Annotated in this window: 62 protein-coding genes and 1 tRNA gene (2 of these 63 running past the window's edge); 37 read left to right on the plus strand and 26 right to left on the minus strand. The window is 63.1% G+C overall.

Annotated features, from left to right (window positions below; genetic code table 11):
- A protein-coding gene (locus KUW62_RS15510) for a DM13 domain-containing protein (RefSeq protein WP_224816366.1) crosses the window boundary here: on the plus strand, positions 1 to 348 show its 3' portion. 81 nt of this gene lie to the left of the window's left edge; 348 of the gene's 429 nt are visible here — the last part of the coding sequence; its start codon lies off the left edge, out of view; the stop codon is at positions 346 to 348.
- A gap of 34 nt (positions 349 to 382) precedes the next feature.
- Here the strand turns inward: KUW62_RS15510 and KUW62_RS15515 are convergent, their stop codons facing one another.
- From KUW62_RS15515 to tsaD, 4 genes are read right to left on the minus strand one after another with little or no spacing between them, the layout of a single operon-like run.
- A complete protein-coding gene (locus KUW62_RS15515; RefSeq protein WP_224816367.1) occupies positions 383 to 796 on the minus strand; it encodes an EVE domain-containing protein in 414 nt (137 codons plus the stop codon).
- The gene (locus KUW62_RS15520; RefSeq protein WP_224816368.1) at positions 796 to 1,068 is read right to left on the minus strand and encodes a YciI family protein; all 273 of its coding nucleotides are present in this window, start codon (positions 1,066 to 1,068) and stop codon (positions 796 to 798) included. Before KUW62_RS15520 ends, KUW62_RS15515 begins: the two co-directional genes overlap by 1 nt.
- A 4-nt stretch (positions 1,069 to 1,072) precedes the next feature.
- Complete coding sequence (locus KUW62_RS15525) at positions 1,073 to 1,999, minus strand: NAD(P)H-dependent glycerol-3-phosphate dehydrogenase (RefSeq protein WP_224816369.1); 927 nt, start codon at positions 1,997 to 1,999, stop codon at positions 1,073 to 1,075.
- Positions 1,996 to 3,060: a tRNA (adenosine(37)-N6)-threonylcarbamoyltransferase complex transferase subunit TsaD gene (gene tsaD, locus KUW62_RS15530; protein WP_224817132.1), complete on the minus strand. Its 1,065-nt coding sequence runs from the start codon at positions 3,058 to 3,060 to the stop codon at positions 1,996 to 1,998. Before tsaD ends, KUW62_RS15525 begins: the two co-directional genes overlap by 4 nt.
- Before the next feature lie 52 nt (positions 3,061 to 3,112).
- Between tsaD and KUW62_RS15535 the strand changes: the two genes are divergently transcribed.
- The 19 genes from KUW62_RS15535 (at position 3,113) to KUW62_RS15625 (ending at position 18,266) form a co-directional block, all read left to right on the plus strand.
- A complete protein-coding gene (locus KUW62_RS15535) occupies positions 3,113 to 3,808 on the plus strand; it encodes a uroporphyrinogen-III synthase (protein WP_224816370.1) in 696 nt (231 codons plus the stop codon).
- A gap of 100 nt (positions 3,809 to 3,908) precedes the next feature.
- Positions 3,909 to 5,348 (plus strand): COG4223 family protein, encoded by a 1,440-nt coding sequence (locus KUW62_RS15540; RefSeq protein WP_224816371.1) that lies wholly within the window; start codon positions 3,909 to 3,911, stop codon positions 5,346 to 5,348.
- Between the two features lie 12 nt (positions 5,349 to 5,360).
- A complete protein-coding gene (locus KUW62_RS15545; RefSeq protein ID WP_224816372.1) occupies positions 5,361 to 6,893 on the plus strand; it encodes a heme biosynthesis protein HemY in 1,533 nt (510 codons plus the stop codon).
- A gap of 44 nt (positions 6,894 to 6,937) precedes the next feature.
- Positions 6,938 to 7,013, plus strand: a tRNA-Thr gene (locus KUW62_RS15550).
- A gap of 358 nt (positions 7,014 to 7,371) precedes the next feature.
- Entirely contained in the window at positions 7,372 to 7,983 is a 612-nt protein-coding gene (locus KUW62_RS15555) for a hypothetical protein (protein ID WP_224816373.1), read from the plus strand.
- Positions 7,980 to 8,654 (plus strand): ABC transporter ATP-binding protein, encoded by a 675-nt coding sequence (locus tag KUW62_RS15560; RefSeq protein ID WP_224816374.1) that lies wholly within the window; start codon positions 7,980 to 7,982, stop codon positions 8,652 to 8,654. The genes KUW62_RS15555 and KUW62_RS15560 overlap by 4 nt, the downstream gene beginning before the upstream one ends.
- A complete protein-coding gene (locus tag KUW62_RS15565) occupies positions 8,651 to 9,808 on the plus strand; it encodes an ABC transporter permease (protein WP_224816375.1) in 1,158 nt (385 codons plus the stop codon). Before KUW62_RS15560 ends, KUW62_RS15565 begins: the two co-directional genes overlap by 4 nt.
- Before the next feature lie 38 nt (positions 9,809 to 9,846).
- Positions 9,847 to 10,617: a DUF4198 domain-containing protein gene (locus KUW62_RS15570; protein ID WP_224816376.1), complete on the plus strand. Its 771-nt coding sequence runs from the start codon at positions 9,847 to 9,849 to the stop codon at positions 10,615 to 10,617.
- Positions 10,614 to 10,952, plus strand: coding sequence for a hypothetical protein (locus tag KUW62_RS15575; RefSeq protein ID WP_224816377.1), 339 nt, complete (start codon positions 10,614 to 10,616; stop codon positions 10,950 to 10,952). The genes KUW62_RS15570 and KUW62_RS15575 overlap by 4 nt, the downstream gene beginning before the upstream one ends.
- 4 nt (positions 10,953 to 10,956) lie before the next feature.
- On the plus strand, positions 10,957 to 11,880 hold the full coding sequence (locus KUW62_RS15580; RefSeq protein WP_224816378.1) for a metal ABC transporter substrate-binding protein: 924 nt from the start codon (positions 10,957 to 10,959) through the stop codon (positions 11,878 to 11,880).
- Between the two features lie 237 nt (positions 11,881 to 12,117).
- Entirely contained in the window at positions 12,118 to 12,771 is a 654-nt protein-coding gene (locus tag KUW62_RS15585; protein WP_224816379.1) for a paraquat-inducible protein A, read from the plus strand.
- Positions 12,759 to 13,382: a paraquat-inducible protein A gene (locus KUW62_RS15590; protein ID WP_224816380.1), complete on the plus strand. Its 624-nt coding sequence runs from the start codon at positions 12,759 to 12,761 to the stop codon at positions 13,380 to 13,382. The genes KUW62_RS15585 and KUW62_RS15590 overlap by 13 nt, the downstream gene beginning before the upstream one ends.
- Complete coding sequence (locus KUW62_RS15595; RefSeq protein ID WP_224816381.1) at positions 13,375 to 15,453, plus strand: intermembrane transport protein PqiB; 2,079 nt, start codon at positions 13,375 to 13,377, stop codon at positions 15,451 to 15,453. The genes KUW62_RS15590 and KUW62_RS15595 overlap by 8 nt, the downstream gene beginning before the upstream one ends.
- A gap of 1 nt (position 15,454) precedes the next feature.
- Complete coding sequence (locus KUW62_RS15600) at positions 15,455 to 16,009, plus strand: membrane integrity-associated transporter subunit PqiC (RefSeq protein ID WP_224816382.1); 555 nt, start codon at positions 15,455 to 15,457, stop codon at positions 16,007 to 16,009.
- A complete protein-coding gene (locus KUW62_RS15605; RefSeq protein WP_224816383.1) occupies positions 15,970 to 16,935 on the plus strand; it encodes a serine hydrolase domain-containing protein in 966 nt (321 codons plus the stop codon). The genes KUW62_RS15600 and KUW62_RS15605 overlap by 40 nt, the downstream gene beginning before the upstream one ends.
- An 87-nt stretch (positions 16,936 to 17,022) precedes the next feature.
- On the plus strand, positions 17,023 to 17,358 hold the full coding sequence (locus KUW62_RS15610) for a winged helix-turn-helix domain-containing protein (RefSeq protein ID WP_224816384.1): 336 nt from the start codon (positions 17,023 to 17,025) through the stop codon (positions 17,356 to 17,358).
- Positions 17,351 to 17,572: a hypothetical protein gene (locus tag KUW62_RS15615; RefSeq protein ID WP_224816385.1), complete on the plus strand. Its 222-nt coding sequence runs from the start codon at positions 17,351 to 17,353 to the stop codon at positions 17,570 to 17,572. The genes KUW62_RS15610 and KUW62_RS15615 overlap by 8 nt, the downstream gene beginning before the upstream one ends.
- Complete coding sequence (locus tag KUW62_RS15620; protein ID WP_224816386.1) at positions 17,569 to 17,868, plus strand: DUF3817 domain-containing protein; 300 nt, start codon at positions 17,569 to 17,571, stop codon at positions 17,866 to 17,868. Before KUW62_RS15615 ends, KUW62_RS15620 begins: the two co-directional genes overlap by 4 nt.
- Positions 17,868 to 18,266: a CopD family protein gene (locus tag KUW62_RS15625; RefSeq protein ID WP_224816387.1), complete on the plus strand. Its 399-nt coding sequence runs from the start codon at positions 17,868 to 17,870 to the stop codon at positions 18,264 to 18,266. Before KUW62_RS15620 ends, KUW62_RS15625 begins: the two co-directional genes overlap by 1 nt.
- A gap of 12 nt (positions 18,267 to 18,278) precedes the next feature.
- Here the strand turns inward: KUW62_RS15625 and KUW62_RS15630 are convergent, their stop codons facing one another.
- Positions 18,279 to 20,573: a TRAP transporter fused permease subunit gene (locus KUW62_RS15630; protein WP_224816388.1), complete on the minus strand. Its 2,295-nt coding sequence runs from the start codon at positions 20,571 to 20,573 to the stop codon at positions 18,279 to 18,281.
- 54 nt (positions 20,574 to 20,627) lie between these two features.
- Positions 20,628 to 21,683, minus strand: a complete 1,056-nt coding sequence (locus KUW62_RS15635; RefSeq protein WP_224816389.1) for a TAXI family TRAP transporter solute-binding subunit — start codon at positions 21,681 to 21,683, stop codon at positions 20,628 to 20,630.
- Between the two features lie 135 nt (positions 21,684 to 21,818).
- On the opposite strand from KUW62_RS15635, the gene KUW62_RS15640 reads away from it, so the two are divergent.
- A complete protein-coding gene (locus KUW62_RS15640) occupies positions 21,819 to 22,328 on the plus strand; it encodes a MarR family winged helix-turn-helix transcriptional regulator (RefSeq protein WP_224816390.1) in 510 nt (169 codons plus the stop codon).
- Complete coding sequence (locus KUW62_RS15645; protein WP_224816391.1) at positions 22,325 to 23,974, plus strand: sulfatase-like hydrolase/transferase; 1,650 nt, start codon at positions 22,325 to 22,327, stop codon at positions 23,972 to 23,974. Before KUW62_RS15640 ends, KUW62_RS15645 begins: the two co-directional genes overlap by 4 nt.
- Positions 23,975 to 24,105: 131 nt before the next feature.
- Here the strand turns inward: KUW62_RS15645 and KUW62_RS15650 are convergent, their stop codons facing one another.
- From KUW62_RS15650 to KUW62_RS15660, 3 genes are all read right to left on the minus strand, one after another.
- Positions 24,106 to 24,303, minus strand: coding sequence for a CsbD family protein (locus KUW62_RS15650; protein ID WP_224816392.1), 198 nt, complete (start codon positions 24,301 to 24,303; stop codon positions 24,106 to 24,108).
- A 201-nt stretch (positions 24,304 to 24,504) separates the two neighbouring features.
- Positions 24,505 to 24,675 (minus strand): DUF1328 domain-containing protein, encoded by a 171-nt coding sequence (locus KUW62_RS15655; RefSeq protein ID WP_224816393.1) that lies wholly within the window; start codon positions 24,673 to 24,675, stop codon positions 24,505 to 24,507.
- Between the two features lie 64 nt (positions 24,676 to 24,739).
- Entirely contained in the window at positions 24,740 to 25,096 is a 357-nt protein-coding gene (locus KUW62_RS15660; RefSeq protein WP_224816394.1) for a hypothetical protein, read from the minus strand.
- Positions 25,097 to 25,195: 99 nt separating this feature from the next.
- Here KUW62_RS15660 and KUW62_RS15665 point away from each other — a divergent pair, with 99 nt between their 5' ends.
- Entirely contained in the window at positions 25,196 to 25,936 is a 741-nt protein-coding gene (locus KUW62_RS15665) for a Crp/Fnr family transcriptional regulator (protein ID WP_224816395.1), read from the plus strand.
- Between the two features lie 86 nt (positions 25,937 to 26,022).
- Here the strand turns inward: KUW62_RS15665 and KUW62_RS15670 are convergent, their stop codons facing one another.
- Positions 26,023 to 26,202: a hypothetical protein gene (locus KUW62_RS15670; protein WP_224816396.1), complete on the minus strand. Its 180-nt coding sequence runs from the start codon at positions 26,200 to 26,202 to the stop codon at positions 26,023 to 26,025.
- 57 nt (positions 26,203 to 26,259) lie between these two features.
- Positions 26,260 to 27,075: a formate/nitrite transporter family protein gene (locus KUW62_RS15675; RefSeq protein ID WP_224816397.1), complete on the minus strand. Its 816-nt coding sequence runs from the start codon at positions 27,073 to 27,075 to the stop codon at positions 26,260 to 26,262.
- 119 nt (positions 27,076 to 27,194) lie between these two features.
- On the opposite strand from KUW62_RS15675, the gene KUW62_RS15680 reads away from it, so the two are divergent.
- Entirely contained in the window at positions 27,195 to 27,692 is a 498-nt protein-coding gene (locus KUW62_RS15680) for a Dps family protein (RefSeq protein ID WP_224816398.1), read from the plus strand.
- 70 nt (positions 27,693 to 27,762) lie between these two features.
- On the opposite strand, the gene KUW62_RS15685 is transcribed toward KUW62_RS15680, so the two are convergent.
- Positions 27,763 to 28,590: a response regulator gene (locus KUW62_RS15685; protein ID WP_224816399.1), complete on the minus strand. Its 828-nt coding sequence runs from the start codon at positions 28,588 to 28,590 to the stop codon at positions 27,763 to 27,765.
- Positions 28,591 to 28,684: 94 nt separating this feature from the next.
- On the opposite strand from KUW62_RS15685, the gene KUW62_RS15690 reads away from it, so the two are divergent.
- The 9 genes from KUW62_RS15690 (at position 28,685) to KUW62_RS15730 (ending at position 36,314) form a co-directional block, all read left to right on the plus strand.
- Positions 28,685 to 28,858: a NepR family anti-sigma factor gene (locus KUW62_RS15690; protein WP_224816400.1), complete on the plus strand. Its 174-nt coding sequence runs from the start codon at positions 28,685 to 28,687 to the stop codon at positions 28,856 to 28,858.
- The gene (locus tag KUW62_RS15695; RefSeq protein ID WP_224816401.1) at positions 28,848 to 29,396 is read left to right on the plus strand and encodes an RNA polymerase sigma factor; all 549 of its coding nucleotides are present in this window, start codon (positions 28,848 to 28,850) and stop codon (positions 29,394 to 29,396) included. Before KUW62_RS15690 ends, KUW62_RS15695 begins: the two co-directional genes overlap by 11 nt.
- On the plus strand, positions 29,393 to 31,180 hold the full coding sequence (locus KUW62_RS15700; RefSeq protein WP_224816402.1) for a sensor histidine kinase: 1,788 nt from the start codon (positions 29,393 to 29,395) through the stop codon (positions 31,178 to 31,180). Before KUW62_RS15695 ends, KUW62_RS15700 begins: the two co-directional genes overlap by 4 nt.
- 17 nt (positions 31,181 to 31,197) lie before the next feature.
- A complete protein-coding gene (locus KUW62_RS15705; protein WP_224816403.1) occupies positions 31,198 to 32,685 on the plus strand; it encodes a phospholipase D family protein in 1,488 nt (495 codons plus the stop codon).
- 310 nt (positions 32,686 to 32,995) lie between these two features.
- Entirely contained in the window at positions 32,996 to 33,439 is a 444-nt protein-coding gene (locus KUW62_RS15710; protein WP_224816404.1) for a DUF2383 domain-containing protein, read from the plus strand.
- Positions 33,440 to 33,485: 46 nt separating this feature from the next.
- Positions 33,486 to 33,956: a hypothetical protein gene (locus tag KUW62_RS15715; protein ID WP_224816405.1), complete on the plus strand. Its 471-nt coding sequence runs from the start codon at positions 33,486 to 33,488 to the stop codon at positions 33,954 to 33,956.
- The gene (locus tag KUW62_RS15720) at positions 33,956 to 34,351 is read left to right on the plus strand and encodes a phage holin family protein (protein ID WP_224816406.1); all 396 of its coding nucleotides are present in this window, start codon (positions 33,956 to 33,958) and stop codon (positions 34,349 to 34,351) included. The genes KUW62_RS15715 and KUW62_RS15720 overlap by 1 nt, the downstream gene beginning before the upstream one ends.
- Entirely contained in the window at positions 34,344 to 35,246 is a 903-nt protein-coding gene (locus KUW62_RS15725; RefSeq protein ID WP_224816407.1) for a hypothetical protein, read from the plus strand. Before KUW62_RS15720 ends, KUW62_RS15725 begins: the two co-directional genes overlap by 8 nt.
- 96 nt (positions 35,247 to 35,342) lie before the next feature.
- Positions 35,343 to 36,314: a YihY/virulence factor BrkB family protein gene (locus KUW62_RS15730; protein ID WP_224816408.1), complete on the plus strand. Its 972-nt coding sequence runs from the start codon at positions 35,343 to 35,345 to the stop codon at positions 36,312 to 36,314.
- Here KUW62_RS15730 and KUW62_RS15735 read toward each other — a convergent pair.
- From KUW62_RS15735 to KUW62_RS15770, 8 genes are all read right to left on the minus strand, one after another.
- Positions 36,311 to 37,312, minus strand: a complete 1,002-nt coding sequence (locus tag KUW62_RS15735) for an AI-2E family transporter (protein ID WP_224816409.1) — start codon at positions 37,310 to 37,312, stop codon at positions 36,311 to 36,313. The genes KUW62_RS15730 and KUW62_RS15735 overlap by 4 nt on opposite strands.
- A 114-nt stretch (positions 37,313 to 37,426) precedes the next feature.
- Entirely contained in the window at positions 37,427 to 38,455 is a 1,029-nt protein-coding gene (locus KUW62_RS15740) for an SIS domain-containing protein (protein WP_224816410.1), read from the minus strand.
- Between the two features lie 112 nt (positions 38,456 to 38,567).
- On the minus strand, positions 38,568 to 39,368 hold the full coding sequence (gene hpaH / locus KUW62_RS15745; RefSeq protein ID WP_224816411.1) for a 2-oxo-hept-4-ene-1,7-dioate hydratase: 801 nt from the start codon (positions 39,366 to 39,368) through the stop codon (positions 38,568 to 38,570).
- Complete coding sequence (locus tag KUW62_RS15750) at positions 39,365 to 40,219, minus strand: fumarylacetoacetate hydrolase family protein (protein WP_224816412.1); 855 nt, start codon at positions 40,217 to 40,219, stop codon at positions 39,365 to 39,367. Before KUW62_RS15750 ends, hpaH begins: the two co-directional genes overlap by 4 nt.
- Positions 40,216 to 41,610, minus strand: a complete 1,395-nt coding sequence (locus KUW62_RS15755) for a pyridoxal-dependent decarboxylase (protein WP_224816413.1) — start codon at positions 41,608 to 41,610, stop codon at positions 40,216 to 40,218. The genes KUW62_RS15750 and KUW62_RS15755 overlap by 4 nt, the downstream gene beginning before the upstream one ends.
- Before the next feature lie 10 nt (positions 41,611 to 41,620).
- On the minus strand, positions 41,621 to 42,604 hold the full coding sequence (gene hpaD, locus KUW62_RS15760) for a 3,4-dihydroxyphenylacetate 2,3-dioxygenase (RefSeq protein WP_224816414.1): 984 nt from the start codon (positions 42,602 to 42,604) through the stop codon (positions 41,621 to 41,623).
- 49 nt (positions 42,605 to 42,653) lie between these two features.
- The gene (gene hpaE, locus KUW62_RS15765; protein ID WP_224816415.1) at positions 42,654 to 44,168 is read right to left on the minus strand and encodes a 5-carboxymethyl-2-hydroxymuconate semialdehyde dehydrogenase; all 1,515 of its coding nucleotides are present in this window, start codon (positions 44,166 to 44,168) and stop codon (positions 42,654 to 42,656) included.
- Positions 44,165 to 44,554, minus strand: a complete 390-nt coding sequence (locus tag KUW62_RS15770) for a 5-carboxymethyl-2-hydroxymuconate Delta-isomerase (protein WP_224816416.1) — start codon at positions 44,552 to 44,554, stop codon at positions 44,165 to 44,167. The genes hpaE and KUW62_RS15770 overlap by 4 nt, the downstream gene beginning before the upstream one ends.
- An 80-nt stretch (positions 44,555 to 44,634) precedes the next feature.
- Between KUW62_RS15770 and hpaR the strand changes: the two genes are divergently transcribed.
- A complete protein-coding gene (gene hpaR / locus KUW62_RS15775; protein WP_224816417.1) occupies positions 44,635 to 45,072 on the plus strand; it encodes a homoprotocatechuate degradation operon regulator HpaR in 438 nt (145 codons plus the stop codon).
- Here hpaR and KUW62_RS15780 read toward each other — a convergent pair.
- Genes KUW62_RS15780 through KUW62_RS15800 form a run of 5 tightly spaced genes read right to left on the minus strand, consistent with a single transcriptional unit; the run spans position 45,069 to position 50,851 of the window.
- On the minus strand, positions 45,069 to 46,301 hold the full coding sequence (locus tag KUW62_RS15780; protein WP_224816418.1) for a Tm-1-like ATP-binding domain-containing protein: 1,233 nt from the start codon (positions 46,299 to 46,301) through the stop codon (positions 45,069 to 45,071). The two genes, hpaR and KUW62_RS15780, sit on opposite strands and share 4 nt — an antisense overlap.
- Positions 46,298 to 47,782 carry an aldehyde dehydrogenase gene (locus tag KUW62_RS15785; RefSeq protein WP_224816419.1) on the minus strand — a complete coding sequence of 495 codons (1,485 nt, stop codon included), beginning with the start codon at positions 47,780 to 47,782 and terminating at the stop codon, positions 46,298 to 46,300. Before KUW62_RS15785 ends, KUW62_RS15780 begins: the two co-directional genes overlap by 4 nt.
- 6 nt (positions 47,783 to 47,788) lie before the next feature.
- The gene (locus tag KUW62_RS15790) at positions 47,789 to 49,306 is read right to left on the minus strand and encodes a tripartite tricarboxylate transporter permease (protein ID WP_224816420.1); all 1,518 of its coding nucleotides are present in this window, start codon (positions 49,304 to 49,306) and stop codon (positions 47,789 to 47,791) included.
- Positions 49,307 to 49,318: 12 nt separating this feature from the next.
- Positions 49,319 to 49,858: a tripartite tricarboxylate transporter TctB family protein gene (locus KUW62_RS15795; RefSeq protein ID WP_224816421.1), complete on the minus strand. Its 540-nt coding sequence runs from the start codon at positions 49,856 to 49,858 to the stop codon at positions 49,319 to 49,321.
- A 60-nt stretch (positions 49,859 to 49,918) separates the two neighbouring features.
- Entirely contained in the window at positions 49,919 to 50,851 is a 933-nt protein-coding gene (locus KUW62_RS15800) for a tripartite tricarboxylate transporter substrate-binding protein (protein WP_224816422.1), read from the minus strand.
- Between the two features lie 122 nt (positions 50,852 to 50,973).
- Between KUW62_RS15800 and KUW62_RS15805 the strand changes: the two genes are divergently transcribed.
- The 3 genes from KUW62_RS15805 to KUW62_RS15815 are packed head-to-tail and all read left to right on the plus strand — an operon-like array spanning position 50,974 to position 53,980.
- Positions 50,974 to 51,783, plus strand: a complete 810-nt coding sequence (locus KUW62_RS15805; protein WP_224816423.1) for an IclR family transcriptional regulator — start codon at positions 50,974 to 50,976, stop codon at positions 51,781 to 51,783.
- Entirely contained in the window at positions 51,780 to 53,126 is a 1,347-nt protein-coding gene (locus KUW62_RS15810; protein ID WP_224816424.1) for an aspartate aminotransferase family protein, read from the plus strand. Before KUW62_RS15805 ends, KUW62_RS15810 begins: the two co-directional genes overlap by 4 nt.
- On the plus strand, positions 53,123 to 53,980 hold the full coding sequence (locus tag KUW62_RS15815) for an MBL fold metallo-hydrolase (protein WP_224816425.1): 858 nt from the start codon (positions 53,123 to 53,125) through the stop codon (positions 53,978 to 53,980). Before KUW62_RS15810 ends, KUW62_RS15815 begins: the two co-directional genes overlap by 4 nt.
- A gap of 163 nt (positions 53,981 to 54,143) precedes the next feature.
- On the opposite strand, the gene KUW62_RS15820 is transcribed toward KUW62_RS15815, so the two are convergent.
- Positions 54,144 to 54,470 carry the 3' portion of a hypothetical protein gene (locus KUW62_RS15820; RefSeq protein WP_224816426.1) on the minus strand. Its footprint extends 159 nt past the window's final position, so only the last 327 of its 486 coding nucleotides appear in the window; the start codon falls outside the window, past its right edge; it ends in the stop codon at positions 54,144 to 54,146.

Genomic DNA, 54,470 nt, shown 5'->3' on the forward strand with positions numbered 1-54,470 from the left:
ACCGCGACCGCCATCGCCTCGGGCGCATTCCAGGATGCCGACCGCCGCCACCAGGGCGCAGGCCGCGCGACGCTGGCACAGACGGGCGATGGGCGCACGGTGCTGCAATTCAGCGATTTCGAAGTGACGCCGGGGCCCGATCTGGAAGTCTGGCTGGTTGCAGACGACGCGCCGGGGACCAGTGCCGCGGTTCTGGCAAGCGACTGGGTTTCCCTGGGGCCGCTGCAATCGCCCAATGGCACGCAGATGTATGAGATCCCGGCAGATGTCGACGTTTCGGATTACGGCAGCGTTGTGATCTGGTGCGAGGATTTCAGCGTGTTGTTCGCGGTCGCCTCGTTCGACTGACGGGGCCGCGCGGCGTGGCGGGGCCAATCCCGCCCTACGCGCCGCCCATTTCGCAGATGATCTTCCACTCCGCCTGCGTCACCGGCTGCACGGAGAGGCGGGAGTTCTTCACAAGCACCATCTCGGCCAGATCCTCCCGCGCCTTGATCTGGTCCAGCGTGACGGGATCGGGCAGGGGTTTGACCGCCTTGATGTCCACACATTCCCACCGCTCATCATCGGTGGTGCTGTCGGGATGGGCCGCGGCGCAGACCTCCACGATCCCGACCACGGCTTTTTCGGTTTGTGAATGGTAGAAGAAACCGCGATCACCCACCGCCATCTCGCGCATGAAATTGCGGGCCTGGTAATTGCGCACGCCGTCCCATTCCTCCCCCGCGTCACCTTTGGCGACCTGGTCATCCCAGCTCCAGACGGAGGGTTCGGATTTGAATAACCAATAGGCCATCAGCCGATCACCTTCTTCCATTGCTCGATCCGCACCTTCTCGAACAGGCCCGCCTTGGCGTAGGGGTCGTTGTCGGCGAAATCGTAGGCATCCTGCATCGTGTCGACTTCGAGGATCAGGAGCGAGCCGCACATCTCGCCTCCGTCGTTCAGGAACGGACCGGCCATGACCAACTTGCCGCTGGACTGCCCATAGGCAAGGTGCGCGTCCCGGTTGTCGAGCCGGGTCTGGAGATGTCCGGGTTTGTCGGTGGCAATGATGGCGACGAGCATGGGCTTATTCCTTCCTGAGGGGGCGAGAAAGAAGGTGGTCGAGAGCGCCCTGAATGTCGAGCGTGCCATCGGCCAGCGCCGCGACGGTGTCGGCAATCGGCGTATCGGCGCGGGCGGCGGCCAGTTGGCGCGCGGTGTGCAGGCCTTCGACGGTGGTGCCTTCGGGCAAGCTCTCTCCGGTGGCGAGGGCATGGCCGAAGCGGAAATTGCGCGATTGGGTGGAGCCACAGGTCAGGATCAGGTCGCCGAGGCCCGAGAGGCCCGTGAGTGTCTTGGGATTTGCCCCCCGCGATGTGGCATAGCGCGTCATCTCCGCAAATCCGCGCGCGATGAGGGCGGCACGGGCGGATTCGCCGAGGCCGGCCCCGATCAGGGCCCCGGCGGCGATGGCGATGACGTTCTTAAGCGCGCCGCCAAGCTCCGCGCCGATCACGTCCGTCGTGCGATAGAGCCGCAGGTTCGGGGTGCTGAGCGTGTCTTGCAGCGCCGTCCCCTCCCCCTCATTCGCGCAGGCGATCGTGAGCGCGGTGGGCAGGCCCCGGGCGAGGTCGGCGGCGAAGCTGGGACCGGTGAGTTGCGCGACGATGGGCGTGGCAGACGAAAGCAGCGTCGTGGGGCCATGGCCGCTTGCCCGGTCGATCCCCTTGGAACAGGACACGCCGATCCGGGCGGTGATCGGGTTGGCGGAGAGAAATGCGGACAGCGTTTGCGTGGGCAGCGCGAAGAGGGCGATTTCAGAGGTGCAATCGGCCAGATCGCCCGTCGGACGAACAGAGTCCGGAAGTGGCAGACCCTGCAGGCGTGGGCTTTCGCGGGCCTCGATCAACGGCGCGGCATTACGCGCCCAGAGCGTCACGTCATGGCCCGCGCGGCCATAGGCGATGGCCAGCCCGGTCCCGAAGGCCCCTGCCCCGATGATGTCCAGCTTCATGCCTTGGCCCCTTTCTTGCCGGACCCGATCATCGGCGCGGCATCTGCATCAAGCGGCCAGCGCGGACGGGCGGCAAGGGTCATGTCGTCGGAGCGCCCCCCCTCGAAGGCGAGCATCCCGGCATAGGCGATCATGGCGGCATTGTCGGTGCAAAGCGCGAGCGGCGGCGCGGCGAAGGGCAGATCGGTGACGGATTGAAGGCGCGCGCGCAGGGTCCGGTTCGCGGCCACGCCACCCGCCACGGCGAAGGCGGTGACGTCAGATACGGCAAGGGCGCGGCGCGATTTCTCGGCCAGGACGTCGGCGACCGCCTTTTGAAACCCGGCGCAGAGGTCGGCGCGGTCCTGCTCCGCCAGCCCGCCCTGATCCGCGATCAGCCCGTCGCGCACCCGAAGCACGGCGGTTTTCAGACCGGAAAAGCTGAGGTCACATCCCGGGCGGTCCAGAAGCGGGCGGGGCAGCTGGAATCTTTTGGCATCGCCGTCCCGCGCGGCCTGTTCCACCGAAGGCCCGCCGGGTTGCGGCAGGCCAAGCAGGCGGGCGACCTTGTCAAACGCCTCTCCCGGCGCATCGTCGATGGTGCCGCCAAGGCGGACAAACGCCTCCACCCCGTCGACGCGCAGGAACTGGCAATGCCCGCCGGAGACCAGAAGCAGCAGGTAGGGAAAGGACAGATCGTCGGTCAGGTGCGGGGTCAGGGCATGACCGGCCAGATGGTTCACCCCGATCAGCGGTTTGCCGAGACCCATGGCCAGCCCCTTGGCGGCCATGACACCCGACAGAACGCCGCCGATGAGGCCCGGCCCGGCGGTAACGGCGATGGCGTCGATTTCGGCCAGCGGCACCCCGGCTTCCGCCACGGCCTGTTCGACCACCACATCCAGCATCTCCGCATGGGCGCGGGCGGCAAGCTCGGGCACGACGCCGCCAAAGGCCGCGTGCAGATCGGTTTGGGAGGAGACGGCGTTGGACAGGATCGCCACACGCGCGCCGTCCCGACGCAGGATCGCGGCGGCGGTGTCGTCGCAGGAGCTTTCGATGCCGAGGATCGTCAGGGACATGGGGAGGCTGTCGGTTTGCGTGGGCGTGGCCAGCGGGGTAACACTCCGCCTCATGCCTGTCCATCCGACGCCCACGCTCCTCCTCACCCGTCCGCGCGCCTCGGCGGAGCGGTTCGCCGAAGGGATCGAGGGCGCGCAGATCGTGATCGCACCGCTGATGGAGATCGTGGGAACCGGGGCGGAGGTGCCGCTTGAGGGGGCAGCCGCGCTGATCCTGACCTCGGAAAGCGCGGTGCGCTTCTTGCCGAAATCTGACCTACCCGCCTATTGCGTGGGCCCGCGCACGGCGAAGGCCGCGGAAGATGCGGGGTTTCGGGCCGAAATGCTGGGGCCCGACGCCGATGGGCTGGTCGCTGGCCTGATCGAACGCGCGCCCGGGGGCCTGCTCGTGCATTGCCACGGCACCCATACACGCGGGGATGTCGCCCGGCGGTTGACCCAAGGGGGGCTGACTGCGCAGGGCGTGGCGGTCTACGATCAGGTCGCCCGCCCGCCCGACGCCGCGTTTCGCGCGGCCATCATCGCACCGCAGCTGGTCATCCCCCTCTTCTCCCCCCGATCGGCGGAGCTTTTCGTGGCGGCCGCGGGAACCCTTCGGCCCGACGCGCAGTTGATTACATTGAGCCAAGCCGTGACCGACACGCTTCCGTCCCAATGGCAATCGCAGACACGCACCCTGCCGCACCCCTCGGGCGAGGAAATGCGCAGCGCGGTGCAGGCTGCGCTGTTGCGGCGGAATTCCCCCTAGCGGCCAGCTTTGGGGCATGACAGTTTGAGCAGGGCTGACTCGGCCCCGGCGCGGGCGCGTCGGACAGGATGATTTGGACAGACAAGAGGGGCCTCCACCCATGGCGAGAAATTCGTCCACCCGTTCGGGAAGCCGCAAGACGCGCAACAAATCAACGGCTGACAGCGTGGCGGCGGAACCCGTCACCGACGCGGAAACGATTGCCGCGGACGCGCCCGGTGACCTGGGCGGCGATACGGTTCTGGTCGGGGATGAAAGCCTGGGCGAAGACGCCGTTGCCGCCGATCCCGACCCGGGAGAGCGTGTGACGATCGAACCGGGTGACACAAGTTCTGCGCAGGGCGACAGTGATGATCCCGCTACCACGGAGATTGTGGACGAGACGGTCGCAGCCACCGAGCCGGAGGCCGAAGAGCGCCCCGAACCGGGCCCCGCGCCCGTCCCCGTCGCGCCGGCCCCCGTGGTCGAACGGCGCGGTCCGGGTATCGTGCCGCTGATCTTCGGCGGTGCCGTTGCCGCGATGCTTGGCTATGGCGCGGCCTACCTTGCGACCGGGACGGAGGAGACCACGCCCGACCCCGCACTGGCCGAGGCCCTGACGGCGATCGAGGCTCAGCAGGCCACGATCACGAGCCTTGAGGAGCAGATCGCAGCACTGGCCGCAGAGGAGCCGCCCGCCATCCCCGAAGTCGACCTGTCCGGTGTCGAGGAAAGCGTTGCCGCCGCCGCAGCAGACGCTGCCGCCGCGAACGAGACCGCGACCGCCGCGACCGCTGCCATCGAAGGTCTGACGGGCCGTGTGGCCGCGTTGGAGGATCGCCCGGTCTTCTCGGGCGAGGTGGACGAGGACAACGCGGCGATGGCCGCCGCCGTCGAGGCCCTTGAGGCCCGGTTGGGCGAGGAACGCGCCGCCGCCGCAGAAGTGATGGCCGAAGCCGAAGCCGCCCGCGAAGCGGCCGAGGCCGAAGTGCGCGCCGCCGCCGCCGAAGCGCAGGCCGCCGCCGAAGCGGCCCAGGCCGCCATCGTCGCGGCAGAGGCCCGCGCCGCAGAGACCGCCGCCGCTACCCAGGCCCAGGCGGCCCTGGCCCGGGTACGAATTGCAATGGCCTCGGGCGATCCGTTCGCCGACGCCCTGTCGGATCTGGGCGGCGACGTGCCCGAAGCGCTGTCCGCCGTGGCCGAGACAGGGGTGCCGACGCAGGAGGAATTGCAGGCCAGCTTCCCCGCCGCCGCCCGCGCCGCCCTTCCCATCGCGCTGCGCGAAACGGCGGGAGATTCGGCAGGCGACCGCGTGGGGGCATTCCTGATGGGGCAGCTTGGCGGGCGATCCGTTGAGCCGCGCGAAGGGGATGATCCCGACGCCGTGCTCAGCCGGGCCGAAGCCGCCGCTGCCGCCGGGGACCTGCAGACCGCCCTGGCCGAAATCGAGGCTCTGCCCGAAGGTGCGCAAGCCGCGTTCGCCGATTGGGTGCAGGCCGCCGAAACCCGGGCCGCCGCCGATGCGGCCCTGGCAGAGTATGCCGCCACGCTCGACAATTAAGGAGAGCGCTTGATGCTCTGGACCCTACTGAAAATCATCCTGTTCATCGCGATCGTCGTGGGCGCCGTATTCGGCCTGTCGATCCTGACGGAAATGGACAATCTCGGCGTCCTGATCGTCATGGGACGGGAGTTCGTTATTACGCCGCTGATCGCGGTCGTCGGCACGATTGTGCTGCTTCTTGTCGTGTGGCTTCTGTTCCGGATCGTCGGCCTTCTGGTCGCCACGCTGCGGTTCCTGAACGGCGATGAGACCGCGATGAGCCGCTATTTCGACCGCCGCTCGGAACGGAAGGGCTACGAGGCGCTTGGCGAGGGCATGATGGCGCTGGCCGCCGGTGAAGGGCGTCTTGCGATCCGCAAGGCGGAGCGGGCGGAGAAATACCTCAGCCGTCCCGAATTGACGAATCTGGTTGTGGCCCAGGGGGCCGAAATGGTGGGAGATCGGGCCCTGGCGACCGAGACGTTCAAGCAGTTGGTGACCGATGACCGCACGAAATTCGTGGGCGTGCGCGGCCTGATGAAGCAACGCCTTGATGCGGGCGATACCGAGACGGCGATGAAGCTGGCGGAAAAGGCGCTGGCCCTGCGTCCGAAGAATGCAGAGGTGCAGACGACGCTGATCGGGCTGCAATCCAAGCACGAGGATTGGGCGGGCGCCCGCGGAACGCTGGCCGCCGCATTGAAGGCCGGCAACTTGCCCCGCGACGTGCACAAGCGCCGCGATGCGGTCCTCGCACTGGCCCATGCGCGCGAAGCGATGGCAGAGGGTCAGGTCGCGGCCGCCACCCGCGATGTGGCGGAGGCCAATCGTCTTGCCCCCGGCCTCGTCCCCGCCGCCGTCATGGCCGCCCGTCTGGACGTTGAGGCGGGCCGGAAACGGCAAGCCGCCAAGGCGGTCCGCAAGGCCTGGGATCAGAACCCGCACCCCAACCTCGCCGCCGCGTTCGCCGCAATCGAGCCGGACGAGACGCCCGAACAGCGCCTGAAGCGGTTCCGCCCGCTGCTTGCGAAACATGCGGGCCATCCCGAGGTGCGCATGCTGGAGGCCGAGCTGCATATCGCGGCGGAGGATTTCCCGGCGGCGCGCAAGGCCCTTGGCGATCTGGCCGAGGCGCATCCCACGGCCCGGTCCGTGACCCTGATGGCCGCGATCGAGCGCGGCGAAGGGGCGGAGGACCGCGTTGTACGGGGTTGGCTGGCCCGCGCCGTGACCGCATCGCGCGGCGATCAATGGGTGTGTTCGAATTGCGGCCATGTCCACGAGGATTGGGCCCCGATCTGCGCCAATTGCGAAACCTTCGACACGCTCGACTGGTCCGAAGTGCGCCAATCTCAGGCTGCCCTGGCGGGCCCCGCCCAGATGCTGCCCCTGATCGTCGGAGCGCTGGAGGACCAGAGTGAGCCGGAGCCCGAAGAGGCGGAAATCGTGGAGGTGACGGAAGCCGAGGACACACCCGCCGAGGTCGATCCCGATAGCCCCGCACCCGGTGCGGAGGCCGCCGCCCAACCGGAGCCGGAAGAACCCCGCGCCACGCAAAATTAGGTCTATCCAAACCCCGCACGGCTTGCTATCAGCGCCGCGGTCACGCCGCTGTAGCTCAGATGGTAGAGCACGTCATTCGTAATGATGGGGTCGGGGGTTCGAGTCCCTTCAGCGGCACCACTTCTTGTTTGGCCTACCGCCCTTCGGGCTACTTCAGGCCATGGTCTGGGTTTTAGGTTTCTCCTTCACCCGCACCACTTCCTATTTGACCTTCGTGAGCTGAGCAGCATTTCGGGTGCCTGTCGGAGATCGGTCGAACGCCGAAGCTGCGGCAGGCGGGGCTAAAGGTACTAGGCGGTCGTCCAAGGCCTCCCGAGCGGCCAATGCGATGTCCGGGTTTGAAAGTATGTTCCGCCGGTTTGGCCAGGTGATTACCTCCTTCCCGCCCCTCACCATTGAATTCGCGCGACAAGTTGGCACACAGAAGTGATCGGATACGCCTGTATTTCCCGGACCTCCCGCTATCTAATCCGTGCCTATGGCGTCGCACTCGAACCAAACCGTCACAGTCAAGACAGGCCTGCGCCCGCTGGCGCTCACCGGAATCGTTGTGCTTTGCCTCGCCGCGGTGGCCTGGGCCGTGGTGTCGAACAGGTCGTCGACGCCCGAACCCTACGCGGTGTCCGGATTCGACCCGATGACGGTCGATGACCTGACGGAGAATTTTTTCCTCGTCGCCCCGGAGATGCTGACGATTGTTTACCGCGCCTTCAACGAAACCGATGAGGGCGCGATCTACGACAGCCTGGCCCAGGTTGCGGCGGGTGACGCGCTGGAGGAGCTGTATCTCGAACGCGTGGGCGCGATGGCGGGCGGCGGGCTTGATCCCTCGGAAGAAGCGGATCAGGAAATCCACACGATGGAGATGATCCGCATTGACCAGGATCGTGACGGCGAGACGATCACCTGGACTTCGCGCTGGCGCGTTGTGGGTACGGTCGGTCATGCGACGCATATGCATGTACGCGGCAACACCTATGCCGCCGTGCTGACCATCGAGCCGGTCGAGGGGGCGTGGCGGATGACCGACTTCGACTTGACCGATGTGGACCGCTCCGAGGCAGGCGAAATGGTGGCCGCCGCCCCATGATGGAGCTTCGCGACATCGCCTTTTCCTATCCCGGCAGCGACTTTCGCCTCGCCGTTCCCGCGCTTGATCTGGCGGAGGGCGAACGGGTCGCGGTTGTCGGACCAAGCGGGACCGGCAAGACGACGCTTCTGAACCTGATCGCGGGCATCGCCGTGCCCCAGGCGGGACGCATCACCATTGACGACGCGGTGATGACCGGCCTCTCGGACGGCGCACGACGAACGCTGCGCGCCGACAAGATCGGCTTTGTTTTTCAGGATTTTGCCCTGCTCGATTACCTGAGCGCGCGCGAGAACATCCTTTATCCGTTTCGCATCACAGGCGGCACACCGCTTGATGCGGACGCCCGGTCACGCGCCGAGCGGTTGGCGGAGGCTTGCGGTCTGACGGGCAAGTTGGGGCGGCGACCCGGCGCGCTCAGCCAAGGGGAGCAACAGCGCGTGGCGCTGTGCCGGGCCTTGGTACGCCAGCCCAAACTGATCCTCGCGGATGAGGCGACAGGCAACCTCGACCCGGAAAACAAATCCGCGATCCTTGATCTGCTGTTCTCCCGCACAAGGGAAGCCGGGGCATCGCTTCTGGCGGTTACGCACGACCACGATCTGCTGCCCCGCTTCGATCGGGTCATCGACTTTGCCGATTACCGGGTGGACGCGGGGGGTGCCGCATGAACACGCTGTTCCTTGCCTTCGCCTATCTCCGCTATCATTGGCTGCGCTCGGCCATCTTGGTGCTGGTTGCGGCATTGATCCTGTCGGTTCCGCTCGTCAGTCAGGTTCTGTTGGACGGCGCGCGCACATCGCTGACCGACCGGGCGGAGGCGACACCGCTGGTGCTCGGCAATCGCGGCAGTCAGCTCGACCTGATTATGAACGCGCTCTATTTTTCGGACGACCGGGCGGAGCCGGTGACGATGGCCGCCACGGAAGAGGTCTGGGACAGCGCCATGGCCATTCCGATCCCCCTCAACACCGCGTTCGAGACCAACGGCGCGCGGATCGTCGGCACCAGCCTTGATTATTTCGAGTTTCGCGAATTGACCGTGGCGCAGGGTCGCCAATTGGCGGTTTTGGGAGAGGCCGTTCTGGGTGCTGCCACCGCGGAACGCCTTGGCCTTGGCCCCGGGGATACCGTCGTCTCCGCGCCCCAGAACCTGTTCGATCTTGATGGCGTCTATCCGCTGGAGTTGAACATCGTGGGCGTGCTTGCCCCGACCGGCACACCAGACGATGAGGCGGTCTTTGTCGACATCGCGACGACCTGGGTGATCTCGGGCATCGGGCATGGGCATGAGGGCGTGGTGGCCGCAGATGCCGATACGGACGAAGTGGTCGCCAATGCGTCCATCGTCGAGTTCAACCGCATCACGCCCGAGAACATCGACAGTTTCCATTTCCACGGCGACCCGGACACTTATCCCGTGTCCGGCATCCTGGTCGTGCCCGATGATGACCGCGCGGGCACGATCTTGCGGGGCCGATACCTGGACGCCGCTAATCCGTTGCAGATCGTTGTCCCGGCGGAGGTCGTGGGTGAATTGGTGGAGCGCATTTTCCGCATCAAATCCCTGCTCGACGCGGTCACGCTGATCGTGGGTGCCGCGGCCTTTGCCGCCGTTGGACTCGCGGTCTTTCTGAGCTACCGTTTAAGGGCACGAGAAATGCAGACGGCGTTCAAACTGGGGGCACGCCCCGGGATGATCCTTCGCCTGCTGGCCTCGGAAACCGTGATTTTGCTGACATGCGCGGGGCTGATCGCCTTTCTCATCGTCGTGGCAGTGCAATCATCGGGCGATACAATCGTAGCGTGGCTTCTGGCCACCTGATGCGACCACAACAGAACAGAACACGGGGAAAGACATCCATGAAACTGACGCTTGCGACGATCCTGACGACCACAACGCTCACCGCCGGGGCGGCATTGGCCCATTACGGCATGATCATCCCGTCCGATCCGATGGTCAGCCAGCAAGACGGGCGCTCGGTCAGTCTGAACGTGTCATTCTCGCACCCGTTCGAGCTGGACGGGATGGAGCTGGTCGCGCCGGTTGCCTTTTCCGTCACCCATGGGGGGGAGACCACCGACCTTCTGGACCAGTTGCAGCCTGCAACCCTGATGGAAGCTGCGGGGTACACGCTCGATTACGATCTGGAGCGGCCCGGCACCTACATCTTCGCGATGGAGCCCGAACCCTATTGGGAACCCGCCGAGGACAGCTACATCGTTCACTACACCAAGACATATGTCAGCGCCTATGGCGATGACGAGGGGTGGGACGCCCTTCTGGGTCTGCGCACGGAGATTGAACCACTGACCCGGCCCTTCGGGATCTGGGAAGGCAACGTCTTCCAGGGCCGCGTGCTGCTTGAAGGCGAACCGGTGCCCTTCGCGGAGGTCGAGGTCGAGTATTTCAACGAAGATGGCACCGCCACGTCGCCGTCGGACCTGATGATTACGCAGACCATCGTGGCCGATGCGGACGGCATCTTCAGCTATGTCACCCCGAGCGCCGGATGGTGGGGCTTTGCCGCGCTCAACACCGCGCCCGAGACGCTTGCATTCGAAGGCGAGGAGAAGGCCGTCGAACTGGGCGCCGTGATCTGGGTCCACTTCGAGGCGTGGACCGGCCAATGAGGCACCTGATCGGCATTGCGGCGGCGCTGGTCATAAGCACCAGCGCGGCCCTGGCGCACCAGCTGAACGTTTTCGCCTATGTCGAAGACGGCGTGGTGATCGTCGAAAGCCGGTTTTCCAACGGCAACCTTCCCCGATTGGGGGAGGTCAGCGTGCTTGACGGGCAGGGCGAGGCCCTGATGCTCCTGCCATTGACGGAGGACGGCACGGCGCGCTTCCCGCTCGACCCGGCCCATGCCGAGACTGGCCTGCTGATCGAGGTCCGTACCGGAGAGGGCCATGACAATTACTGGATCCTGACGCCCGAGGATATCGCCAGAGGGTCGGGGAGTTGAGACCATGACACGTTCGGTTTTGACCCGGCGCGCCGTTGGGGGCCTGACCCTCGCCATGGCCGCGACTATTATGGGCGGCCCCCTTGTCGCGCAGGACCGCTTGCAGGTTGCCGCTGTGAACTACCCCCTCGCCTATTTCGCGGAGCGACTGGCCGGGGACATGGCCGATGTTCTGTTCAACGTGCCGGCGGATGTGGACCCGTCCTTCTGGCGACCGGGCATTGCCGACATCACCGCGATCCAGGGTGCCGATCTGATTGTGGTGAACGGGGCGGGCTTCGCCGATTGGACGGCGCGCACCACTCTGCCGCGTTCGCGCACCGTATTGACGTCGGCCGGGTTCGACGACGCGTTCATCGCCACCGAGACGATTACCCATTCCCACGGCGAAGGGGGGCAGCATTCCCATACCGGCGTGGCGAATTACCTCTGGCTCGATTTCGCGCAGGCGCGGTTGCAAGCGGAGGCAATCGCCGCAGCCCTGACGCGCCGTGCGCCCGATGCCAGCGCAGAGATCGCGGCCAATTTGCAAGCATTATCCACCGATCTTGACGGATTGGCGACCCGCGCGGCCGAGATTGGCGCGGCGGCGGATGGCGTGCCAATGATCGCCTCCCACCCCCGGTACCAGTACCTTGCCCGCGCCTACGGGTTCGACATCAGCGCCCTCGATTGGGATCCTCGCGGCCCCGTGTCCGAGGATCAATGGGCCGAGCTTGAGGCTATGCGCGAAACCCTTGAGGCCCGCGTATTCATCTGGGAAGCGGAGCCCGACGCCGCGGCCCTTGAGCGTATAGAGGACCTCGGCATGGTGAACGCGGTGTTCCCACCCCTCTCCAACCGTCCGGAGCAGGGCGATTTCCTGTCGGTGATGGCGGGTTCGCTGGATCGACTGGATCAGGCGGTTCAGGTGGCAAGCGGCTCATAGCGGTACGACACCTTGCCTGATCGGCATGGGCTTGTCGCGCTCGGGCCGCAGGAGCCATGGCCGGTCGGCCCTGCCAACCGGCCCGGACGCTTCGACCGGTTTTGAATTTCGATGCAGCGGGCGCGAGCCGCAGTCCGGTCATCCGATCACCGCGCACCAACGCACTAATCGCTTGAAAGGCCGGTGTCCCCGCCCCATCCTTGTGCTCTTTCCAACGTCCCGGTGGATTGGGGGAGGATGCGTTTGGCCTATGCCGACGGACATATGAATGCGGATATGGGAGAGGCGTCCGACGTGGTCGGCTGCCCGGTCTGTGATGCGGTCTACCGCCTGCGGCCCGAATTGTCGCAACGGGCGACGCGATGCCCGCGATGCGGCTACCGGATCACGTTCGGCAAGACCGCAGCCCTTGCATGGCTGGTCAGCCTTTCGGCCACCAATGTGGCGCTTCTGGCGATGGTCGTATTTCTGCCCTTTCTCGAATTGCGGGCGGGGCAATTCGACAACGCCGCCTCCGTCATCGATGTGGTGCTTGGCTTCAGCTCCGGCATCATGGTGCCGCTGGCGCTGGCGGTTCTGGCGTTTATCCTTCTCCTCCCTCTGAGCCGGTTTCTGCTGTTACTTTACGCTTTGGGGCCCATTGCGTTGGGGCGACGCAACTTTCCCAATGCCGCGCGGGCGCTTCGATACGCGTTCGTGCTGAAACCCTGGGCCATGGCCGAGATTTTCATGGTGGGCGTCGCGGTGGCGCTGGTGAAGTTGGCGGATCTGGCGACGATCGCCATCGGACCCGCCTTCTGGATATTCGCGCTGATCGTCATTCTGAATGCCTACCAGGACACGCTGATGTGTCGACACACGCTTTGGACGGCCCTGACATGCAACGAGTGATCACCGCCCGTGACAGTGGGCGTGTCGTGTGCCGCACATGCAGCCTTGTGGCCCCGGAGAACCAGGTGCGTTGCGCGCGGTGCAAGGAGCGCCTGAAAAGCCGCGATATGCAAAGCCTGCAAAAGGTCTGGGCGTGGCTGATCGTCGGGCTGATCGCCTATATCCCCGCCAACACCTATCCGATGCTCCTGACCACGCAAGGATTCCGCACGGAGGAGAGTACCATCATCGGCGGTGTCATCGACCTGTTCGACCACGGTGCCTATTCCGTCGCGGCCATCGTCTTCGTGGCGAGTATCGTGATCCCGGTGGGGAAATTCGTAGTCATCGGGTATCTGGCGATCCTTACCGCACGCCGCCACCGGACCGACCCGCACCGGCTTTTGTACCTGCATGAGGTGGTGGAATTCATCGGGCGCTGGTCGATGATCGACGTCTTCGTCGTTGCCATTCTGACGGCTTTGGTGCAATTCGACGTGCTTGCGACGATCAACCCCGGCATTGCGGCTGTCTGCTTCGCGCTCTCGGTTGTGTTCACGATGCTTGCGGCCCAAAGCTTCGACTCGAGGCAGATTTGGGATCGTCTGGAGGATGGCGCCAACCATGGCTGACAACGACATTCCGGAACTGGAAGTCAGCGCGAACGAGGGGCGTCGCATCTCCTGGGTTTGGGTGATGCCGCTGCTGGCTTTGGCCATCTCCGTCTTTGTCGTCGTGCAGACCTATCGCGGACAGGGTCCCATCATCATCGTGACCTTGCCGTCCGCGTCGGGGATCGAGGCCGGGGAGACGCCGCTGCGCTTTCGCGATGTTCAGGTCGGGCTGGTCGAGGAGTTGGAGTTTTCAGAAGGTTTCGGCGCGGTGGAGGCGCATATCCGCCTCGACAGTACGGTCGCGCCTTACGTGGATGCCGACGCGGAGTTCTGGCTTGTGCAGCCGGAAGTTTCGGCGCGCGGGATCACGGGTCTGTCGACCGTTTTGTCCGGCGTCTATATCGAGGGTACGTGGGACGGCGAAATCGGCTTCGCCCGGGATCGGTTCGAGGCGCTGGAGGATACGCCCCTGTTCCTGCCGGGCGAGGCGGGGACGCAGATCGTTCTTCGGTCGCGCGATGGCGGGCAGCTCGCCGCCGGTGCGCCGGTTCTCTATAACGGGATCGAGGTCGGTCGGCTCGGCGTGCCGGAATTGTCGGAGAATGGCACCGTCATCACCATGGATGCCTTCATCGAAGCCCCCCATGACGCGCGGCTGTCCACCAATACGCGGTTCTGGGATATCTCGGGCATTTCTGTCGATCTGAACACATCCGGCCTGTCGATCAATTTCGAAAGCCTCGCATCCCTCGTGGAGGGCGGTGTCGCTTTCGAGGACCTCGTGACCGGGGGCGAACCGATCGAGGAGGGCCACCTTTTCGAAGTTTACGGCAGCCGAAGCGCGGCGCAGCGCAGCGTTTTCGAGGCGCCGGTCAACCAGACCCTTGAGCTTGCCGTTCTGCTGCCTGCCGATGGCGTCCGCCTCGCATTGGGGGCGACGGTCCGATATGGCGGCGTCCGGGTCGGGGAGGTGACGAACATCATCGGCTTCACCGATCCCCGCGCCCCGGACGACGGTGTGCAGATCCTTGTCTCCTTCACGATCTCGCCCGCGCGGATCGGGATGCCTGACGACATCGCGACAATCGAGGAATTGCTGGACGTGCTTGGGCGTCGGGTGCGCAACGGGTTGCGGGTGCGGGTCGCGTCGGAAGGTTTGCTTGGCACGTCACTGATCCTTGAGATGTTCGAGGATGAGGATCCCGATGGCGAACAGCTTGTGACCGATCTGGTCGAGGCGCCGCTGATGCCCGGCGCACCGGCGAACGTGACCGAGGCCGCGGCGGATATCGACGCCATCGTGTCCCGCGTGGCGGCGTTGCCGATCGAGGACCTGATGAACGCCGCCATCGACACGTTGAACGGGATCACGGCGCTGTCGACCGGCGAAGACATCCGCGCGCTGCCCGTGAACCTCAACGCGCTGGTCGAAGAAGCCCGGACGCTCGTGGCGGCCGAGGAGATACAAACCACGCTTGCGGATGTCGCCAGCGCAGCCGCCGCGCTTGAGGAATTGGTGGCGGGAATTTCGGACAGCGAGGGCGTGAGCACCGCGTTGACCGCGTTGGAAAGCAGCGACACGATCGTGGCGAACCTGCAGACCTTCACCGAGGGATTGCCCGATGTTCTGACATCCGTGGAGGAGTTGGTGGCACAACTGGACGCCGCGCCGGTGACGTCGGCGGCCAGTTCCGCCGATCGGGTGCTGAGGCGGATCGAGACGATCCTGGCAGCCGAAGGGGCGGAGGGCTTGCCGGATTCGCTCAACGCGTCGCTGACGGAACTGGCCGCGGTGTTGAGTGCGCTGCGCGAAGGCGGGGCGGCGGAAAACCTGTCCGGCACGCTTGCCTCCGCCGATTCCGCATTTTCGGCTTTTGAATCGGCGGCTGAGCAGGTGCCGGCCATCGTCACGCGGTTGAATGCGCTTGTGGGGTCGCTTCAGGGCCTGTCGAACGATTATGATGACAATTCCACCGTCTACCGGGATCTCCGGGCCGCGATCTCGGACATTTCGCAGGCGGCAGACGCGTTCCGATCCCTTGCCCGGGCCATCGAACGCAACCCGAACTCGCTGATTACAGGACGCTGAAATGAAACTTGCCCAGATCATGTTTGCCTTCGTCCTGTGTCTTGCCGGGTGTGGCGGCGAACCGGCCCGCCTGTCGATCGGTCCGACCACATCGGTGATGGAAACGCGTGTATCGGTCCGGTCGGTCGTGGTCGGCGACATCTCCCTGCCCGAATACGCCAATGCGTCCGAAGTGGTACGGGAGACGGAGGGCGGCCTTATCGAAACCGTGCCGGATCTGATCTGGGCCGATATTCCCGAAGACGCGATGGCCAATGCGGTGGTCCGCCACTTGTCGGACATCACGAACGTGCCCGTGGCGCGCGCGCCTTGGCCGCTCAGCTCCTTCCCCGATGCGGAATTGACGATCAGGGCGGAGCGGATGCTGTTGCGGGCCGACGGGCAATTGCACCTGACCGGGCAATTCGCGATCCGTCGCGATGATGGCTCCTGGGCGGAGCGTATCCGGGGCTTCAATCTCACCGTCCCGGTACTCGGCCCGGGCCTGCCCGACCTTGCGCAAGCCCATGCGGAGGCGTGGCGTCAATTGTCCGAACAGATCGCCGGGCAGCTTTAGGCCGACACAGGCCTGACCGGAGGGATGCGGAGCCGATGACGGGCCGAGAGCTACATTCCCATTGGCGCAACGCTTCCGGTATTGAGGGTGGCGATGGGCTGCATGATGCCCTTTTCCCCTATTGGAGCTTCACCAAGACGGCCATCGCTATCTGTGCCCTGAAGCTGGTGGAGCGGGGTATGCTGGCCCTTGATACGCCGCTTGACAGGCAGCCCTATACGTTGCGGCAATTGCTTCGGCACAGCGCGGGCCTTCCCGATTACGGGACGCTGACCGCCTATCACGAGGCGGTCACGCGCGGCGATACGCCCTGGTCACGCGAGGAGGTGCTGGACAAGGCGCTGACGCAAGGGATGCTGTTCTTGCCGGACGGCGGATGGGCCTATTCCAATATCGGCTACCTTTTGGTGCGTGGCATGATCGAGGATGCCACCGGTCAAGCGCTAGGCGCCGTCCTGCATGATCTGATCATCGAGCCGTTGGGATTGGAGAGTGTCGCGTTCTGGGACAATCTTGAGCAATCCAAACAGCTCCATTGGGACGCCGCGCAACGGTATGACCCAAACTGGGTCTACCATGGCTGTCTGATCGGAACGGCATCGGATGCAGTAAGCCTGCTTGACGGATTGATCCACGGCGCGCTTCTGCCGCGGCCCCTATTGGACCAGATGCTGGATAAGCGCATACTTGGCGGGGCAATCGCCGGGCGACCATGGAGCCAGTGCGGATACGCGCTTGGTCTGATGTCGGGTGAGGTCACGGATTTCGGTCGGGCCATCGGGCATTCCGGTGCGGGGCCGTTTTGCGTCAACGCCGTCTATCATTTCCCTGACCGAGCCGATCCGATCACGGTCGCGTGCTTCTCGGACGGCACCGACGAAGGGGTGCCGGAGTTCGAGGCCGCGAGGATCGCGCGGTCTGACTAGTCGACGCAAAAGAAACCGATCGTCCTCGATTATTGCGTAATCTTTTTCTTTCATGTAAATGATTCGTGACGCAATAAACGAGTTCCCATGATCCGCGCCGACCTTCTTCTTTCCCAGCTACAGGCGCTGGCCAATCCGGTCCGGCTCTGGATCGTGGCGGAGCTGCATCGCAACGGCACGCAATATGTCAGCGAGCTGGCGCGAAATGCGGGGATCAGTCGACCGCTTCTGAAAATGCACCTGCGCAAGCTGGAAGAAGCGCAGCTGGTGACAAGCGAGGTCGGCACCGCCGAAAACGGCAAATCCGCCAATTTCTTCCGGATCGTTCCGTTCGATCTGCCCCTTACCCCCGACACAATCACCGGAACCGAGCCCGTGCCAACGTCGCTGGCGACCCGGAAAGATGGAGACAACGATGCTTGAGCGCAGCGCCTTCCCCTTCACGATGACGATCATCATCCTGGTGTTCATCGCCCTGATCTTCGCCATGAAATACGGCGCGCAATACCTGCGTGACCGGGCAGAGGCGGCAAAGGGCACCGACACCGATCTGCGCCTGAAAACCCTCGACGACAAGAACCGCGATCTTGAAGCACGGGTCGCACATCTTGAGGCGATGCTGCGCGAGGTCGAATGACGGGCGCGCAAGAGCTGCGCTATGCGGCATTTGCGGAAGCGGTGACGCTGGCGTCGCTGTTCTGCATCGCGATGCCGCTCAAGCGGTTGGCGGATGTCCCGGTGGCGACCTCCATCCTCGGGCCGATCCACGGCATCGTGTTCCTGTTGTTCATCTGGATCGTGATCCGGTCGTGGGCGGAGGGGTTGGTCAACGTCTGGGGCGCGGGACGACTGGTCCTTGGTGCGTTCATCCCGTTTGCGGGCTTCGTCAACGAACGCTGGTTGGCCCGCGAACTCAAGCCGGAGGATGCGTGATGCTTTATGACCTCGCCAAGGCGGTTCACATCCTGGCGGTCATCGTCTGGATTGCGGGCATGTGCGTGGCAGCGATGACGTTGCGCCATCCATCGCCCAAGATGCTTCCCGCGATCCAGGCCTTCGACCGCAGGGTGACGACGCCCGCGATGCTGCTTGCCTGGATCTTCGGCCTTTATATCGCGATCAACGGTGGCTGGTTCGGTGAGAATTGGCTGTCGGTCAAGATCCTGCTGGTCCTGATCCTTTCGGGTTTGCACGGCATGATCACAGGACGGCTGCGCAAGAAAACGTGGGAGGGCGGCACGCAGGCGGATGGTGCCACAAGGATGGTCCTGCCTCTCGGGTTCGGGTTGGTGGTCGCCATTGTCGTTCTCGTGACCACCAAAGCGTTCTAGCCGACGCGGATATCAGGGCGCGGCCGTCGCGCGCGCGCGTCGCAGATGCCACAAGACATGGCCCGCGATCGCGAGCGCGGCAAGCCCAAGGCCGACGGCCATCACAATGGGTGTTTTCCACAGAACGAGGATCGCCACGAACAGGCGCATCCCCATCTCCAGCCGACCGATGGGGCCGATATCGTATCGCGCGAGGGCGGAGGCGACGAGGTAAAGCGCAAGTATCAATCGTGCGCACAAGGCCATGAGGCCCGGCCAGTGGACCTGCCCGTCATAGCCGTCGATCAGCACGCTGCGGCCTGCATCGTCGGTAATCGTGACCGCCTCCTCGATCAGCAGGAGTTCGGGATACCACGCAAAGACGAAGGGGATGGTGAACATCACGATGCCGACCCGCACGGCGGAAATGCTGGTGCGCATCGGCTCCGTCTGGGTGATCGACGCGGCGGCGAAGGCGGCAATGGCGACGGGCGGCGTAATGGCGGAGGCGACGGCGAAGTAGAACACGAACATGTTCGCGGTGAAGAAGCTGACGCCAAGATTGGCCAGAAGAGGCCCGAGAAGCAGGGCCACATTCACATAGGCCGGAACAGTCGGCATTCCCATGCCAAGCACGATAGCGCAGAGCATGGCGCAGATCAGGGCCAACATCAGGTAGACACCCCCGGTGATCTGAACCTCCCACCCCGCGATGCGCACCATCTGCGCCGTTTCCAGCCATGCTGTGACGGAACGCGTAAGCTCTCCCGTCAGGCCGCTTTCGTTGAGGAAGGCGGAGATGATGGAGACCGCGAAGAGCAACAGGAAAAGGCGAGAGATCAGAACCCCGCCTTCGCCCAAAGACACCAACACCTTCGATGGCTTGGCTCGCGTCGCGGGATCGAGGAACAGAAGCGGGATCAAGACGGCGACGGCCCACCACCCCGCCGAAACCGCATCGCCCGTGGCGTTCACGATCGTCTGGGTCAGGCCGGTGGGCAGGATACCTGCGACAAAGCTTTCGCCGAACGCATCCTTGTTACCCAAAAGCAAGAAAAGAATGGTCAGGATCGGCACGAAGATGATGACGAGGTTCAGCCAATCCTGCCGCGCCATCAACAGATCTTCGGGGATCTCCCGCATGGCGCGCACCTTCTCCCGCCTCGCCTGGAACAGGACCGCGAGGAAGATGGAGAAGAAGAAGGCCATGGCAGGCAGGAAGGCTGCCGTGATCACCTTGGTGTAGGGGACCGCCGTCAGCGCCACGAGGACGAAGGACGCGACCCCCATGACCGGCGGCATGATCTGCCCACCGCTGGACGCTGCCGCCTCCACCCCGCCCGCGAATTGGGGCGAGAAGCCGTTGCGCCGCATCATCGGGATGGTCAGTCGTCCGGTGGACAGCACATTCGTGACCGGGCCGCCCGTGATCGTGCCGAACATGGCAGACGACACGATGGCCGCGTGCGCCGGGCCGCCGCGCAGGTTGCGGGTCAGCCGCACCGCAAGTTTGATGAGAGAGGTTCCGCCCGCAGAGGTCCCGAAAAGGGCACCGAGGATCACGTAGGGAAACACCTGGCTGACGATGATGTCCATAAACCGGCCCATGAAGCCGTCGGGCGTGATGAAGACATTCGTGGCCTTCTGGATCGCGGCGGCCAGCGGGTCGCCCCCATCGGCACCGAGTTTGGTCAGCAGGAAGTTGTTGTCGCTGAGGTCGAAGACCCAGATCAGCGCGGTGATAACCGTGTAGAGCACCACGATGCTCGCCACCGCCACGAGGGGGAAACCCCAGACGCGGATATTATAGAGGAAGAATAAAAGGATGATCGTGAAGAGCAGGGGGATGATCCAGATCCCGAAGCGCGCCTGACAGGCGGGCACTTCAGCCTCCAGCGTCATGCCCGGGATGACACCGGCGGAGCGTTCCATCGCGTCCGCGATCAGGCGCGCCCGCTCTCCCGTAATCTGGTCGATGAGGCAGATCGAGTCGATCTCCACCAGGAAGCCCACGGCGCCAAGGACCGCCGCCAGCACGAGGCTTGCATCCAGCACCAAGCCAAGCCATGCCCGCGACGGTTTTTCCGCGCGCCACGCCCGGTAGACGCTGGCATCGAGCGCCACGATGACCATCATCAGGACAAAAAGCGGCGGGTAAAGGTATTCCGGCGGGAAGCTGGAGACCCGGAAAAAACGCAGGCCCGTCACGTCCCGCGCCCAATCCTGAAGGCCGGGAATTTCGGGCATGGTATTGGCCATGCCGATGACCACAAGGATCAGGGCCAGCGCAAGGGCGATGCGCCGGCCGCGGGGAAGGCTGCTATCCAAGGGATGCCTCGGCGGGTTCAGGGGGCGGCGACCCGCCCCCCGCTGAGTGCAAGGTCACGGACGCACGCAATCGGCGACGCTGTGGCCCGCATCCTCGTAAGCGCGGATCGCACCGGGATGCATCAGCATCGTCACGGCGCCGCAGACACCCTGCCCGACCCCGTCGATATCCCCAAAGCTCAAGAACAGGTACGGGCCACGGGGCGATCCCGTCTCGAACCGCTCCTGCCCCGCGAGGAAGGCGGCGGTGATGTCATAGGCCAGTTGTTCGTCCATGCCCGCGGGCACGATCTGCGCGAAGGCGGTGGCGAAGCTGTCGAACGTGTCGTCGTCGGTCACGATGGTGATGTCGTTGCCCGCATAGGCCGCGCGATATTCGTCGACCGGCACGGAATAGGGCGCATGGCCGGGTGCGTTCATGATCTGTTGGCCAAGCTCACTGTTCAGCAAATCGGACGGCATGTCGTAGATCGTCGTCGCGCCGGCCGCCGCAATGGCGATCTGGCGGCCCGATGGCAGGCCTTCGGGAATGGTCCACCCATCCGCGCCGCCGCCGGTGATCGTAGATACGGTATCGGGCCAGGGCGACTGGATGCCTTCATACCCTTCGCCCTCCTGCAAGCCGGACAGAAGCTGGATCGCCGCGCGACCGGATGTCAGCGCCGCACCGCGTGGCGGGCCGTTCCAGATGCGCATCCCCTCCAGCTCCGTGATGTCGGAGATCGCGCCGCTGTCGTAATGTCCGAAGATCTGGGCGGAGGCGGCGGTGAAGAACAGGGCGCGCAGGTTGCCGGCCAGTTCGGCCCCCTGCTCTTCCCCGATTCCGGAATAGGGGCCGATGCCGCGCGACAACAGGAACGGCAGGATCAGGGGTGCCGGCGCCATGTCCAGCTGCCCCTCCGCCACGGCCTGAACCGAGTTGGTCAGCGTCGCGCCCTCGGTGATTTGAAGGGTCGCCACGCCCGCCGATTCGAGAACCCCCGCAAGGGTCGTGTCGATGTAATGGGGCGTGGAGCCGGGCGAAGTCGTTTCCGCCGTCAGCGTGGCTTGCGCATAAACGGCGGCGGGCAGTGCGGCCAGCAGCGCGCCTGCGATGGATGCCTTGAACATGGTGTCCTCCCTGGTGCCGCCGGTTCTGGCGGCATTGCTTTGATGCTTGATGACGGTGGAAGGCTGGCAAAATTTATATGACTTGTCACGTAATTTCTTGTGGTGTTGAATGATCCTGATGGAGGGACCGGACAGATGGACATGACGCCACTCAACCGTGCGGAGCGGGTCGCGCGACGCAAAGCGCGGCAAGACGCGAACCTCTTCAGCCGCCTGTCCGCCGCGGCGATCGCCTCTCGCGGGCAAGCGCAGCGCCTTCTGAAGGCGAGCGCCGCGCTTTCGATCACCGAATGGCGGGTGCTGTGGGATTTGAGCGAGGCCGGACCGTTGAGCATTCAGGACCTCGCCTCCATCCAGCGGACCGATCATTCGCTGATAAGTCGAACGCTGCCGAAGATGAGCGACAAGGGGTGGGTCAAGGCGATCCGAAACAGCGACGACAAGCGGCAATCCCTGATCGAGTTGACCGATGCCGGGGCCCGTGCCTTCGCTGCCGCAGCTCCAACAATGAAGCGCCGCAGGGACGTCTTGGCCCAGGCGTTTTCGCCTGAAGATTTGCAAACGCTTCTGCGCCTGTTGGATCGGTTTGAGCGGGTCGTCGCAGATCCCGCCCTCGATCCGCCCGCACTGGAGACGCCGACATGACCGACCGACCGAATGTCCTCTGGATCATGGCCGACCAGCTGCGCTTCGATTACCTCAGCTGCTACGGCCACCCGCACCTGCACACACCCCACATCGACGCGCTCGCCGCGCGCGGGGTGCGGTTTACCAACGCTTACGTCCAATCCCCCGTTTGCGGTCCATCACGCATGTCGGCCTATACCGGGCGGTACGTGCGCAGCCACGGCTCCACCTGGAACGGGATGCCCCTGCGTGTGGGGGAGCCGACGCTTGGCGACCATTTGCGCGATGCGGGCGCGCGGGCCGTTCTGGTCGGCAAGACCCACATGGTCGCGGATGCGGAAGGCATGGCCTGGCTTGGTATTGATCCGGCAAGCGAGATCGGTGTCCGCCGGTCCGAATGCGGGTTCGAGCCGTTCGAGCGGGACGACGGCCTGCACCCCGACAGTCCACGGCAGAACTGGTCCGCCTACGACGATTACCTTGTGGCGCACGGATTCGAGAGCCAGAACCCTTGGGAAGATTTCGCAAATTCCGGCATCGACGCGGATGGGGAGTTGATGTCGGCGTGGCTTTTGAAGAATTCCCGCCTCGCGGCGAATGTCCCCGAAGAGCATTCGGAAACCGCCTACATGACCGACCGCGCCATGGCGTTCATGGAAGAGGCGGCGGAGGATGGCCGCCCGTGGATGTGCCACCTCAGCTACATCAAGCCGCACTGGCCCTACATCGTCCCCGCGCCCTACCACGACATGTATGACGAGCGGCACATCATCGACCCCGTGCGATCCGATGCGGAGCGTGACACAGATCACCCCCTGATGGCCGCCTATCTGGACGCGCGCGTCTGCCGCAGCTTCGCCCGCGACCATGTACGTTCGCACGTGATCCCCGCCTATATGGGTCTGATCAAGCAGCTCGACGACAATCTGGGACGGCTATTCGCATGGATGGACGACAAGGGATTGAGCGAGAATACGATCATCGCTTTCACGTCCGATCACGGGGATTACATGGGCGACCACTGGATGGGAGATAAGGATTTCTACCACGAAATGGCGGTCAAGGTTCCCCTGATCATCGCGGACCCGCGGCCTGAGGCGAACGGCACACGGGGCGACGTCTCCGATGCGCTGGTGGAGATGATCGACCTTGCCCCGACCTTCATGGCGGCCGCGGGCGCGGAGGCGAAATCACATATCATCGAGGGGCGGGATCTGACCCCTGTCCTTCACGGACGCGACGGGTTTTCGCGGCGCTACGTGATCAGCGAACATGATTACCAATGGTCCGACATGGCCCGCGCCCTCGACGTGCCGCAGGAAGACGCGCACACCAAGATGATCTTCGATGGTCGATGGAAATACGTGCGGTGCGAGGGCTTTCCGCCGATCCTTTTCGATCTGGAGAGTGACCCGCAGGAGTTGGTCGATCTGGGACGGTCAGAGGACGACGCCCATATCCGTGTCCGCGCCCGGATGGAGGATGCGTTGCTGACATGGGGGATGCAGCATCACACGCGCATCACTGCAACGTCGGGTGTACTTGCCCGCCAGAAAAAGGCGGCGGAGACCGGTATCCTGATCGGGTTCTGGGATGAGGAGGAATACGAGGCCGCCACGGGTATCGCTTTCGCGGATTTGACGCCCCACGGCAAGGGCAACTGAGCGCGGCAATTGGCAGGGCGTCAGCTTCGCGGATTTGGCGCGCGGGATGCGGCCGTTGGAGGGCTACGTCGGGCCACGAAAAAGCCCCGCCGCACGGGGCGGCAGGGCTTCCACAGAAATTTCAGGTGTCGTCAGACCTTGGCGAGGATCTTGTCCACGGTTTCGCGAACCTCTTCCTTCGATTTGCCGAGCTTCTGCTGCAACTGACCTTCCAGCTGCTCCCGGTCGCCCTTCGCGGCTTCCAGATCGTCGTCGGTCAATTCACCGTAGGATTCGCGCAAGTGGCCTTTGATCTCGGTCCATTTGCCTTCGATTTGATCGCGGTTCATGGTGCATCTCCTTTCAGGAGGATTAGGTGAGGGACGGGACGTGATTGCGTGTCGGCGCGTCTTTTCGGGCGCCGCATGTGGAAAACGCCCGGACACCGGTTGGGTTCCCTGCTGATCGCATGTCGGGCGAAACTTCGCACAAATGAAAACGGCCGACCCCACCTAAGGGGTCAGCCGATTTGCAGTCATCACTGCCGCGTGTCAGGGCGTCCGGCCACCGATGGCTCGCATGATCATGGCGATCACGAACAGCGCGACGAAGATGAAGAACAGGATCTGAGCAATACCGGCAGAGGCACCGGCGATCCCGCTGAAGCCGAATAGCGCTGCGATCAGCGCGATGACAAGGAATATCAAAGCCCAGCGTAGCATGGGAATTCTCCTTTTGAGTTGCGAAAGAAGAACAGGGCAGCGCCGTCGATTGTTCCGAAAAAAATCAGAACAGTTTGAGTTTCTGGATTAGTCCTGTCGCCTGCTCGCTGCGGAAAGGCTGTTCGAGGATGTGGATACCGTCCTGTAGTTCGACGTCGTCCACGAAGCCGGGCATGACCACGATCTGTGCGCCGTGACCTCGCCACTCCATCACTTCCGGCAAGCGGATCACTTGATCAACCTGACCCGCGATGAAGGCAACCATCGGCGATTGGGCACCCAATTGGCTCACGTCGCGCCCGATGACGATATTGTTGGCCCCTTCGGCCATCAACGCTTCGCGCAGGTCTTCCGCGACGATCACGTTCTCATGCACAATGATGCACGTCCCTTGCGGGCGCGCCGTCGGCTCGGCGGACATAGGTATCCTGACTAAATCAATATGGAACGGAACGAGGGTGGTCTGAGTTTGTAACTTGGCATGTTTGCATGTCGAGCACATTAAACTATGACATAGCTGGTGAAGGAACAGATGGTAACGAACTGCGCGCAATGCCCCCTGAGGAAACTCGAGGTCTTTGAGACGCTGGACCGTGACGCGATCACGGCGATGCAGCGATTCAAACATGGTGAGCTGAAGATCGATGCCGGTACCCCGATCCTGATGGAGGGGTCGAATTCCCCGCAATTGTTCACGAGCCTGAAGGGTATGGGCCTGCGCTACAAGACAACGCGCGACGGCAACCGGCAGGTGGTCAACTTCGTTTTGCCGGGGGAATTCCTGGGGCTGCAAGCGGGCGTGATGGGCGAAATGAAGCACTCGGTCGAGGCGACGACGCCAATGGTCTTATGTGTCTTTGATCGTAAGGAACTGTGGAACCTGTATAAAACGCAGCCGGAGCGCGCGTTTGATTTAACATGGGCCGCCGCAGCAGAAGAGCACTTTCTGGGAGAGGCGCTGACCTCCATCGGGCAGATGGACGCGATCCAAAGGATCAGTTGGGGCCTGATGCGATTTTACCTGCGGTGCGAAAGCCTTGGTCTGACCGATGGGCAACGATGCCCCTTCCCCTTCCGGCAACAGGACCTGGCCGATGCAGTCGGGCTGTCCCTTGTCCATACCAACAAGACGTTGATGAAACTGCGCGACAGTCAAACGGTATCGTTGCAGGACGGATTGCTGTCCATCCTCAATCCCGATCGTTTGGAAGAGGCGTCCGGGCAAGACGTTGAACCGCTTGCCTTGAGACCACTCATTTAGAGAAAACAAAGCCCGGCCAAATGGCCGGGCTTTTGCGTTCGCGCGGTTCGGCGGCTGAGGGACAGGCCGACGAAAACCGCTATGATCTATTGGTCAGAAACGGCAGGTACGGCTGCGGGGGCCGCTTGATCTTCGCCCTCGGTGCCGGTCCACATCATGAAGAAGACGGCGGCAATCGCGGCGGCGATCAAGGCGATGGAGATGCCCCAGATCGACGGCGTGTGCCGCTTGGTCTGACGCTCAATATTCGTGTCGGGTGCTGACATAATGCACCTCCTTTCAAGGATACAACCGGTGGGACGCGGCTTGGTTCCCACGATCGTTCAAGTGACATCTTTGCTCTCGATTTCTTCGACCTCTACTTTCACCTGACCCCACGCCAAGAGCGTGAAGACGGCGGTACCGCCCACGACGTTGCCCGCAAGGACCGGCAAGAAGAATTGCGTCAGAGCGGGCCACGCCGCCAGCTCCCCCTGAAGCAGAAGGAGCCACATTTCGACCGAGCCCGCGATGATGTGGGTGAAGTCGCCCGCCGCGATCAGCCAGGTGAACAGCACGATAATGACGACGTCGTTGCCGTTCTGACCGGGCAGCATCCACACAATGGACGCCACCAGGATACCGGCGGGAATGGCGCGCAGGAACGCCTCCATCGCCGGAAAGCCCGTGGCGTGGTGGGACAAATCGTTCAACACACCAAGCAGGTCGCCCGCGAACACGCCACTGAACGCCATGAAAGACGCCGCCACGGCAGCGCCCACCACATTGGCGGCCAGAACAACCGACCATAGACGCAGGACCGACAGGAAACAGGAACGCGACCGTTCCGCCACGAGAGGAAGGACCGTGGTGATGGTGTTTTCCGTGAACAATTGCATACGGCCCAGGATGACGAGCAGGAATCCGAAGCTGTAGCCGAGATTCTCCACCAGGTAGCGCCACGGCGCGTCGGGCAGGAAATTCCGCAAGATCGCCTCCCCCAAGACGGAGAACGAGATCAGGATGCCGGCGGCGACGCCGGACCAGATCAGCGACGTGTTGGACCGTATCAGCTCCTCGTCGCCTTCGCGGCGGATCACCTCGTAGATCAGGCGGGAATTGAGGGGCGTCGCATCGCGCACCGCCATTTCATCTTGCATATCACGCCCTCCAGTGGCGAAGCGGCAACGTGGGGTGCCCTTGATGGTTCCGCCAAGAAAGATTGGAACCGAGCCGCCTTGCAGGCTGTTGTACTGCCGACTGCGAAAGGAGATATCCCATGACCGACACGCTTAAAGTTGTGCCCGAAGCCGCCGAAGTCAAAACCGGTGTACGCGACGTGGAAGCGATCGCAAGCGGCCTGGCCGACGTGCTGGCCGACACCTACCGGCTGATTTTCAAGACGCATGCCTACCACTGGAACGTTACCGGCCCGGCATTCTACTCCATCCACAAGCTGACGGAGGAGCAGTACGAGAACATGTTCGCCGCGGCCGATGAACTGGCGGAGCGTGTGCGTGCGCTGGGACAGCTGGCTCCGATGCGGATGGACGACGTCATGGCCCGCTCTCGCGTGGAAGACCCGACCGGCCCCATGTCCGCCGGCGACATGATCGAGGATTTGGCGGCGGATCACGAGAAGCTTGCCCATCGCCTTCATGCCCTGATCGAGGTGACGGAAGGCCGGCGCGACGTGGTGACGGAAGACCTCGCTACCGAACGTTCGGCGTTCCACGAACAGGCGGTCTGGATGCTGCGCGCCCTCGCCGCGGATTGATTGACCGACATAAACGAAAAAGCCCCGGTTTGATAACCGGGGCTTTTTGTTGATGCGCATTGGGGTTGGTTCAGACGGCGACGCCCATCCGTTCGGTGGTGGCGAAGAACATCGCCTGGCTGACAGCCGTGCGAACCTGATCTTCGGAATAAGGCTTGGTGATCAGGAATGCAGGCTCCGGCTTGTCGCCGGTCAGGAGCCGTTCGGGGAAGGCCGTGATGAAGATCACCGGGCGGTCGCCCAATTCCGACAGCAATGCATTCACGGCGTCGATGCCCGAGGATTTGTCGGCAAGCTGGATGTCCGCAAGGATCAGATCCGGCACCTTGGCCTTGCCCTTGGCAATCGCGTCGTCCCGCGTGCGGGCAATGTCAGTCACCGTGTGACCCATATCCGACACGATGGAGTTCAGATCCATGGCGATGATGCCTTCATCCTCGATAATCAGGATGTCACCGCGGACACTGTCGCCCATATCGGCCATCGCCCGGTTATACAGGTCCTCCGCCTCATCACTGGAAAGGTCCATGATCTTCGCGATCGCATCGAAGCCGAAGCCTTCGATGGACCGCAGCAGCAAGGCTTCCCGCGTGTTCGGCGCCAGATGGCTCAAACGCCATTGCGCGCGGGCTTCCAGAAGGTCGGAGATTTCGCCCCCGTCGTCCACCGACGCGCCGGAGGTCGACCAGATCCCATGGAAGGTCCGGAACAGGCTGAGCTTGATGTCCGACCCTTCGGAAACCAGCGTTGGATCGGCCACAATCGCTTCCAGTGTCGCAATCGCGTAGCGATCTCCACTGTCCTGTGCACCGGTCAAAGCCCTTGCGTAGCGACGCAGAAACGGCAGTTCAGAGGCCAGTGCGGCCCCCAGATCGGTGCCGGTTTCCTTCTCTGTCATCCCAAATCTCCTGTTATTTGGATTTTGAATGGAACCTTCGTTGGACTAGTTTGTTCCGTAGTGAAGGTGAATTTTTTGGAACGTGACGAAGAAAATGGCCCAAGGCAGAAAGAAATCCAGTGAAATGAATTCCTCACTCGACAAGCAGATCGACGAAAACCTGCGGCGTGTGTTCGATGAGACGGCGCAAGAGGCGCTGCCGGATCGGTTCATGGATCTCATCGCGCAGCTCAAGGAAAACGACAAGGGCAACGCCAATGGGAAGTGACCCGCGCGACGAGATCGTCGAACACCTGCAATCGCTTCGCGCCTTTGCCCGGTCCCTGAGCCGCAACGCCGCCACCGCCGATGATCTTGTGCAGGACACTGTCCTGAAAGCCTGGAGCAATATCGACAAGTTCCAACCGGGCACGAATATGCGGGCCTGGCTGTTCACCATTTTGCGAAACACCTTCTATTCCATGCGCCGCAAGCGCAGTCGCGAAGTGGCGGATGTGGATGGGGAAATGGCCGGGCGGCTGTCCGAGAAACCGGCCCATGACGGGCATCTCGTCATGAAGGATTTCGCCGCGGCCTTCGCCCAATTGCCCGATGAGCAGCGCGAGGCGTTGCTGCTGGTCGGCGCGTCAGGCTTCTCCTACGAAGAGGCCGCGGATATGTGCGGCTGCGCCGTCGGCACAATCAAGAGCCGCGCGAACCGCGGACGCAAGCGCCTGTCCGAAATCATGGAATTGAGCGAGGACGAACCGCTCGAAGCGACAGATGCGGCAACGATGGCCGTGGTTTCGGGAAGGCCCGCTGCATGAATTGGCCCTCTCCGTGGACCGGCTTGCTGGGGTCACTGAGGTTCCGTCTTGGTCTCTTGCTGAGCATCGCCATCCTCCCCTTGGGTGGGGTGGCGCTGTTCCAGACCATCGCGGTGGTCGAGGATGCCCGCGAACTGGAAGTGCGCGACATCGTTGCTCGCACCGTGGCGGCGGCCAACACCGAACGCGCGCTTCTGCGTCGCGCCTACGGCACGGCGGAGGCGCTTGGCGCCGTGGCGGCCCGTCTGGGTGCAGACAATCCGGACTGCCAAAGCGCGATGGAGAGTGTTGCGCAGCGGAACGAGGAATACTTGTTCGTGGGCTTCGTCGGGACCGATGGCGTGATGCGCTGCACGTCGAACGGGGAGACATATGATTTTGCCGAGTCCGAGCTGTGGCTCGATTTCGCTGCAGCACCCCGGCCCACTGCAACGACGAGCGACAGCGGTATCGCTTCGGGCCTTTCTGCCCTGATCGCGACCGTTCCGGTTTTTGACGATGAGGACCGCTGGATCGGGGCGCTGTCCGTGTCATTGCCCCACGCGCTAGTCGACACGCTGTTCGAAGGCGGGTTGAGCGAGGAAAAGGCCCAACTAGCGCTTGTCGATGCGGATGGCGAAATCCTGACCGCCAGCACTGGGATCGAAGCGGCCTCTCCGTTGGAGGAGCTGGGCCTGGTGCCGTCCGAACTCGACCTCATCGACGGGCGCTATACCGAAACGCGGGTTCATGCCGATGGAACCAGCACGTTCATCGTGTTGGTGCCGTTGATTGGCCAGCGGATCTTTGTACTAGGCGTCTGGGACAATGACGCCCGCGCCTATACCTTGCCGCTTCTGGGCAGTACGGCGACGCTGTTCCCGATCCTGATGTGGATCGTAGCCCTGGTCGTGTCGGTGCTTGCGATCGACCGTTTGATCCTGCGGCACCTCAAGACCCTGCAAATCCGGATGTCGAACTTCGCCATCGAAAACCCAAGCGACAGTTTCGCCATTCTGGAAGACCCGCCGAGCGAACTTGATACCATCGCGGAGACGTACAATCGCATGGTCGACCGCATTCTCGGGGACCGGGAAGCCTTGGCCGAGAATGTTCGCGAGAAAGAGGTTCTGCTGCGCGAGGTGCATCACCGGGTCAAGAATAACCTGCAACTGATCGCCTCCATCCTGAACATGCAGATCCGCAATGTCTCGGACGGGAATGCGCGGGTGGTTTTGCGCCGCGTGCAGGATCGAGTGATGAGCCTGTCGATGATCCACAAGGCGCTTTACACCGGAACCGCGATGTCGAGCGTCCGCGCCGACCGTCTTCTGCAGGAAGTCGTGGATGCGTCCCTGTCCGTCGGATTGCCACCGCATTCCGGCGTCGAAACGCGGGTGGACCTTGAACATCTGGACCTCGACCCGGATCAGGCGGTTCCGCTTGCGTTGATGACCACGGAATTGGTGACGAATTCCATCAAGCACCTCGGACGCCCGCCGAATGGCCCGCCCTACCTGACCGTGACATTGTCCACGGAGGATGGCCTGACGTGTTTGGCGGTCGAGAACTCCGTCGGCGAGGCGATGCAGACGGACATGGCAAGTGATGGCACTGGTCTCGGCGCGCGCCTTGTGGAAGCTTTCGTGTCGCAATTGGGTGGCGAAAGCGATGTGCAGCAATCGGATACCATGTACAGGTACTCCATGTCTTTCGTGGCGTTCGACGACGAATCCGACGACGAATTTGGAGAAGAAACGGATGGCGATGAGGCTGGCCATGAAACCTTGGCCCGGACGGGGTGAAACAGCGGGCATGTCCCATGTCAGATGATATCGCCGCCGCCATCGACGATCTGGAAATTCTCATCACCGCGCAGGAAGCCTATCCGGCATTCGAGCGGCTGTGGCTTTCGGCGGAACGGTCAATCGTCGGATGTTTCCGCGTTTTCGATCTTTCGACGCGCCTGCGCAGCCCGGAGGCGCGCGCGGTAGGAGAGACGTGGTTCGACCTTCTGGTTCACAAGCTGAACGAAGGGGTGGAAGTCGACATCACGGTCACGGATTTCGACCCGATCATTGCAACCGACGACCATCGCCGTTCCTGGTTGAGCGCCCGGCAGTTGGCGGGTGCCGGAGAAATCGCCGAGGGTGGGACACTTCGCTTCTCGATTGCGCTGCACCCGGCGCGCGTCGGGTTGCTTCCGCGTCTGGTCCTGCGTGGAAAGGTGAAGGCGGAGCTTGAGACAACTGATCAGGATGATCTCACGCCTGGCGTGGCGGAGTTGAACCCGTCGGGCGACCTGCCGCTTGTCCCCGCGACCCATCACCAGAAGCTTTGCGTGGTAGACGACACGGCGCTTTATATCGGCGGTCTGGATCTCAACGAACGACGCTATGACACGCTCAGCCACGCCTTGCCCGCCGAAGAAACGTGGCAGGACATTCAGGCCATCGTTCGGGGCCCGGTGGTCGCCGCGGCGGCAACCCATCTTTCAACCTTCAAAGGCGTGGTGGAGGCAGAGGCAGACGCGCCGCCGGAGGCTGCCGGTTTCCTGCGCACGTTATCGACGAAACGCGCGGTTCAGGTCGTCCGTATCTCTCCCCGCCCCGCGATCACGGAGATCGAGGCCGCACATCTTGACGCGATCCGCGCCACAACCGGCCCCCTCTACTTTGAAACGCAATTTTTCCGGCACATGCCCTTGGCGGAGGCCCTGGCAGACGCGGCGAGAGAGCGGCCCGAATTGACCTGCTGCCTGATCCTGCCCGCTTCCCCGGAGGATGTCGCCTTTGAGGGCAACGAGGCGGAGGATGCGCAATTCGGGGCGCAAAAGCAGATGGAAGCGATTGATTGCATTGCGGACGCGTTCGGGGATCGCCTTGCCCTGCTGTCGCCGGCGCGCCCGGCGCCGTCCGAATTTCCGCCGGGCTCGCCCGCAACGCTCCACGGGGCGCCTATCATCTATGTGCATTCGAAACTGTCGCTGTTCGGAGGCGAACAAGCCATCCTGTCCTCCGCCAATTTGAACGGGCGCAGCCTGCGCTGGGATACGGAGGCGGGCGTTCATCTGACCAATTCGGAGCACGTGCGGGCCCTGTGGGATCGCGCCCTGGGCCACTGGCTTGGGGATTTGCGACCCGATCCTTACAGCGATCCCCTGGCTTTCGCGGAAACCCTGAATACGCTGGCGGCCCGCAACCTCGCCACGAAGCCGCAGGAGCGGCAGCACTTCCTTCTGCCGTATTCCCGCGCTCGCGACCAAGAGCTTGCCGCGCCCTTGCCCGGTGTGCCGCCCGAAATGGTGTGAGCGCCCAAAAAAAGCCCCGCCAAGCTGTGCTGGCGGGGCAGGTATAGGGCGTGTTCTAAGCGGCCAAGGACAGGGACAGAGTTCGTGGCCGTCAGGAACAAATGGGACAGGGTAGCACGCCCATGATCTTCCAACCCTGAAATCCCGATCCGGTTCCCACCCCCGATACAGTTTTTTCGCCCACCCGGAATGAACAGAAATTCGGGCGCAACGCGGCATGCCTGCACTGGTTCCCCGCTTTCGCAAAAATTTCCTTCGGAACGAATAGGGCCTGAGCCGGTTACCTCAATGTCCACACCACGAGGTAGGCATGGCCGATACGATCAACATTCCCCCCGCCGATACGGTGATCGACGCGGTTGAGACAGTCGCGACGGACGTCACGGACGTCATCACGGGATACGAAGTGATGGCCGATCGCGCCGAAGACGGCCTCAAACCTGTCGTGACGCGCTTGTTGGTCCTGCATCAGTCCCATGCCGCAACCCTGGCCGACAGCGTGAAGGCCTTGGGCGGTCAATCGGAGGATGCGGGATCTGTCATGGGCCTAGTCCACACCGCAGTGGCGACCGCCCGGGATTGGTTCGACGGCCTCGACCGGTCCGCCATTTCGGTCATCGTCGATGGGGAGAAGCGCCTGATCGAAAGCTATAGCGACGCGCTGAGCCGCGTGGAGGGACACGACGAAATCACACGGCTGCTTGCCAGCCAACGCGGTGACCTGGAGGCCCAGGTCATCGCACTTGCACGATAGGCGCTCAGCGCCAGCCCGAAACACGATCATTCTGGAGGAACTTCCAATGGCTACCGCCAACAAAGCAAAAGACACCATTACCGAAACCGCCACCGAAGTGGCAGACAAGGCGAAAGACCGCGTGGAAACGGCGGCCGAGACCGCCAAGGCGCGCGTTGCCGAAGCCGCCGCAGAGAAAGCACAGGAATTCGACCGCGCAAGCGATGCGTTCCGCGACAGCGATTTTGCCCGTCAGGCAACAGCCCAGGTGGCCGACACGCTGACCAACGTGGCCCATGCCGTGCGCGACACCGACTTCGCGTCCCTGCAAAGTGACGTCACGGAGTTCGCCCGCCGCAATCCGCTCGTCTTTTTCGGCGGTGCCGCAGCACTCGGCTTCGTGGCCGCACGTGCCATGAAGGCGTCCGAGCGCGCAGAGATCGACGCCCGCGCGTCGATGCGCCACGATTATCCGTCGGTGCCGGACGGCCAGCGCGCTTACACCGACCAGAACGCGCATCGTTGGGGGTACGTGTAATGCACACCCAAAGCTCCGCAACCATGCCGTCGCAGGTGATGGACCTGCTGCGCAACACGGGGCGGCTTCTGCGCAACGAAGCCGTACTCGCGCGGGAGGAATTGGCCGACAATTTTAGCCGCGCCGGTGTCGCGATTGCTCTGGTAGCCGTGGGTGCTTTCATCGCGTTGATCGCGTTGATCGTGTTCACCGGGGCCGCTGTTGCGGGCCTTGTCGCCGCCGGGTTTGAATTGTGGCTTGCCGCGCTGATCGTCGGTGGCGCGATGTCGCTTATCGCGCTGATCTTGGTGGTGCGTGGGCTCTACGACCTGCGCTCGAAGCGCCTTATGCCGACACGCAGTTTCGCCAACATGCAAAAGGACATCGCCGTCCTGAAGGAGGCTCTCGATGCCTGATAAAGACAAGATCGAAGCGGAACTTAGCCGTGACCGAGCAGAGCTGCGCGCCCGGCTGGAGACGTTGGGCCAACGGCTCGCTTCCGACGCTATCGTGTCGCAGGTCGTGTCCTCCATCGGACGGGGTGGTGGCGACGCCACCCGGCAGATCGGCGAGGTCGCCCGCAACAACAAGGCTCCGCTATCCATCGCGGCCCTTGGTCTTGGTTGGCTGGCCGCGAACGTCCTGAAAGGATCGAGCGAGCCTGCACCGCGACCCGCATTCGACAGGACGTCGACCCCTACGGCGACCGGGTTCCGTGACCCGTCCGAGACGCACATGACTTTCGACGAACGTGTTGCAGCAGCCGACGCCGCGCTGCGCGCAGACACGCCCAACTCAATCATGGAAGGAGACTTTCCAATGACCGACCATACGACAAATTCCACCCTCAAAGATCGCGCCTACGGTACTGCCGAAAGCCTGCGCGCCCGCCTTGAAGACGGCTTGGGCGACCTGCCGGAAGCCGCGCGCGCCCGTGTGCGCCAAGCTCGCGAGATGGCCATTGCCGCCCAGGCAGAGGTCGAAAGCAACGCCCGCGCCGCTGCCCGGACGGCACGCAACGCCGCCTACGACAATCCACTCCTGATCGGTGCGCTTGCGCTCGCGGCTGGTGCCGCCTTGGGTGCCGCCCTGCCGCGCACGTCGGTTGAAAACCGCACGATCGGTGGGCACCGCGACCGTCTGTTTGACGACGCCGACCGTATCCTCCGCGACGAGCTTGCAAAAGCGCGCGCGAGTGCCGAGGACATGATCGCCGAAGGTCAGGACCGCGTGAAGGAAGCCATTTCCGATGGCGCCGACAAGGTCAGCAAGAAGGTCGAAGATGCGACGGGCGCGCCGAAGGCCGCCTGACCCACGCCTCTACCACAATAACCCGCGCCGCCCCTGTCACTTTCCGTGGCGGGGGCGGCCTTGTTTCACGGCTACGACCCGATCGGAGCGTCCGCGATGTCCAATACTGAGATCATGAAAACCGCCCCCCATGTGGGTCAGGCTGCGATCCGCCCGGCCGAGATCCCGCCGCGCGGATATTGGCAGGTTGCCAAGCGGTTATTCCACCGCGTGACGGACAATAGAATCGGGCTGATCGCGGCGGGCGTTGCATTCTACGCGCTTCTGGCGCTGTTCCCGGCCATCACGGCCCTCGTAGCCATCGGTGGGGTGGTAATTGATCCTGTGACGATTGCCGCCGAGATCGAGCCTTTGCTTGCCTCCCTCCCCACGTCCGCTGCCGACATCATGCGGGGACAATTGACGGAGCTCGCCACGTCCGACGAAGAGAGCCTGGGGTGGGCCGCGATTTTTGCGCTGTTGCTCGCCCTCTTCTCCGCCAGCCGCGGGACGCTGAACTTGATAGCCGGCCTGAACGTCGCTTACGAGGAATACGAGGAGCGCGGCTTGATCCGTCTCCACCTAACCAGCCTGGTGCTTACGCTGCTTGCCGTGATCGGTGTCATCGTGACATTGCTGATCGCGGGCGCGATCCCGATTGTCGTCGCGACCCTCGCCGGGCCCGGGCCGGGGGCTGACCTTGCCTTGCTTCTGCGCTGGCCGCTTCTGTTCATCGCGGCGGTGCTTGGCTTCAGCGCACTCTACAAATTCGGTCCGTCGCGACGTCCTGCGAAATGGCGCTGGCTTACCCCCGGTGCGACCCTTGCCGTGATCCTGTGGGTGGCGGGCACGATCGGTTTCAGTTGGTACGTCCAGGGCTTCGCTGCCTACAACGAGACGTTCGGCGCATTGGCCGGGGTCATCATCTTGCTGATGTGGTTGTGGCTGACCAGCTTCGCGATCCTGCTCGGCGCAACATTCGATGCAGAGATTGAGGCTCAGACGGCCAAGGACAGCACCATCGGCCCGCAACGCCCGATGGGCGAGCGCGGAGCCGTGAAGGCCGACAGCTGCGATGCAAAGCCCTAGCTTTCGGCCTCGGCGGGGGTGGCGTTCGGATCCTGTGTGCCGTCACTCACGATAAAGAGCGCCCAAACCAGAAGCGGGATGGCGACCAGCCCGCCGATGGGTCCCCAGAGCCACAGCCAGAACACGATCGACAGAAATACGAAGAGCGGGTTCAGCGCCATGCGCTGGCCGACCAGCGACGGGGTCACGAACTGACCCTCTATCATGTTCATGGACACGAACATCGCCATCGGCAAAACCGCGTAGACGCCATCAAACGTTACGGTGCCGACAACCAGCAGGGCCAAGGCCACAACCGCCGGCCCCAGATACAGCAGGAAATTGAGAAGGAATGCGCCAAGGCCCCAAAGGCCCGGCTGTGGCATACCCAGCAGCATCATCACCAGCGCGACCAATATGCCGAAACAGCCATTTATGAAGGCGATGGTCAGGAAATAGCGAGAGACGCGCTTTTCAGCATTGTAGAGTTGCGCCTCATCAAGGCTGTCGATCCGTCGGCCGACACGCTCGTACAGGTCCGCGCGTCCTGCGAGGAAGAAATAGAACGTGCCGATAAAGATCAGAAGCCCGCTGATAAGCGACGGGCCGTAGGACAGGGCGTCCATCACGGTGGGAACAGGCACTTCGGCCTCCGCCGCTTCAACACCTTCATCCTCCGTCAGGGCCTCGGTCACGGTGTCCTGAATATCCTGGACGCCCGATACAACGCCGCGCAGAAGGTCGATCAAGCCCTCAAACTCGGACCAGATGACCGGGCCCTGCGCGATCGCCGCCGATATTGCAGGTTCGGTCAAGATGAAAACGGATGCGGCGCTGCATATGAACAGGATCAGTATTGTGAGCGCCGCGAGGGCCGGATGCAGCCCGAAGCCGGTCAGGCGGTCCATGCCCGGCGCCAGAACGACCCCGAGGACCACGGCGCTTAGCACAGGGGCAAAAAAGCTCTGGGCCTGGTCGAACGCCACCCCGATGGCGATGGCGCAGAGCAGGAAGAGCAAGTGACGATATGAGGGGACGTTAATCCGTGGTTCCATCAAGACTGAACGCGCGCGGCGGGGTTGGGTTCCCTGCCAGGCAAGTGTTTCCCGCTCGATCTGCGTCCTTTTCGTTTGTCAGACAGTTTCCGTCACCTTGTTGAGGTGCCGCGGGGCGTCGGGGTTGATGCCACGTTCGCCCGCCACCTTTTCGATCATGGCGTAGAACGAGACGATGAGAGGAAGGGGATCCGTCAATCCGTGGCCCGTGCGGATATGCGGCAGACTTTCGGCGGTGGCTGCCTTTTCGGACGTCACGAAGGCTCGCGCGCCCTTGGCGGCAAGTTGGTCGGCGACGTCGGCCACCGACCCCTCCGCCGCGTCGGCGCTAGCGAAGCAAAGGATCGGGAAACCTGTGCCAACGATGGAAACCGGGCCATGCAGCACTTCGGCGGAAGAATAGCTCTCGGCGTGGATTTGACAGGTTTCCTTGAATTTCAATGCGGCCTCGTTCGAGATCGCCCACGCTGGTCCGCGCCCGAGGGTGAAGAGAGACTGCGCCGGGCCGATGGCGGACCGCAATTCGGGCCAGTCAAGATCGGCGGCTTTCGCCAATGCACCCGGAAGGTCATTGAGCACGCTGCGCAATGCGTCGTCCTTTTTCCACTCCGCCAGGAGGATCAGGCCAGCGACGGCCGAGGTCACGAATGTCTTCGTCGCCGCCACGCTGCGCTCAATACCCGCACAAATGTCGATGGTGTGCTGGCTGGCACCAGCAAGGGGCGCGGTGGCATCATTGGTGATGGCGATCGTGAAACTGCCGCCATCCGTCGCGGCGCGGCTCATCGCGACGATGTCGGGGCTTTTGCCCGATTGCGACACCGACAGCGTGACGGACCGGGCAAGGTTGAGACGCGCACCATAGATCGAGGCGATGGACGGCCCGACCGACGCAACGGGCAGGCCCAATTCAAGCTCCAAGGCGTATTTGAGGAAGGTGCAGGCGTGGTCAGACGACCCGCGCGCAACCGTCACGGCAAAGAGCGGATTTGCGGCAGCGGCGGCTTCGGCGATCATGGCGATGCTGGGGGCGCCGTTGGTGAGAAGGCGATCAACGGCGTCCGGGATTTCGAGAACCTCTTGGCGCATCTGCGTCTGGTCTGTCATCGGTTGTCCCCCTCCTCCGAAACCACTTCGTCCCCGGAATGCCGGGATCGTCATTGGATTGACCTACCCATAGACCAACGGGCCGCGCGACGGCAGCACAAAGAAACGCGGCCTAGGCGAAGGAGATGTCCACCGAACCGAACGTCCCGAATTCGGCATGAATGTGCGTGGCCGGTGGGCATTCGATGGGCCGGATGAAGCTGCCCGAAAGGATCACTTGGCCCGGTGTGATCCGCTGTCCGTATTGCGCCATGCGGCGCGCGAGCCAGACAACGCTTTCGACCGGATCGTTCAACACCCCGGCACCCAATCCCGTCTCCTCCACCTCACCATTGCGGCTCGTGATCGCGCCGACCCAGCGTAGGTCGGTGGTATCGGCGCCGAAACGCTCCGAACCCAGAACGATACCCGCGTCCGCCGCATTGTCGCTGATGGTATCAAAGACCTTGCGCGTCTCGCCCGTGTCCGGATCGGCGCGAAGAATGCGGGTGTCGAGGATTTCGATGGCCGGGGACACGTAATCGGTGGCGGCGAGGACATCGGCGCGTGTCACGTCCGCGCTGCCGATGGCAGTCTTCATCACGAAGGCGATCTCCGCCTCGACGCGCGGTTGGATGAACCGGCCTTCGGGTACGGTCGCGCCGTTTTCAAACATCATGTCATCGAAGAGGATACCGCTATCGGGAATGTCGATGTTGAGTGCGTGCTGCATCGCTTTGGAGGTCAGGCCGATTTTCCAGCCGATGACCTTGCGCCCGTCGGCGAATTTCGCCCGATAGATCGCATTCTGCACGGCGTAGGCATCGTCCATCCCCATGTCCGGGTGACGTTTCGACAGCAAGCCTATCTGGCGGCCCGTACGCTCAGCCTCCAACAGGTCTTCGGCCGCCCGCGCGTGATCGTCGGGCGTCATATCCGCTCATCCTCAACCGTGTTGCGCAGGGTTCCGATGCCGGTGACTTCCACCTCCACCACATCACCCGGTGCAAGGTATCGCGGCGGATCGAACCGCGCGCCCGCGCCCGTCGGCGTGCCGGTGACGATCACGTCACCGGGGCGGAGCGCCATGAAGGTGGAAATATACTCGATCTGCTGCCGGATCGGGAACATCATTCGGGAAAGCGCGTCGTCCTGCCGAATATCGCCGTTCACGCGCGTGACGATCCGCGCCTCGTCCAGTTGCGTTGCATGGGTGAAGGGAACAAGCCATGGACCCATCGCGCCCGAGCGATCCCAGTTCTTTCCCTGGGTCACGTTGAATTTCGCGTGGCGGACCCAATCGCGTATCGTGCCTTCGTTGCAGATCGTCAGCGCTGCAATGTGGTCGTAGGCATCCTCCGGCCTGATCCGACGCCCCGCCTTGCCGATGACAATCGCAACTTCGCCCTCGTAATCGAGCGTGGCGTTTTCCGGCGGGCGGATCAGCGGACTGTCGTGCCCCGTAAAGCCACTGGCGAAGCGCGGAAACAGCGACATGTGTTTCGGCTGTTCCGATCCGTCTTTGTATTCCGCGTTGCGGTCGGGAAAATTGACGCCCACGCACAGAATGCGCGGCGCATCGGGCAGGACCATGTCATACACGAACCGGTCATGGGTCACGGAACCGCCGCCCGCCATGTCCAGCAACCGGTCGAATTGACCGGCCCGGATCACCTCCGTCAGGGTCTGCCATTGCGGAAGATCGGGGCTCAGCGCGATCATTCCGTCATCGGTGACCGCACCGTAATAGGGTTGTCCGTGGGCGATGTAGCTTGCGATTTTCACTGTAGTTTCCCCCACACTTCGCCGATGACCTGGCGCGCCAACATGACATCGTCATGCGTGCAATCGAATTGCCCGACCTGAAAGCGGATGACCTTGCGCCCGTCGAATGCGCCCTGGGTCAGGTAGATGCGGCCGTCATCGTTGAGCGCGTCGACAAGGCGCTGTTGATCGTCGTCACTTCCCGGGCAGCGGAAGGTGAACAGGCTCAGAATCGGTTCCGACGTGATCTCGAACCCATCTTGGTCAAGGGCCGCACACAATTCCTCTGCCCAAGCGACGTGATTGCGAATGCGGTGGCGCAGACCGTCCAGGCCGTAGGTTCGGATCAGAAACCAGATCTTCAATGCGCGGAACCGGCGACCGAGCGGGATGGTCCATTCGGAATAATTGGTGACCGCCGCGCCGGACGTCTTGAGGTATTCCGGCTCGATCTTGAGGGTATTCAGCTGGGGCTGCGCATCCTTGAGAAATTGAACGGAGCAGTCGAATTGCGCGCCGAGCCACTTGTGCGGGTTGAAGACGATGCTGTCATAGCCCGCGACGCCGTCCCAGAACGCAGCGTGGAATTCGGGGCAGATCATGGCAGCTCCGGCCCACGCTGCGTCGAGGTGGGTGTAGAGGTCATTCGCCCTGGCCACTTGCAGGATCGGGCCCAAATTATCCGATGCGCCAACGCCGGTGCCGCCCGTAATCGCGATTACGCCCGCCGGAACGTGCCCCGCCGCCCTGTCAGTTGCGATAGCGGCCTCCAGCGCATTCACATCCATCGCGTGGCGCGGGCCGGTGGTGGGCAGCTTCACGAGGTTGTCTTGCCCGATGCCCGCCACCCAGCATGCCCTGTCGATGGAGGAATGGACCTGGTCCGAGCAGTAGATGCGCAAATGACCCTTGCCCGAAAGCCCCTCCCTATTGCCGGAATACCCCGTCGCCCGCTCGCGCATCGTCAGGACCGCCGACAAAGTGGCGGAGGAGGCGCTGTCCTGGATCACGCCGGTATAGCCCACGGGAAGATCAAGCGCCTGGCGCAGCCAGTCTATCATCACCCCCTCGACCTCGGTCGCGGCGGGGGAGGTTTGCCACAGCATGCATTGGGCGGCGATTGTGTTCACCAGTTGCTCGGCCAACATGGATGGTGGCGCGGCATTGGCGGCGAAATACGCAAAGAACCGCGGATGTTGCCAGTGGGTCATTCCGGGCATCACGATGGTTTCGAAATCGGCCATCACGGCTTCCATCGCCTCCGGCGCATCGGGGGGCGACAATGGAAGTTGCGCCGCAATTTCCCCCGGCGCGGTCTGCGCCCGCACGGGGCGGTCGCGCAGCGTCGTGTGGTAGTCGGCACCCCAGTCGGCGATACGGCGGCCCCATTCGGCGTACTCATCCCACTTCATTCAGGCGCTCCTACGGGGCGACGATCGGACTTGCCGCGATGTCGCTGTCGCGGGTTTCGACCCCCACGAAGGGAGAGCCGTGCTTGAACCAGCTTTGCGGTGCCGGCGCGCCCCAGAGCGTTTGGCGTTGCGGATCTTGAAGGTCCCATTTGATCGGCTCCAGGTCGGGGTCAACCGTTTGATAATCGGAGCAATATATCTCGATCCGATGGCCATCCGGGTCAAGGATGTAGAGGAAGAAGGCGTTGGAAATCCCGTGCCGTCCGGGTCCCCGCTCGATATTGGAGACGTATCCCGTCGTCGCCATCAGGTCGAGCAGGTCAATGATGTTGAGCGGTGTCGGCACCCAGAACGCAACGTGGTGCAGACGTGGCCCGGTGCCGTTGGTGAAGGCCATATCATGCACGCCCCCTTTCCGGTGCATCCACGCAGCCCACAGGCGGCCACTTTCCGCGTCTTCCGTATACTCCGTGACGCGAAATCCGATGTCGTTGTAAAACGCGACCGACGCGTCGACGTCGTGCGAGAAACAGTTGAAGTGGTCGATCCGCAGCGGCTTCACACCGCGATACAGGGCGTATTTCTGGTGGATGGGCGGCAGGCGATCCATCTTGTGATAGAATTCCAGCGGAATGCCGATGTTATCGGACGTCAGAAGCGTGCGCCCCTGATGGGGACGCTCGACCCATTCAACGGGGCGGCCCATTGCGTTGAAATAGTCGTGCGCCCGGTCCAAATCCGGGTCGTCGAAGGTCTTGAACCCCATGACGTCGACCGTACCCGGCTGATCGGATTTCTGGAGGATGATGCAATGGTGCCCCCGCTCCTCCATTGCGCGCAAATAGATCCGGTCGTCGGATTCGTCCGTGACCTGCAACCCGAGCGTATCGACATAGAACGCCCGTGAGGCCGCAAGGTCGGCCACGTTCAGGCACACATGGGACAGGCGGATCGTGTTGAAGTCGGGGTAGAGGTTGGGGGCCGGAACGGGCATGGTCACGCTCTTTCTATCATTGCGCCTTTGTCATCGCGCCGTAGCATCGCTAGGCCGACGCGCCGAGCTTGGTGATCTTGTGCTGACCGGTCGCGAAGCCGATGTGCTTTTGCTCCATGTAGAACTCAAACGACCAATCGCCCCCGTCCCGCCCGATCCCGCTGGCCTTCACACCTCCGAAAGGGGTCGGCAGATGGCGGACGTTCTCGGAATTGACCCAGATCATCCCGGCCTCAAGCTTGTCGGTGAACCGAAGGGCACGGGTCAAATCGTTGGTCCAGACATAACCCGTCAGGCCATAGGGGATGTCATTGGCGATCTGTAACGCCTCATCCTCCGTCTGGAACGGGATGGATGTCAGGACGGGTCCGAAAATCTCCTCCTGCGCGATGCGCATATGATTGGTGGCGCCGGTGAATAGCGTTGGGTGGACGAAATAGCCTGCGTCCCCAAGCGTCGTGCCGCCCGCGGCGATCGTCGCGCCATCTTGCTTCGCCACGTCGAAGTAGCCCGTGACCTTCGCGAAATGCTCCTCCGAGATCAGGGGGCCGACTTCCGTGGTAGGGTCCAGCGGATGGCCGACTCGGATGGCGTTCACGCGATCAATGAGCCGTTCTTCGAACTCCTCGCGTATCGTTTCTTGCACAAGAAGTCGGGAGGATGAGGTACATCTTTCGCCATTGATGGAGTAGATCATGAAGATCACCGCATCGAGGGCCCGTTCCAGATCGGCATCGTCGAACACGATCACGGGGTTCTTTCCGCCAAGCTCCAGATGATTGCGTTTGAGCGTGTCGGCGCCTTGCTTGGTGATGAGACTTCCGGTGCGGCTTTCGCCGACGAAAGCGATGGCCTTGATCCTGGGATGCTCGCACAGCGCGCGGCCCGCCTCCTCCCCGAACCCGTTGACGGTGTTCAGGACCCCCAGCGGCAGGCCCGCTGCTTCCGCGATTTCCACGAGCAGCCGAGCGGTTACGGGGGACGCTTCGGCGGGTTTGTGAACGACCGTGCAGCCTGCCGCCAATGCCGGCGCGATCTTCCATGTCGATAGCATGAACGGCGTGTTCCAGGGTGTGATGACGCCCACGGGGCCAATCGGTACGCGCGTCGTGATGTTCATCAAAGTCGGCGATTTCAGGTGCTGTCCGTCGCGGGCCTGCACAACCTGTTCGGCGAAGTAGCGGAAGTTTTCCGCACCGCGCAGGGCGGCCTTTGACATGAATTTGTAGGCCTGCCCCGTGTCCCAGCATTCGCATAGGGCGATCTCCTCGGCCCGTGCCTCGATCCCTTCGGCAATCTTGATCAGGATCTTGCGACGTTCGGTTGCGGGCATGTCCCGCCACGGGGCAAACGCGTCGTGGGCGGCATTGGCCGCGGCGTCGATATCCTCCGCCGTGCCCCGCGCAACGTCACAAATGACGCTCTCATCGACGGGAGAGATCGACTGAAACGTGCCGCCGGCTCCCGCCACGTCCTGTCCGGCGATCCGATTGGGAATCCCGTCCTCGCGATATCGCGCAAGATAGCGGTTCAGCTTCGCGATATTGTCGTCCAGCACGCTCATGTGGGCCCCTCCATATGGTTACGGATCGTCCCGGCTTTCGGGGAGAGTGCGGCGTCGATGTCGCGCATCTCGGCGGAAAGCGCGATGGAGTGATCTGCCATGACAGGCGCCACGAACTCCGTCAGGGCCGCAAAGATGCGTGTCACGGCGTCTCGTTTCACATCCGCCGGACGCCCTTCGCGCAGCCGGATCGACAGGTCGATGAATCCATGCTTCGGGTTTCCGTCGGCAATCGCGTAATGGTCAACGCGAACAGCCCGGACGCGGATGCCGGGTGTCGGAAAGGTCTCCACGCTCGCCGCAGCATTACGGATGGTCTCGCACAACGCACCCATGTCCACGACCTCTTCGAGGTTGGCGGAATAGTCGATCTGGAAGTGCGGCACGATATTTCCTTAACATGTTAATTGTTAGCAAGTTAAATAATGGATATAGTATCTGTCAAGAGCGCAGGCACAGGCTTGAGATGACGTCCAGACTCCCCTCCACCGCACGGTCCCTCCCCATCGCCCTGATCCGCGCCCGCGAAGGCGTGATGGCCCCGATCCGCGACATGCTGGCGGAGACGGGGATCACGGAGCAGCAATGGCGCGTGCTGCGGGTGTTGTCGGAATACGGGATCATGGATTCGAAGACCCTTGCGGACCGCGCCAGCCTGCTTTTGCCGAGCCTGACGCGGATCGCCGCCACCCTCCGGGACAAGGGACTTGTGACCCAGACGCGGGACAAGACCGACCGACGGCGGCAATTCATCGAGATCACAGCGGCGGGCCAGACGATCATCGACGATCGCGCCGACCAATCGGCCCGGATCGTCGATGGGTTTCGGACCAGGCTGGGACATGACAATTTTGAAACCCTTCTTGATCTGCTTGCGCGTCTTGACCCTGGCGCGCGGGATTAGCCCGCGACCCGACCGTCCGCGCGCCACGCATCGAAAATCTCCAACGCCTTGTCCGCGAAGGCGGCATCGTTGATGTGACACGCGATGCGGTGGACGGGAATGTGGGGTGGGACGTGCGCCTCCAGCTCCGCAAGAAATGCGTTCAGTCCGGCCGCGTCGTGCAGATCCGCACCGTCCCGGTCCCACTCTCCCAAGCCATGTTCCGGCAAGATCAGCGCGGTTGCGCCCTGCGCGGCGCTCAGCTGCTTTGCATGGGCCCGGGCGACGGCCTTCCGTTCTTCGGTATCGAGAACGATGGAGGTCAGCAGGCGATTATGGGCGTGGCTGGGGTGGTCCGCCCATTTGTCGGGAATGGCCTGCCATCCGACAATGTCGACCAGATCATAGCAACCCGGGGCCACGATTTGCGGCGTCCCGCTGACCCCCGCGCCGGTCAGCCGGTCGGAACCTGCACTGATGTTGGAGCCGTGGATGTGATTGCCCAATTCCTGCGTGCAAAAATCGAACACGCAGGCAAACGCGCCCTCAGCAGCCAGACTCTCGAACGCCCGCCCGCCCATGCCCGTGGCGTGGAAGACCGCGACCTCATAGCCGCGCGCCTCCAGCGCTGGCTTCAGCGGTATCACGTACTTCAATGCCGATGTGCCAAGCGACATCATCCCGATCAGCGGCTTTTCAGGATCAGGCTTCTGCACGGCCCGCGCTGCGCCGAGCACGGCACCCGCAGCCTGGCTGAGCGATGCCGTACAGACGGAGTTGAGACCGTAAAGCCCGCCCGCCCACAGGATCATCTGCGTGTCCGCCGCCAACCGATCCGGGGGGATAAGCGGGGAAAACGACACGGTCGACACGATGTATTTCGGCACGCCGAGCGGCAGCGCGCTTGTCACGTCGAGCGCCAGATCGGTGCCCATCGTCCCGCCGAGAACGATCATCCCGTCGAAGATTCCTTCCGCATGGAGACGCGCCGCCAGAAGGCTCGCGCCCTTGGCCATGATCTGCATCGCGCGGTTTTCGTCACCACTTTCGATGGCCGCCTGAATTGAGCTTCCGCCCGCTTCCGCGACATCATGCTTGGAGTAATCGCATGGGCTGGACGGATCACCCAGAACGGAGACGTCCATTGTCACAACGTGCCCGCCCTCGTCGCGGATGACACGCGACAGAAAGCCGAGTTCATCGTCCTTGGTGTCGTAGGTGCCAATCACCAGAATTGTCTTGTCCGTCACAACTTGATCCACGCGGTCTTGAGGTTGATGTACTTTTCGATGGCGTGCAGGGACTTGTCCGACCCGTTCCCCGATTGACCGACACCGCCAAGGGGAACCGTACCGTCGGCGCCGCCATATGTGTTGACGTGCATAACGCCCGTTCGCACCTCCTGCACCATCCGGTGGGCGCGGGAGAGGCTCCCGGTCCAGACGGCCCCGGCAAGGCCATAGACCGTACCGTTTGCGAGCCTTGTGGCCTCTGCCTCATCGGTGAACGGCGTCACCCCCAGGATCGGCCCAAACACTTCCTTTTGGGACAGGGTCGCGTCCGCGGTGACGCCGGTGATGACCGTCGGGGCCATATACGTGCCGCCCGTCTCAGCCAGTACCCTGTTGCCGCCGGTCACGATTTCGCCGCCTTCCGCCTTCGCGGTCTTCACGAATTGCAGGTTCTGCGAGAGCTGCGCTTCGGAATTGACGGCACCGATATGGGTGTCAGTCAAGAGTGGGTCGCCCACACGCATCGCCTGTGCCGCGCGTACGATGGCAGCCACGAAATCGTCGTGGATCTCCTCTTCCACGAGCAGCCGCGATCCGGCGACGCAGACTTGCCCGGCATTGCGGAATATCCCCGCCGCCGCAACTTTTGCAGCCTCATCCAGATCAGGTGCATCGGCGAAAACGACGTTCGGGGATTTGCCCCCAAGCTCCAGATACACACGCTTGAGGTTGGACCGCGCGGCATATTCGAGCAGCCTTCGCCCCGTCGCCCCCGAACCGGTGAAGACAAGGACATCGACATCCATCGAAAGACCCATCGCTTCGCCCACAACGGCTCCTTCGCCCGTGACGACGTTCAGCACGCCGGGCGGCAGACCGGCCTCGAAAGCCAGTTCGGCCATGCGAAGCAGCGAAAGGGATGCCGTCTCGGCCGGTTTCAGAACGACGGAATTGCCCATTGCAAGGGCCGGACCAAGCTTCCAAGCGCCGATCATCATCGGGAAGTTCCAGGGAATGATGGCGCCGACCACCCCCACCGGTTCCTTGTGGATCAGGCCCAGGATGTCGCTTTGGGTCGGAGCAATTTCTCCGTACACCTTGTCCAACGCCTCGGCGTAATAGCGGATCGTGGCGGCGGCGGAGCCGGGCTCTGCCTTGAAGGCCATGCCGATCTCCGTCCCGTTGTCCCGCACGCCCTGCACGGCCAGATCGAGCGCGTTTGCCTCGATCAGGTCAGCCCATTTGTGCAGGATCTTCTTGCGCGCAGAAGGCGCTTGGCCGGACCAACGCCGATCCTCGAACGCCGTGCGCGCCGTTGAAATCGCGGCATCCATATCCGCAGCGGTGCCGCGGGCCATCGTAGTGAGAACCCGCCCGTCGATGGGTGAAGTGATATCCATCGTGGCGCCGTCGCTGGCGTCCACCCAGTCGCCCCCGATCAGGTGCTTTTGTGGCGCGATGGGACGGGCGCGCAGGGCGTCGATCTGTGCTTGATCCATCCGGTTCTACCTTTGCTGACTGTCGTGGAGGTTGTGGTCTTCCTCTGGTTGCCGGGCGCGGAATTCCTTGACCAGGGTGCGCACATGAAGAGAGAGGACGATCACGATCATCGCGAAGATGACCATGGCGACCGGACGGTCGATCATGTCGAGCGGTGTATTCAGCCGCGGCAGAGCGGAGCGGAGCTTCACCTCCATGATCCCACCCAGAACCATGCCCAGGATGATCGGGACAATCGGCAAGTTGAGCCGTTTTAGGATCAGTCCAAGCACTCCGAAACCTGCGGCGATCATGCAATCGGTCAGCGAATTGCGCAGGGAATAAACGCCGACAAAGGATAATAGCAGGATCATCACGCCCAAAAACCGGGTCGGCACGCGGATGATCTTCGTCATCAGGTTGGTCGACAGAAGCAGGAAGATCAGCACCAGCACGTTCAGAATAATGAGCGCGAAGTAGAGTGCGTAGACCAGGTCGATCTGGTTCTGGAAAAGGGCGGGGCCGGGGATCACGTTATGCACGTAGAAGACCGACAGCATCATCGCGGTAAGTGCCTCACCGGGTATGCCGAGGGCCAGAAGTGGGATCATCGCAGCGGCGGGCACGGCGTTGTTTGCCGCCTCCGACGCGATCAACCCTTCGGGGGAACCCTTGCCGAATGCCTCCGGCGTCTTCGATGTTTTCTGCGCATAGGTGTAGGACATGAACTGGGCCGTGAATTCGCCGGTGCCGGGGATCATCCCGAGTATGACGCCGAAGCCCGACGCGACCGTGGCAATCCGCTTGTGGCCCAGAAGCTCCCGAAAGCCGGCGGTAAGGCGGCCGGTGACGGGTTTTGCATCGGGGCTCTCGTCCGGCGCGGTCAAAAGGAAGAACGCCTGGCTCAGCGCGAAGAGCCCTAGCACCGCCACGATCAGGTTCACGCCGGAGCTGAGGAAACTGAGATCGAACGTGTAGCGCGACGTGTAGGTGACGGCGTCCAGACCCACGGTCTGAAGGAAAATGCCGAACATGGCCAAAAACCCCGCGGCAAAGATCTGGCCGCGATGGGCAAGGATCACGAGGATGATGCCCAGAAGCGCCGCAAGGAAGATCTCCCGACTGCCGAACATTGGCGCTATCCACGCAAGGACCGGCGACAGCAGGATCAAGCACAGGATGCCGAATATCCCACCCCAGAACGATGCGCTGTAGGCGAGAGAGACGGCGCGGTGCGCCTCACCATTTTGGGTCATCGGGTAGCCGTCGTAGGAGGTCAGCGCATTGACCGCCGTGCCGGGCGTGTTGATCAGAACCGCCGGAATTGCACCGCCATACATCGAAGAGCCATAGATCCCCAGCAGCACGGTCAAACCGACAATCGGGTCGAATGCGAATGTCGCGGGCAGCAAAATCGCGATGGCGACCGCAGGGCCAACACCCGGAATCGCACCGATGATGACGCCGCCGACCGATCCCACTAACAGCGCCAGCAGCACGTCCCATCGGGCCAGCATGGCGGCCCCGGCCAGCAGGTTTTCCATTGCAGCTCCGATTCAGAAATAGGTCAGCATGATCTGCCGTATGCCGTCCGGCAGCGATTGGTACCATTGGCCCGCGGGCAGGCGTACCTGAAGGAACGTCCGAAAGAGAAGTACGATGACCAAGGCCGCTGCGACCGCCGCGAGAAGGATGCGGCCGCTGCGGTACCCCACGCGCACCGTCAGCGCGATGGCGAACAGGATCGTCGAAGGCAGGTATCCCGCGATCGGCACGACAAGCGCGTAGACGACAAACCACCCCGCATATTCCAACGATGCAATCCACAGAAGAACCTCGCGCCAGCGGCCCTCCAACCGCTCCGAAAGGGCAGAGCCGAGCAGGTGGAACAATGCGAAGCCGACCATTCCGATCAAGGACACGGCGGGCCAGAATCTCGGCTGCGCGAACAGCGGTGTGCCGCTGCGATAAGTCGTCTGGGACCAGATCTGAGACAGCAGGAAAATCGCGAAGATCAGGACGATCCACGCGAAGACGATGTCACCGGGGCGTCGATAACGCTTGAACAGCGCCTGCAGGGTCTTGACGCGTGACATCGAAAAGCTCCGGTCAAGGGAAGAGGGGCCGGGCGGCGTCTGGCCGCCCGGCACAAACACTTATTCGGCAAGCATCTCTTCGATCCGGCCCATCGTCTCGATGTCGGACTGGATTTGCTCCATCACCTCGGCAGCGGGTTGCCAATAGACAAGGGCACCGGTTTCAGCCGCCAGCGCCTGCGCACGGTCAGACATCACGGTTTCCTGTGCCACGGCAATGATCGCGTCCTGGATGTCCTGCGGCGTATCGCGGTGGACAAACAGCCCGTTCCACAGCGCGACATCAAGATCCGGCGCAAGTTCGGCAACCGTGGGGGCGTCCGGGGTCAGACCGATCCGCTCGGACCCGATGGACGCGAGGACCGTCACGTCGTCGAGGCAGGGAAGGATAAGTTGCAGCGTCGTGTTGATCACGTCCACATCGCCCGAGGCCAGCGTGTTGCAATCCAGCGCATCGAAGGCGGCGTCCGCGGCATAGGAAAAGCCCATTTGGTTTGCGAGGCCCAGGGTCACCTGCGTCGGCACCAGTGGCGCACCGAAATGGCCAAGGACAACGTCATTGTCAGCCGCATGGGCCGCAAGCTCTTCCATGGTCTGGTAGGGAGCGTCACCCGACGTGGCGATCACGAAAGGGTAGGTCAGGAAGTTTCCAAGCGGGACGAACGGGTCCGGGTTCAATTCCGGTATTCCGATCTGCGGCCCGACCACGGGGATCGCGATGATGAACGAGCCGATCACGGACCCGTCGGGCGGCGCATTGGCCACTTCGATCGCGCCGGGAAACGGGCCACCGCCGCCGCCGGGGCGGTTCACAACCGCTGCCGGAACGCCGTAAGCCTCCTGAAAGTCTTCCGCGATCATGCGCGTCAGGATGTCCTCCAGATCACCCGGCGGCCAAGGCACGACGAACTCCACCGGGCCTTCGGGATATTCCGCCAGCGCCGCGCCCGCCATCGCCGAAAGCGCGACGGCACTGGCCGCAAGCGTCCTCATTACCGTTATCATAATCTTCTCCCTATGTCGGTTCATATATTGAACCATTGGTTCATAAAAAGGTTGTCTTGTTAATCAAGACCTGTCAAACCTTTTTTGAATTTCTGCAATCCGAGGGCGCGATGTCATCCGCTGCAAAAACGCTCGACCTGCTGTCCCATTTTTCGGAAACACGTCCGGAGATCGGCTTGTCGCAGCTTTGCCGACTGGCGGGGCGTGACAAGGCCACGACCTATCGCCACGTCCAAGCCCTTGAAGCCGCTGGATTTGTCGAGCAGAACCCGGCAAGTCGCGCCTATCGCTTGGGGCCCGCGCTTTTGCAATTGGCCCAGCTGCGTGAACGCACGGTTCCCCGCAAGGCGGGTGTGGAACAGCCCCTGAAAGATCTGGCCGCCGTCAGCGGTGAGACGGTGCATGCGACGATCCTGTCGGGCACGGTCCTCTACGCATTGGCGCAGGTCGAATCGGTTCGCCACAGCGCCCGTGTACTGATCGACGTGCAGACCTTCCCGTTCCACGCGACCGCATCGGGGATCTGTGCGCTTGCTTTCGGGCCGCCCGATCTGATGGATCACGCCGTGCGCAACCTGACACGCTTCACGTCCGAGACAGTGATCGACGCCGATGCCTTGGCGCTTGAGGCCGCTGCGGCGCAAAAGCTCGGATTTGCTCATTCATCCGGCGGGTATGAGCGCGACGTCCATTCCGTCGCCGCGCCGGTGTTCGATCAGACCGCGCAATTCGCCGGAACCGTCACGGTCGCAGGCGTTGCGGCCCGCATGACCGAGCCGTTGATCGACGCGATACACGCGCAATTGGCAGAGGCCAGCCGCGAGATTTCCCGCAATTGGGGCGGCCGCGTACCGCCCGAGATCGAAGCCGCCTGGACCGACACGTTGGCCGGAACACAGGCATTGGAGCCCGCACAATGAAAGATTCGAATTTCCTGAAGGAAAACAACGCCCGCTTCCTGTGGCATCCCATGACCTCTCCCCAGGACAGTCACGATACGCCGCCCAGGATCATAACCGGATCCGAAGGCGTGCGGATCACGGATATCGACGGACACAGCGTCGTGGATGCGGTGGGCGGGCTGTGGAACGTGAACCTGGGTTATTCGTGCCAACCGGTGAAGGACGCCATCGCGCGGCAATTGGATACCCTTCCCTATTATTCGACCTTCCGTGGCTCCAGCAACGATGCCGCGATCGAGTTGTCCTACGAGCTTGGCGAATTTTTCGCGCCCGATGGGATGAGCCGTGCATTCTTCACGTCTGGCGGGTCCGACTCGGTGGAAACCGCGCTGCGCCTCGCACGGCAGTACCACAAACTGAGGGGGGAGCCGGGTCGCGTGAAGTTCCTGAGTCTCAAGAAGGGATATCACGGCACCCATATGGGCGGCGCGTCGGTCAACGGGAACGCGAATTTCCGAACCGCCTATGAACCGCTCTTGCCCGGATGCCATCACATCCCTGCGCCCTATCCCTATCGCAACCCTTTCGATGAAACCGACCCGGCAAAGCTCGCGCCACTATGTGCCGCCGCACTTGAGGACGAGATCGGGTTTCAGGGCGCCGGCACCATCGCTGCATTCATCATGGAACCAATCCTGGGCGCGGGTGGCGTGATCGTTCCCCACGGGAGCTTCATGCCGATGGTGCGCGACATCTGCGATCGCCATGGCATCTTATTGATAAATGACGAGGTGATTACCGCTTACGGTCGAACCGGTGCATGGTCGGGCGCACGGCTTTGGGGCATCCAGCCCGACATGATGTGCACGGCGAAGGCCATCACAAACGGATATTTCCCGTTCGGCGCGGTCATGCTCGGCGCGAAGATGGTGGAGGCATTCGAGAACAACGCCAGTGCCAAGATCGGACACGGCTATACCTATTCGGGCCACCCGGTCGGCGCGGCGGCGGCGCTCGCCTGCCTGGAAGAAACCAAGCGCTTGAACGTGATCGAGAATGCCGCGGCGCGCGGGACACAGATGTACGAGGGGTGCCTTGCCCTGAAGGAAAAGTACGACGTGATCGGCGATGTGCGCGGCGGTCGTGGCCTGATGACCGGGATCGAAATGGTCAGCGACCGCACCACCAAGGCCCCGACAGGGCCGGAGATCGGGACGGTCGTACAGGACAAGGCCTATGAAGCGGGCGCGATGATCCGCGTCTCTGGACCGAACATCTTGATGTCGCCGCCGCTGATCCTGACCGATGCGGATGTCGATACGATCCTGTCCGCGCTCGACGCCGGTTTCGCAGCGTTATGAGTGGAGATTTCGTGGCCCTTCTGGGCACCAAGGGCGGTCCTGCGATCCGGCCCGGATCGTCCATGCCCACCTCTGCGCTCTATTGCCTGAACGGGGTGCGTTTCGTGGTGGATTGCGGGCTGGGTGTCACGCGCGGCCTGGTCGATCGGGGCATGGAATTGAAGGATCTCTCGCTGATCTTCATCAGCCACCTCCACTCCGATCATTATCTAGAGTTGGGGCCGCTTCTGCACACCGCGTGGACCGCAGGTTTGAAAACGAAGGTGGAGATATTCGGCCCGGACGGGCTGGACAGCTACTGGGACGGATTTCTTGCTTCCATGAAGGCGGATATCGACCTGCGGATCGAGGATGAGGGGCGACCGGACCTCCGCGATCTGGTTGCCATTCGCGTGATTGATGCGGGCCCCGTGATGGCGCGTGACGGGATCGAGGTCACGGCGTTGCGGACGCAGCATCCGCCCCTGGTCGACACCTTTGCGTTTTCGTTCAAGACGGCGCGAACCCATGTCGTTTTTTCCGGTGATACTGCCCCGCTTTTGGCGCTTGAGGAATTCGCGCGCGGCGCCGACCTGTTGATCCACGAGGCAATGCTCGAAGCCGCACTCCCGGCCCTGATGGCGCGCATCGGGAATGGATCGGACAAGCTTATGGCCCATTGGCTGCGCTCACACACATTCGCCCATGACGCCGCCGCGACCGCGACGCGCGCGGGCGTCAAGCGGTTGGCACTGTCTCACCTGATACCGTCCGACGATCCGACCTTCGGCGAACGGGACTGGAAGGTCGCGGTGGCCCAACACTGGGACGGCGACCTAATCGTCGGGACAGATGGGATCAGGATTGAGTTGTGACGGCGCGCGAAAGCGGAATTAGGAGATCCGATATATACCCCCCGCCATCCTGGCACCGGCAGAATGGCGGAGGGGTCGGCGAAAAGGTGCAGGGGTCCGGCCCTTGTGCATGTCCAGGAGGGGTCCGGCCAAGGCACGCGGCGCGCGGGCACCTTTTCCGCCGCTAGAGGACCCCCAACGGGGACCCCGGTGGATGACGTCGCGATTGCGCGCATTGGCCGTGATGGGTCAGACTATCTTGCGCGAAAGCCGTCCGGTCATCACCGTACCACCGGCTTTTCAGAATACTGCCAACACCCAGGACGGTCTGGTTGCGAAAACAGATCAGGATGACGGTATCGAAGGCATCCAGAACCAGGCCGGGCGACAAGAGCGCACTCTGTCGCCCGTTCACCGCGATATTCGGGGGCAGACGCAGGAAATCCGTAGCTTTCGCGGTGGGCATGACGACGGCCATCGGCCATCCTGTCGGATCGCCGTGGAAGAGCGC

The sequence above is a fragment of the Hasllibacter sp. MH4015 genome (genome assembly GCF_020177575.1).
In the GTDB taxonomy this organism is placed as follows: Bacteria; Pseudomonadota; Alphaproteobacteria; order Rhodobacterales; family Rhodobacteraceae; genus Gymnodinialimonas.

Bases quoted from the DNA above. Each gene is read 5' to 3' on its own strand.
- KUW62_RS15635 (WP_224816389.1), bottom strand. From the start codon at position 21,683: ATGTTCAAGGCATCCATCGCAGGCGCGCTGCTGGCCGCACTGCCCGCC.
- tsaD (WP_224817132.1), bottom strand. From the start codon at position 3,060: ATGTCCCTGACGATCCTCGGCATCGAAAGCTCCTGCGACGACACCGCC.
- KUW62_RS15600 (WP_224816382.1), top strand. From the start codon at position 15,455: ATGAAACTTGCCCAGATCATGTTTGCCTTCGTCCTGTGTCTTGCCGGG.
- hpaE (WP_224816415.1), bottom strand. From the start codon at position 44,168: ATGAGCGTGCTGGACGACAATATCGCGAAGCTGAACCGCTATCTTGCG.
- KUW62_RS15695 (WP_224816401.1), top strand. From the start codon at position 28,848: ATGGGAAGTGACCCGCGCGACGAGATCGTCGAACACCTGCAATCGCTT.
- KUW62_RS15680 (WP_224816398.1), top strand. From the start codon at position 27,195: ATGACCGACACGCTTAAAGTTGTGCCCGAAGCCGCCGAAGTCAAAACC.
- KUW62_RS15565 (WP_224816375.1), top strand. From the start codon at position 8,651: ATGAACACGCTGTTCCTTGCCTTCGCCTATCTCCGCTATCATTGGCTG.
- KUW62_RS15700 (WP_224816402.1), top strand. From the start codon at position 29,393: ATGAATTGGCCCTCTCCGTGGACCGGCTTGCTGGGGTCACTGAGGTTC.
- KUW62_RS15590 (WP_224816380.1), top strand. From the start codon at position 12,759: ATGCAACGAGTGATCACCGCCCGTGACAGTGGGCGTGTCGTGTGCCGC.
- KUW62_RS15610 (WP_224816384.1), top strand. From the start codon at position 17,023: ATGATCCGCGCCGACCTTCTTCTTTCCCAGCTACAGGCGCTGGCCAAT.
- KUW62_RS15595 (WP_224816381.1), top strand. From the start codon at position 13,375: ATGGCTGACAACGACATTCCGGAACTGGAAGTCAGCGCGAACGAGGGG.
- KUW62_RS15560 (WP_224816374.1), top strand. From the start codon at position 7,980: ATGATGGAGCTTCGCGACATCGCCTTTTCCTATCCCGGCAGCGACTTT.
- KUW62_RS15515 (WP_224816367.1), bottom strand. From the start codon at position 796: ATGGCCTATTGGTTATTCAAATCCGAACCCTCCGTCTGGAGCTGGGAT.
- KUW62_RS15800 (WP_224816422.1), bottom strand. From the start codon at position 50,851: ATGAGGACGCTTGCGGCCAGTGCCGTCGCGCTTTCGGCGATGGCGGGC.
- KUW62_RS15720 (WP_224816406.1), top strand. From the start codon at position 33,956: ATGCACACCCAAAGCTCCGCAACCATGCCGTCGCAGGTGATGGACCTG.
- KUW62_RS15795 (WP_224816421.1), bottom strand. From the start codon at position 49,858: ATGTCACGCGTCAAGACCCTGCAGGCGCTGTTCAAGCGTTATCGACGC.
- KUW62_RS15685 (WP_224816399.1), bottom strand. From the start codon at position 28,590: ATGACAGAGAAGGAAACCGGCACCGATCTGGGGGCCGCACTGGCCTCT.
- KUW62_RS15715 (WP_224816405.1), top strand. From the start codon at position 33,486: ATGGCTACCGCCAACAAAGCAAAAGACACCATTACCGAAACCGCCACC.
- KUW62_RS15640 (WP_224816390.1), top strand. From the start codon at position 21,819: ATGGACATGACGCCACTCAACCGTGCGGAGCGGGTCGCGCGACGCAAA.
- KUW62_RS15580 (WP_224816378.1), top strand. From the start codon at position 10,957: ATGACACGTTCGGTTTTGACCCGGCGCGCCGTTGGGGGCCTGACCCTC.
- KUW62_RS15650 (WP_224816392.1), bottom strand. From the start codon at position 24,303: ATGAACCGCGATCAAATCGAAGGCAAATGGACCGAGATCAAAGGCCAC.
- KUW62_RS15625 (WP_224816387.1), top strand. From the start codon at position 17,868: ATGCTTTATGACCTCGCCAAGGCGGTTCACATCCTGGCGGTCATCGTC.
- KUW62_RS15740 (WP_224816410.1), bottom strand. From the start codon at position 38,455: ATGACAGACCAGACGCAGATGCGCCAAGAGGTTCTCGAAATCCCGGAC.
- KUW62_RS15690 (WP_224816400.1), top strand. From the start codon at position 28,685: ATGGCCCAAGGCAGAAAGAAATCCAGTGAAATGAATTCCTCACTCGAC.
- KUW62_RS15575 (WP_224816377.1), top strand. From the start codon at position 10,614: ATGAGGCACCTGATCGGCATTGCGGCGGCGCTGGTCATAAGCACCAGC.
- KUW62_RS15670 (WP_224816396.1), bottom strand. From the start codon at position 26,202: ATGTCAGCACCCGACACGAATATTGAGCGTCAGACCAAGCGGCACACG.
- KUW62_RS15710 (WP_224816404.1), top strand. From the start codon at position 32,996: ATGGCCGATACGATCAACATTCCCCCCGCCGATACGGTGATCGACGCG.
- KUW62_RS15725 (WP_224816407.1), top strand. From the start codon at position 34,344: ATGCCTGATAAAGACAAGATCGAAGCGGAACTTAGCCGTGACCGAGCA.
- KUW62_RS15585 (WP_224816379.1), top strand. From the start codon at position 12,118: ATGCGTTTGGCCTATGCCGACGGACATATGAATGCGGATATGGGAGAG.
- KUW62_RS15540 (WP_224816371.1), top strand. From the start codon at position 3,909: ATGGCGAGAAATTCGTCCACCCGTTCGGGAAGCCGCAAGACGCGCAAC.
- KUW62_RS15555 (WP_224816373.1), top strand. From the start codon at position 7,372: ATGGCGTCGCACTCGAACCAAACCGTCACAGTCAAGACAGGCCTGCGC.
- KUW62_RS15520 (WP_224816368.1), bottom strand. From the start codon at position 1,068: ATGCTCGTCGCCATCATTGCCACCGACAAACCCGGACATCTCCAGACC.
- KUW62_RS15655 (WP_224816393.1), bottom strand. From the start codon at position 24,675: ATGCTACGCTGGGCTTTGATATTCCTTGTCATCGCGCTGATCGCAGCG.
- hpaD (WP_224816414.1), bottom strand. From the start codon at position 42,604: ATGCCCGTTCCGGCCCCCAACCTCTACCCCGACTTCAACACGATCCGC.
- KUW62_RS15785 (WP_224816419.1), bottom strand. From the start codon at position 47,782: ATGGATCAAGCACAGATCGACGCCCTGCGCGCCCGTCCCATCGCGCCA.
- KUW62_RS15790 (WP_224816420.1), bottom strand. From the start codon at position 49,306: ATGGAAAACCTGCTGGCCGGGGCCGCCATGCTGGCCCGATGGGACGTG.
- KUW62_RS15805 (WP_224816423.1), top strand. From the start codon at position 50,974: ATGTCATCCGCTGCAAAAACGCTCGACCTGCTGTCCCATTTTTCGGAA.
- KUW62_RS15675 (WP_224816397.1), bottom strand. From the start codon at position 27,075: ATGCAAGATGAAATGGCGGTGCGCGATGCGACGCCCCTCAATTCCCGC.
- KUW62_RS15645 (WP_224816391.1), top strand. From the start codon at position 22,325: ATGACCGACCGACCGAATGTCCTCTGGATCATGGCCGACCAGCTGCGC.
- KUW62_RS15525 (WP_224816369.1), bottom strand. From the start codon at position 1,999: ATGAAGCTGGACATCATCGGGGCAGGGGCCTTCGGGACCGGGCTGGCC.
- KUW62_RS15730 (WP_224816408.1), top strand. From the start codon at position 35,343: ATGTCCAATACTGAGATCATGAAAACCGCCCCCCATGTGGGTCAGGCT.
- KUW62_RS15815 (WP_224816425.1), top strand. From the start codon at position 53,123: ATGAGTGGAGATTTCGTGGCCCTTCTGGGCACCAAGGGCGGTCCTGCG.
- KUW62_RS15705 (WP_224816403.1), top strand. From the start codon at position 31,198: ATGTCAGATGATATCGCCGCCGCCATCGACGATCTGGAAATTCTCATC.
- hpaH (WP_224816411.1), bottom strand. From the start codon at position 39,368: ATGACGCCCGACGATCACGCGCGGGCGGCCGAAGACCTGTTGGAGGCT.
- KUW62_RS15535 (WP_224816370.1), top strand. From the start codon at position 3,113: ATGCCTGTCCATCCGACGCCCACGCTCCTCCTCACCCGTCCGCGCGCC.
- hpaR (WP_224816417.1), top strand. From the start codon at position 44,635: ATGACGTCCAGACTCCCCTCCACCGCACGGTCCCTCCCCATCGCCCTG.
- KUW62_RS15615 (WP_224816385.1), top strand. From the start codon at position 17,351: ATGCTTGAGCGCAGCGCCTTCCCCTTCACGATGACGATCATCATCCTG.
- KUW62_RS15810 (WP_224816424.1), top strand. From the start codon at position 51,780: ATGAAAGATTCGAATTTCCTGAAGGAAAACAACGCCCGCTTCCTGTGG.
- KUW62_RS15620 (WP_224816386.1), top strand. From the start codon at position 17,569: ATGACGGGCGCGCAAGAGCTGCGCTATGCGGCATTTGCGGAAGCGGTG.
- KUW62_RS15755 (WP_224816413.1), bottom strand. From the start codon at position 41,610: ATGAAGTGGGATGAGTACGCCGAATGGGGCCGCCGTATCGCCGACTGG.
- KUW62_RS15545 (WP_224816372.1), top strand. From the start codon at position 5,361: ATGCTCTGGACCCTACTGAAAATCATCCTGTTCATCGCGATCGTCGTG.
- KUW62_RS15660 (WP_224816394.1), bottom strand. From the start codon at position 25,096: ATGTCCGCCGAGCCGACGGCGCGCCCGCAAGGGACGTGCATCATTGTG.
- KUW62_RS15570 (WP_224816376.1), top strand. From the start codon at position 9,847: ATGAAACTGACGCTTGCGACGATCCTGACGACCACAACGCTCACCGCC.